This window comes from Actinoplanes sp. NPDC023714 (assembly GCF_040639855.1).
Lineage (GTDB): Bacteria > Actinomycetota > Actinomycetes > Mycobacteriales > Micromonosporaceae > Actinoplanes.
Genome location: NZ_JBFAAR010000012.1, coordinates 177,791 through 234,261, shown reverse-complemented (window position 1 = coordinate 234,261; position 56,471 = coordinate 177,791). Strand labels below are relative to the sequence as shown.

Sequence of the window (56,471 nt, the reverse complement as noted above, 5' to 3'; positions counted from 1 at the left end):
TCACAGGTCGCCACCGCGATGGCCCGGGGCGACCTGTCCCAGAAGATCACCGTGTCGGCGCGCGGCGAGGTGGCCGAGCTCTCCGACACGATGAACGGCCTCACCGACACGCTGCGGCTCTTCGCCGAGCAGGTGACCCGGGTGGCCCGCGAGGTGGGCACCGAGGGCAAGCTGGGCGGCCAGGCCGAGGTGCCGAACGTGGCCGGCACCTGGAAGGACCTCACCGACTCGGTGAACTCGATGGCCTCCAACCTGACCAGCCAGGTCCGCAACATCGCCCAGGTCTCCACGGCGGTGGCGAAGGGCGACCTGTCGCAGAAGATCACGGTGGCCGCGCAGGGCGAGATCCTCGAGCTCAAGGACACCGTCAACACGATGGTGGACCAGCTGTCGTCGTTCGCCGACGAGGTCACCCGGGTGGCCCGCGAGGTGGGCACCGAGGGCCGGCTGGGCGGTCAGGCGCAGGTCCGCGGCGTCTCCGGCACCTGGCGCGACCTCACCGAGAACGTGAACCAGCTCGCCGCGAACCTGACGGCCCAGGTGCGGAACATCTCCCAGGTCTCGACGGCGGTCGCGAAGGGTGACCTGTCGCAGAAGATCACGGTCGACGCCCGGGGCGAGATCCTCGAGCTGAAGAACACCGTGAACACCATGGTCGATCAGCTCTCGTCGTTCGCCGACGAGGTCACGCGTGTCGCGCGCGAGGTGGGCTCCGAGGGCAAATTGGGCGGACAAGCCCAGGTCAAAGGCGTTTCGGGTACGTGGCGCGACCTCACCGACAACGTGAACTACATGGCGTCGAACCTCACCAGCCAGGTCCGTAACATCGCCTCGGTCACCACCGCGGTCGCCAAGGGTGACCTCTCCCAGAAGATCACGGTCGACGCACGGGGCGAGATCCTCGAGCTCAAATCGACAGTCAACACGATGGTGGACCAGCTGTCCTCGTTCGCCGACGAGGTGACGCGCGTGGCCCGCGAGGTGGGCACCGAGGGCAAGCTCGGCGGCCAGGCGCAGGTGCGGGGCGTGGCCGGCACCTGGCGCGACCTCACCGACAACGTGAACTCGATGGCGTCCAACCTGACCAGCCAGGTCCGCAACATCGCCCAGGTCTCGACCGCGGTGGCGAAGGGCGACCTGTCGCAGAAGATCACGGTCGACGCGCAGGGCGAGATCCTGGAGCTGAAGAACACCGTGAACACCATGGTGGACCAGCTGTCCTCGTTCGCCGACGAGGTGACGCGGGTGGCCCGCGAGGTGGGTTCGGAGGGCAAGCTCGGCGGCCAGGCGCAGGTGCGCGGGGTGGCCGGCACCTGGCGCGACCTCACCGACAACGTCAACTACATGGCGTCCAACCTGACCGGCCAGGTCCGCAACATCGCCTCGGTCACCACGGCGGTGGCGCGCGGCGATCTCGGCCAGAAGATCACCGTCGACGCCCGGGGCGAGATCCTGGAGCTGAAGAACACCGTGAACACCATGGTCGACCAGCTCTCCTCGTTCGCCGACGAGGTCACGCGTGTCGCGCGCGAGGTGGGCTCGGAAGGCAAACTCGGTGGTCAGGCCCAGGTCAAGGGCGTTTCGGGTACGTGGCGAGACCTCACCGACAACGTGAACCAGCTCGCGTCCACGCTGACCACGCAGCTGCGCGCCATCGCCGAGGTGTCCACCGCCGTGACCCGCGGTGACCTGACCCAGAGCATCGCGGTCGAGGCCCAGGGCGAGGTCGCGGAGCTCAAGGACAACATCAACCAGATGATCGTGACGCTCCGCGACACCACCAAGGCGAACGCGGAGCAGGGCTGGCTCGACTCGAACCTGGCCCGCATCGGCGGCCTGCTCCAGGGCCAGCGCGACGTCGGCGAGGTCTGCCGCATGATCATGACCGAGGTGACGCCGCTCGTGGACGCGCAGCTCGGCGCGTTCTTCCTGGTGGACAACGAGGAAGCGGTGATGCGCCTGCGGCTCAACGCCGCGTACGGCTACGTCGCCCGCGACCACGACGTGATGTTCGGGCCGGGGGAGGGGCTGGTCGGCCAGGCCGCGGTGTCCCGCCGGACCATCCGGGTCCGCGCCACCCACGACGGAATACTGACCATGCGCTCCGGCCTGCTCGCCATGCCGCCGAATGACCTCGTGGTGCTGCCGGTCCTCTTCGAGGGCGAGATGCTCGGCGTCATCGAGTTCGCGTCGGTGGCGGCGTTCTCCGGCCTGCACCTCACGTTCCTGGAGCGGCTCGTCGCCAACATCGGGATCGCGCTCAACACGATCCAGGCCAACCGGCGTACCGAGGAACTGCTCTCCCAGTCGCAGCGCCTGGCCCGGGAGATGCAGGACCAGTCGGCCGAGCTCCAGCGCACCAACGCCGAGCTGGAGGACAAGGCGAAGCTGCTCAGCGACCAGAAGGCCAACATCGAGCTGAAGAACCGGGAGATCGAGCTGGCCCGGCTCGGCCTCGAGGAGAAGGCGCAGCAGCTGTCCCGCGCCAACACCTACAAGTCCGAGTTCCTGGCGAACATGAGCCACGAGCTGCGAACCCCGCTCAACTCGCTGCTGCTGCTGGCCCGGCTGCTCGCCGACAACACCGAGCAGAACCTGAGCGGCAAGCAGATCGAGTTCGCCCGGACCATCCACAGCGCCGGCTCCGACCTGCTCTCGCTGATCGACGACATCCTCGACCTGTCGAAGATCGAGGCGGGCCGGATGGACGTCGAGCCGGACGTGGTCGACTTCGACGGCATCCGCAGCTACGTCGAGCAGGCGTTCGCGCCGCAGGCCGAGGACAAGGGCCTGGAGTTCCGGGTCGACGTGGCGCCCGAGCTGCCCGACTCGATCGTCACCGACCCGCAGCGCCTCCAGCAGATCCTGCGCAACCTGCTCTCCAACGCGGTGAAGTTCACCGACAGCGGCTCGGTGACGCTGAGCATCTTCCCGGCCTCCCCGGACGTCGACCTCGACCTGCCGTTGCCGCTCTCGGCGCGCCAGGTGGTCGGCTTCGCGGTGACCGACACCGGCATCGGCATCTCGGACGAGAAGCTCGCGATCATCTTCGAGCCGTTCCAGCAGGCCGACGGCACCACGACCCGCAAGTACGGCGGCACCGGCCTCGGCCTGTCGATCAGCCGGGAGTTCGCGGCCCTGCTCGGCGGCACGATCACGGTGGCCTCGGTGCCGAACGGCGGCTCGACGTTCACCCTCTACATGCCCGAGGCGCTGGCGCCGGACGCGATCCCGATGCCGGTGCTGCCGCCGGTCCCGGCCAAGGCGGTCTCGGTCCGGCCGGCGGCCTCGCTCGACATGCCGCTCATGGAGATGCCGCAGCTCACCACGCGCGAGGAGGAGAAGAAGCCGGCCGTGACCCCGGCCGGCCGCCAGCTCGACGGCGCCACCGTCCTGATCATCGACGACGACGTACGGAATGTCTTCGCCCTGACCAGCGCCCTGGAGATGCACGGCCTGAACGTCCTCTACTCGGACAACGGCGTGGACGGGGTCCGCATCCTGGCCGAGCACCCCGAGGTCGACATCGTGCTGATGGACGCGATGATGCCGGACCAGGACGGGTACGAGACGACCAGGGGAATCCGGCGCAATCAGCGTTTCCGGGACCTACCGGTAGTCTTCCTGACGGCGAAGGCGATGCCGGGCGACCGGGAATCGGCCATCGCGGCCGGGGCGAGCGACTACATCACCAAGCCGGTCGACCTGGACGAACTGATCGAACTGATGGCCCGCTGGGTGAACGCGGAGGGAACGGAAGCACCGGAGCACGGCTGACAGCAGCTCTACTACCTGTGGTGAGGTGAATACGCGTGGGTGAGCGCGCCAAAGCGCTGCTGGTCGACGACCGGCGGGACAACCTGCTGGCCTTGGAGGCGATCCTGCAAGGCCTGCCGGTGACCGCGGTCGCCGTGGAGAGCGGAGAGGCTGCCCTCAAACAACTGCTCACCGACGATTTCGCGGTGATCCTGCTGGACGCGCACATGCCCAACATGGACGGGTTCGAGACGGCCAGCCACATCAAGCGGCGGGAGCGGACCCGGCACGTACCCATCCTGTTCCTGACCGCGGCCGACCGCGACGCGCAACTCGCGCTGCGGGGTTACGCGGTCGGCGCGGTGGACTACCTCACGAAGCCGTTCGACCCGTGGGTGCTGCGCGCCAAGGTTTCCATCTTCGTCGAGCTCTGGATGAAGAACCAGCAGCTCAAGGCGCAGGCCGAGGCGTCCCGCGAGCGTGAGGCGCAGTGGCAGCGGCTGACCGAGACGATGGACGAGGCGGCGCGGGTGCTGCGGGCCGGCGGCGAGGACGCCGCCGCCGAGGCGCTCGACCTGCTGGAGAAGGCCCGCTGGGGGAGCTGAGGCAGGAGGTGTGACCTGGGTCACGCCGAACAACCTCAGCGGGCAGCCGCGCCACTACCGGGGCGTGATCGCTTGATCATGCGAGACGACCCCTTGAGTAGGAGCAACATGCGGCCCGCAATGCCTCCCACTGCCTCGGACCGCCGCCGGCGCCGCCGGCTGGTCACGGGCCTCGGCGCTGCCGGTGCGGCCGGTGCGGTGACCGCACTGGTCGCCGTCCTGGTCCCGTCGGCCTCGGCCGCCACCCTCTTCTCCGACGACTTCGAGAGCGGCGTGAGCGGCTGGTCGAAGTCGGGTGGCACCTGGGCCGTCGCGAGCGACGGCTCGAAGGTCTACCAGCAGTCCAAGGCCGACAGCGAGCTGGCCCGCGTCTTCGCCGGCGAGACCTCCTGGACCGACTACTCGGTGCAGGCGAAGGTCAAGCCGGTCCGCCTCGGCAGCGGCCTGGCCGGCATCGCGGCCCGCGCTTCGAGCGCCTCCACCATGTACCGGCTGGCCCTCACCTCGGCCGGCAGGGCCGAGCTCCAGGCGGTCAAGGGCAGTGCCGTCAGCGTGCTCGGCTCGGTGGCGGTCGGCAACCTCACCTCCTGGCACACCCTGCGCATCGACGCTTCGGGCAGCACCGTGACCGGGTACGTGGACGGCGCGAAGGTCGCCTCCGGGACCGGGGCGCTCGCCGGCACCGGCCGGATCGGCCTGGTCACCAGCTACGCGTCGGCGTCCTTCGACGACGTGGCGGTCAACCCGGTGGGCGCCTCGCCGTCCGCCTCTTCTTCCCGCGGCGCTTCCTCTTCTCCCAGCGCTTCTTCTTCCCGCAGCGCTTCTTCTTCGCCCAGCGCTTCTTCGCCCAGCGCTTCTTCTTCGCCCAGCGCTTCCAAGACCGCTTCCGCCTCGCCGTCCGCTTCCAAGACCGCCACGGCCACGCCGACCGCGACGACCACCTCCGGGACCGGCACCAGCCCGACCGCCGCCTGGCCGGCCGCCACCGGCACCAAGGCCGTGACCTCGACGATCGCCGTGTCCGGGACGCTCGACGGCGGCAACGTCCGCTACTACGGCAGCGGCGCGCTCGGCGACGACTCGCAGGACGAGGGCCAGGACCCGCTCTTCAAGCTGGCCGACGGCGCCGTGCTGAAGAACGTCATCCTCGGCGCCCCGGCCGCGGACGGCGTCCACTGCTCCGGCTCCTGCACGCTGATCAACGTGTGGTGGGAGAACGTCGGCGAGGACGCGGCCACCTTCAAGGGCGGCACCTCGGCGACCTACACCGTCGACGGCGGCGGCGCCCGGTCGGCGGACGACAAGGTCTTCCAGCACAACGGCGGCGGCACGCTGACCATCAAGAACTTCCAGGTCGCCGACTTCGGCAAGCTCTACCGCTCCTGCGGCAACTGCTCCACCCAGCACAAGCGCGCCGTCGTGGTGCAGAACGTGATCGCGACCGCCCCGGCGAAGAGCCTGGTCGGCGTAAATGCGAACTACGGCGACACCGCCACGCTGTCCAAGGTGACCGTCGTCGGTGACAAGGACCTGGACATCTGCGTCCGGTTCACCGGCAACAGCACCGGCAAGGAGCCCACCGAGATCGGCACTGGGCCGGACGGCGTGACCTGCAAGTACTCCGAGTCGGACGTCACCTACAAGTGACGTTCCGGTGGCCGCCGGACACCCGGGTCCGGCGGCCACCGTCCGCCGCTTTCGGCGATCAGTTCCACGGTTGGAGGGCGGCGCCATGAGGCTCATCGAGGACGACCTGCGCGCGGCACTGCGCGCCGAGTCGGTACGGCACCGGCCGGACCGTGAGGCGATGCTCGACCGGATCACCCAGACCGCGATGCGCAACCAGTTCGCCCGGCACCGCAAGGTGACGCCGCGGCTGCGGATCAGCGGCGCGGCCGTCGCGGTGGCCGCCGTCCTCGGGGGCGGCGGATTCGCGCAGTGGGCGCTGGCCGGGGACGGCACGCCCCCGCCCATCCCGCCGGCACCGCCGGCGCCGTCGGTGAGCGTCCCGGCGAGCCCGTCCCCCTCCGGGGAACCGTCCCCCTCCCGAGCGTCGTCGCCCCCCGCTCGCACCAGCACCGCCACCAGCACGTCCCCTTCGCCGGCGCGGAGTCCCCGCTCCGCGCCGGCATCCCCCTCATCCCCGCCGCCCGCCGCCGGCGCGGCCCCGGCGGACACCCCCGAGGACACCACGGCGAGCGGGCCGCTCTGGTCCGACGGCTCGGTCGACGCCTCCGGCGCGCAGGGCACCGGCGTCGTGACGATCAAGACCACCGAGCGGCTCACCGCCCTCGACGTGACGATCCGGGTGGCGCGTACCCCGGAACTGGTCTCCCGCGGCGGCAGCCGGCAGGTGCCCGGCGCGAGCGTGACCACCACGGTCACCGAGGAACCGGACGCGATCGTCTACCGGTTCGTGCTCTCCTCCGGCGACACCGCCGACCCCGGGACCTACGCCTTCCACGCGCGCTACACCTACGCCGAGGGCGGCCGGGATGCGGGCGATGATGTGTACGCCGCGACGGCCGTCACCGAAAGCGGCGCAACAGTCACCGTCTCCGGCGCCTTCTCCTGAGCCCTCTCCCGACGCCCGATCTTGTGACTCTCTGCTGGCCCGTTGCCGCGAGATTCCACAAGATCGCGCTTGCCCCCGGCCGCGCGGGCCCCGCCTTGCCCGATCTTGTGAGGTTGCGCGGGGTCGTTGCTGTGGGGGTTCACAAGATCGAGCTTGGCGCTTGGCGCGCGGGCCCTGCCTTGCCCGATCTTGTGAGGCTGCGCAGGGGCGTTGCTGTGGGAGTTCACAAGATCGCGCTGAGGGGACGTCTTGGGGTGGCGCGCTGAGGGAGGCTCCTGACCCGCGCTGTGAAGCGAAAGCGGATGAGGCGCTCCACAGCCGACCGCGTTCTCTCAGGAACCGCCCAACCGCGATGTGACACCATCGCGGTATGTCGGGTTCAGGCCGTGCTGCTGATCATCAGTGCGCTGCGCAGGCCGGTGATGTCCAGCACCCGCATCAGGAAGTCGCCCACGTTGGCGAGGGCCAGCACGGTCTGGGCGTGCTGTGCCTTGCGGCTCAGCACCACGAGCGTGCCCAGGCCCTGCGAGTCGCAGAAGGTCACGCCGGCCATGTCCAGCACGATGCGCGACAGCGGCTCGGCGCCCAGCAGATCGTTGACGATCGTGGACAGCTCGGTGACCGTGAGCACGTCGATCTCCCCGGCGAGCTGTATCACCACCTCGTCGGGTGCGCGCTGAACCGCGATGGACAGCTCGGGTCGCTCCACGCAGGTCAGCCTATCCTCTCCGGGGCGGATCGGCCCGTCCGGCGCGGGCAGACCGGGCGTATCCGGGCATCGTCCGGTGACGTGAACAACCCTCTCGAGATACTCGCCGTAGGCCGCTGACAGAATGGGAACCGCTGTGACCACGACATATCCCACCGCGGATCTTCCGTACCCGGAGGACGCCCCGGTCTCCCAGGCCCTGTTCGACCGCGCCCAGGCAATCGTGCCCGGCGGGGTCAATTCACCTGTGCGTGCGTTCCGAGCGGTCGGCGGCACGCCCCGATTCATGGTCTCGGGCAGCGGTCCGTGGATGACCGACGCGGACGGGCGGCGCTACGTCGACCTCGTCTGCTCGTGGGGTCCGCTGATCCACGGCCACGCCCACCCGGAGATCGTCGAGGCGGTGCAGCGGGCCGCCGCGCTGGGCACGAGCTTCGGCACCCCGACGTCCGGCGAGGTCGACCTGGCCGAGGAGATCGTCCGGCGGACCGCCGTCGACGAGGTGCGCCTGGTCAACTCCGGCACCGAGGCGACCATGACCGCGATCCGGCTGGCCCGGGGCTACACCGGCCGCTCCAAGATCGTGAAGTTCGCCGGCTGCTATCACGGCCACGTGGACGCGCTGCTCGCCGCGGCCGGCTCCGGCGTCGCGACGCTGGGCCTGCCCGACTCGCCGGGTGTCACCGGCGCGGCCGCGTCCGAGACGATCGTCCTGCCGTACAACGACGTCGCCGCGGTCGAGGCGGCCTTCGCGGCGGACGGCGCCGAGATCGCGGCGATCATCACGGAGGCCGCGCCCGGCAACATGGGCGTGGTCGCGCCCCGGGACGACTTCAACGGCAAGCTCGCCGAGATCGCCCACCGGCACGGCGCGCTGCTGATCATCGACGAGGTGATGACCGGTTTCCGGGTCTCCGCGGGCGGCTGGAACGGCCTGCACCCGGCCGACGCCGACCTGTTCACGTTCGGCAAGGTGATGGGCGGCGGGCTGCCGGCCGCGGCGTTCGGCGGCCGTCGCGAGATCATGTCGCGGCTGGCCCCGGCGGGCCCGGTCTACCAGGCCGGCACCCTCTCCGGTAACCCTCTCGCCTGCGCGGCCGGCCTCGCCTCGCTGCGGCTCGCCGACGACGCCACCTACAAGCGTCTCGACGAGCTGGCCGGCACGGTCGGCTCGCTCGCCTCGGAGGCGCTCGCCGCCGCGGGCGTGCCGCACCGGCTGTCGACCGCCGGCAACATGTTCTCGATCTTCTTCACCGATGCGGACGTCGCCGACTACGACGCCGCGAAGACCCAGGACGCCGCGGCGTTCAAGGCCTTCTTCCACACCATGTTGTCCCGGGGCGTCTACCTGCCGCCGAGCGCCTTCGAGTCGTGGTTCGTGTCGACCGCGATCGACGACGCGGCGCTGGAGCAGATCGCCTCGGCGCTGCCACATGCAGCGCGAGCAGCGGCGGGGAGCGCGAATTAAGTGAGCGAGCCGACCAAGACCACCGTCCACGTCTTCCGGCACGGCGAGGTCTTCAACCCGACCAGGATCCTGTACGGCCGTCTGCCCGACTTCCACCTGTCGGAGCTCGGCCACCAGATGGCCAAGGCGGCCGCCCAGGCGCTCTCCGGCCGGGACGTGACCCACGTGGTCGCCAGCCCGCTGGAGCGCGCCCAGGAGACCGCGGCGCCCATCTCGGCCGAGTTCAAGCTGGAGACGGCGACCGACGTCCGGCTGATCGAGAGCGCCAACTACTTCGAGGGCAAGAAGGTCTCGGTCGGCGACGGCGCGTTCAGCAACCCGCGGCACTGGTGGGTGCTGCGCGACCCGATCACCCCGTCCTGGGGCGAGGCCTACCTGGTGATCGCGCAGCGGATGTTCGCGGCGGTGCAGGCGGCCCGGGTCGCGGCCGAGGGGCACGAGGCGGTCTGCGTCTCGCACCAGCTTCCGATCTGGACCCTCCGCCGGTACGTCGAGGGCAAGCGGCTCTGGCACGACCCGCGCAAGCGGGAGTGCGGCCTGGCCAGCCTCACCTCGTTCCGGTTCGAGGGGTCCAAGGTGGTCGGCATCGACTACTCGGAGCCGGCCGCCCACCTGGTGGCCCTCTCCGCGACTGCCAAGACCGCCAAGGGGGCGTGACCATGCGCCGCCTCGGGGCTGTCGTCGTCGCAACGGTCGCCGCTGCCGGGCTCCTGGCCGGCTGTGGCGGCGAGGACAGGAACTGGGCGAAGAACTGCGCGACCACCGCCGATCAGGTGATCGAGTGCGTCCCGGAGAACCGTCCCAAGGTCGCGCCGGTCTCCGGTGACCTGCTCGACGGCGGCAGGTACGACCTCGCCACCGACCTCGGCAAGGTCGTCGTGGTCAACTTCTGGGGCTCCTGGTGCGCGCCGTGCCGGGCCGAGGCCGACGACCTGGAGAAGACCTACCAGGCGACGAAGGACAAGAACGTCTCCTTCATCGGGGTCAACAACCGCGACGACCGGGACTCGGCGATCAACTTCGAGCGGGGCCGGGTCACCTACCCGAGCCTCTTCGACCCGGCCGCCGAGATGGCGATCAAGTTCGACCCGACCCAGGCGAGCACGCCGGGCACGCTGATCCTGGACCGGCAGGGCCGGATCGCGGTCGCGATCCGGCGCGCGACGACGGCCGGTGAGCTCCAGCCCTTGGTGGAACGGGTGGCGGCGGAGGAGAACCCCTGATGGGCGACGCCTTCCAGAGCACCGCGCTGAACGGGCCCCTGCTGCTCGCGATCGGCGCCGCCCTCATCGCCGGCCTGGTCAGCATCCTCTCGCCGTGCGTGCTGCCGCTGGTCCCCGGCTATCTCTCCTATGTGACCGGGCTGGCGGGCAGTGATCTCGAAGCGGCCATCGGGACGAACAAGCCCGTCGCGACGAAATCGAGGACGCTGGCGTTGAAGGGCCGGGTCCTGCTCGGCAGCAGCCTCTTCGTGCTCGGCTTCGCGGTGGTCTTCACCCTGCTCATGACGTTCGTCGCGAACATCGGCTACACCCTGCTGACGCACCGCGACACGCTCAACGTCGTACTCGGCGTGCTGGTGATCATCCTCGGTCTCGGCTACCTCGGCTGGATCCCGGGATTCCAGCGTGAGGCGCGGTTCAAGAAGCTGCCGAACGCGGGCCTGCTCGGCGCCCCGGTCTTCGGCGCGATCTTCGCAGTCTCCTGGATCCCGTGCGTCGGCCCGACCCTCGGCGCGATCACCGCGCTCGCGGCGAGCAGCGGCAGCACCGACCGGGCGGTGATCCTGGCGCTCGCCTTCAGCCTCGGTCTGGGCATCCCGTTCATCCTCTTCGGGCTCTTCTTCCGCCGGCTGCTCGGCGTCTTCCAGGCGATCCGCCGGAACAGCCGCTGGGTGACCCGGATCGGCGGCGCGCTGCTGATCGTCATCGGTGTCGCGCTGATCACCGGGCAGTGGAACTACTTCCTCGCCTGGCTGATGACGACCCTCAACTTCGGCGGGGAGCTGTACCTGTGACCGTTGTCGAGGACCGGCCGGCAACCGCGGACGCCCCGCCGCCGCGGCGGGTCAACCCGGTGCTGGCCCTGCTGCGCAACTCCTGGCGCCAGCTCACCAGCATGCGTACGGCGCTGGTCCTGCTCTTCCTGCTGGCCGTGGCGGCGGTGCCCGGCTCGATCTTCCCGCAGCGCTCGGTGAACCGGGAGAACGTCACCGAGTACTTCACCGCCCACCCGAAGCTCGCGCCCCAGCTGGACCGGTTCTTCGCGTTCGACGTCTACTCGTCGCCCTGGTTCGCCGCGATCTACCTGCTCCTCTTCACCTCGCTGATCGGGTGCGTCCTGCCCCGCCTGCGTGATCACATTCGGGCGCTGCGCAACGTACCCCCGGATCTTCCGAAGCGGATGGACCGCCTGCCGCAGCATGCCGCCCAGATCGAGGTGCCGCAGGCGCCGGCCGATCAGGCCGCGGCTGTCGCACGGACCCTGCGCCGCAGGTGGTTCCGGACGCGGGTGCGTGAACTCCCGGACGGCGCCTGGGCCGTCTCCGCGGAGAAGGGGTACCTCAAGGAGACCGGCAACCTCCTTTTCCACATCGCGATGCTGTGCGTGCTCGTGGGTGTCGGTTTCGGTCATTGGTACGGGTGGCACGGCAACCGGCTGCTCGTCACCGGCGCCGACCAGGGGTTCTGCAACGCGCTCACGCAGTACGACGACTCGGCGCTGGGCCCGCGGGTGGACCCGAGCGACCTGCCGAACTTCTGCCTGCAGCTGACCGATTTCGACGCCACCTACCAGACCACCGGCCAGCCCAAGTCCTACAACGCGACGGTCTCAGTGACCGAGGACGGCGGCCCGGCGGAGAGCCGGTCGTTCACCGTCAACGACCCGCTGCGGCTCGAGAACGCCAGCGTGCACCTGCTCGGCCAGGGCTACGCGCCGGAGCTGAAGTACACCGACCGCTACGGCGTCGCGCAGACCAAGGTCGTCCCGTTCCTGCCGGTCGACGGCATGCTGACCAGCGAGGGCGTCGCGCAGTTCCCGGACGTCAACATCGATCCGAAGACGAACAGCCGCGACGAGAAGCTGCAGATGGGCTTCGAGGGCGTCTTCCTGCCGACCGGCAGCACCGACGGCAGCGCCCGCTCGGAATACCCGGACCTGCGCAACCCGGTGCTCTACCTGACCGCCTACCGCGGCGACCTGGGGCTCGACGTCGGCATCCCCGGCTCGGTCTACGCGCTGGACCGGGACCAGATCGACAGCGGTGAGCTGAAGAAGCTCGGCGGCGAGCGGCCCTACGTGCTCAAGCAGGGCGAGAAGCTGACCCTCGACGACGGCACCACGCTGGAGTTCGTCGGGGTCCGCCAGTTCGCGACGCTCTCGATCCGCTACGACCCGACGCAGTTCATGCTGCTGATCGCCACGGTGCTCGGCCTGATCGGCCTGATGCTCTCGCTCTCGGTGCACCGGCGCCGCGTCTGGTTCCGGGTGGCACCGGCATCCGGGTCCGGAGCGGGGAGTAGCGTGATCGAAGCCGGTGGGCTGCCTCGCACCGACTATCCCGGGTTCGCCGACGAGTTCGCGGCGCTCACCCGAAGTCTGAAGGAAGGGACGCCCTGATGGCGGAGCTGTCGAATCAGCTGATGGCCTTCACCGTGCTGGCCTACCTGGCCGCGATGATCTGCTACGCCGGTGAGTACGCGTTCGGCAAGCGCAGCCGGATCGGCCGGGCCGCGACGCGTGAGCTGGTGGGCGCGGGCGCGCCGGTCGAGCCGGTCGTCAAGCTGGCCGCCGAGGCGCCCGCGGTCGGCCGCGGCGAGTGGGCCGGCCGGATCGCGGTGGGCCTCAACGTCCTCGCCCTGGTGCTGCACCTCGCCACGACGGCCACCCGTGGGCTCGCCGCCGAGCGGATGCCGTGGGGCAACATGTACGAGTACATCCTCTCGGCGGGCCTGGTCGGCTCGGCGGCGTGGGTGGCCGTGCTGCTCCGCAAGCCGGCCCTGCGCCACCTCGGCCTCTTCGTCTCGCTCACCCTCGTGGTGCTGCTCGGCGCGGCCAGCCTGGTCGCCTACACGCCGGTCGGCCCGCTGGTGCCGGCGCTGAACTCGTACTGGTTCATCGTGCACGTGTCGACGATCATCGTGTCGTCCGGCATCTTCCTGTTCGGCGCGGTGCCCGCCGCGATGTTCCTGATCAAGAACGGGTACGACGAGGGCAGGCGCAGCTTCCCGTACACGCTGGGCAAGCGGGTCCCGGACGCGGGCGCGCTGGAGCGGCTCACCTTCCGGCTGCACGCGTTCGCCTTCCCGCTCTTCACGTTCGGCGCGCTCATCGCCGGTCCGCTGTGGGCCGAGGCGTCCTGGGGACGGTACTGGGGCTGGGACCCCAAGGAGGTCTGGGCGTTCATCTCCTGGATCGTCTACGCGGCGTACCTGCACGCGCGGGCCACGCCCAGCGTGAAGCGGACCGTCGCCACCTGGATCGCGCTGCTCGGCTTCGTGACGATGCTGATGAACCTGTTCGGCGTGAACCTGTTCTTCGAGGGCCTGCACTCGTACGCGAACGCGGGTTGATCCTCAGCAGTCCCCGGCGGTCCAGGTGTCGTACTTGTTGACCCAGTCCAGGCAGAAACCGCCCCGGCGCATCTGTTGCCCCGGGGCGGTTCCCGTGAGGGTCCCGACGTCCTCCCGCCAGTAGCGCGCCGGCCCGCCGTCGGCCGGCTTGAGCTGCACGTTGTCGACGGTCACCCGGGGCACGTCCATCCGGACCACCGGCTGCTTCGCGTCGGCGTGCACCTCGACGTACTGCTCGATGTTCGCGGTCCGGCCGACCGGCAGCTTCTCCCGGGTCAGCAGGTTCCATCTGCCGCCGTGGAACAGCCAGGCCTGCCAGACGCCGTCCGCGTCGGTCTTCAGGTCGACCCAGACCTTGTCGCCCGCCTTGATCGGGTACTGCGGGTAGAACTGCCAGGCGTTCGTGTTGGTGTTGAACGTGTAGACCTGCTGCCGGCCCGGGCTGGACCAGCCGGTCTCCGCCCAGCCGACCTCGAGCCACGAGATCCGGCCGCCGCCCATGTCCCGCTTCGCCATGAACCGGCTGGCCACGAAGTCGTAGGTGTGCGGCCGCACCGCGACGTCGACCACCGAGATCCGGCCGGAGACGCCGCTCCACTCGCCGCTGGTACCGGCGCCCAGGTGGTGATAGCCGCCCGGGGTGTTGACGGGGGCGGCCAGGACGAGGGCGAGGAGAAGCTTCACGTTCCGGTCAACGGGAGTGCCCGATCACTAGTGACGGGACCTGCCAGGCACCTCGCAGTGATCCGGTGCCAGACTGAGTGGCATGGCGCCGCGTGGATTCCCCTATGCCGATCTGCAGAGCTTCATCGCCGCCCTCGAGAAGGAGGGTGAGCTGCGCAGGATCAAGGTTCCGGTGGACCCGACGCTGGAGATCAGCGAGGTCGTGACCCGAACGGTCAGGGCCGGTGGTCCGGCACTTCTGTTCGAACGGCCGACCCGGGGCGAGATGCCCCTTGTGATCAACCTGTTCGGCACCGAGAAGCGGATGGCGATGGCTCTCGGCGTCGACCGGCTCGACGAGATCGGCGAGCGGATCGGCGCGCTGGCCAAGCCGGAGCTGCCGGTCGGCTGGTCCGGGATCCGCGAGGGCATCGGCAAGGTGCTCCAGCTCAAGTCGGTCCCGCCGAAGAAGGTGAAGGGCGCCGCCTGCCAGGAGGTGGTACTCAAGGGCGACGAGGTCGACCTGAACCTGCTGCCCGGCCTCCAGGTCTGGCCCGGCGACGGCGGGATCTTCCACAACTTCGGGCTGACCCACACGAAGCACCCGGAGACCGGCAAGCGCAACCTCGGCCTCTACCGGCTCCAGCAGCACTCCAGGAACACGCTCGGCATGCACTGGCAGATCCACAAGGACTCGACTGCGCACCACGCGGTCGCCGAGCGGCTCGGCCAGCGCCTCCCGGTCGCCATCGCGATCGGATGCGACCCGGTGGTGACCTACTCGGCGAGCGCGCCGCTGCCCGGCGACATCGACGAGTACCTGTTCGCCGGCTTCCTCAAGGGCGAGCGCATCGAGATGGTCGACTGCCTGACCGTGCCGCTGCAGGTGCCGGCCTCGGCGCAGATCGTGCTCGAGGGTTACCTCGAACCCGGCGAGCGGCTGCCGGAGGGCCCGTTCGGCGACCACACCGGCTTCTACACCCCGGTCGAGCCGTTCCCGGTGCTGCACGTCGAGACCATGACGATGCGCAAGAAGCCGATCTACCACTCGATCGTCACCTCGAAGCCGCCGCAGGAGGACCACGGCCTCGGCAAGGCCACCGAGCGGATCTTCCAGCCGCTCCTGAAGATCCTGATCCCGGACATCGTCGACTACGACATGCCGGCCGCCGGCGTCTTCCACAACTGCCTGCTCGTGTCGATCCGCAAGCGGTACCCGAAGCACGCCCAGAAGGTGATGAACGCGGTCTGGGGCGCCCACCTCATGTCGCTCACCAAGCTGATCGTGGTGGTGGACGAGGACTGCGACGTGCACGACTATCAGGAGGTCGCCTTCCGGGCGTTCGGCAACGTCGACTACTCCCGCGACCTGCTGCTCACCGAGGGACCGGTGGACCACCTGGACCACGCGTCCTACCAGCAGTTCTGGGGTGGGAAGGCGGGCGTCGACGCGACCCGCAAGCTTCCCGCCGAGGGATACACCCGGGGCTGGCCGGAGGAGATGGTCATGTCGCCGGAGGTGGTCTCGCTCGTGGACAAGCGCTGGAAGGAATACGGGATATGACAGCCGTCGAGGAGCACCCCGGGAAGGTCAAGGCCTTCCTGCGGCTCGTCATGATCGAGCACTCGATCTTCGCGCTGCCGTTCGCCTACCTGTCGGCGCTGGTCGCCATCGACCGGGACGGGACCGGACGGCACTGGGGTGACCTGGTGCTCGTCACGATCGCGATGGTCTCCGGCCGCACGTTCGCGATGGCGGCCAACCGCATCCTGGACCGCAGGATCGACGCGCTGAACCCTCGTACGCAGAACCGTGAGCTGGTCACCGGCGCGGTGAGCCTGCGCACGGCCTGGACCGGCGCGCTGGTCTCGCTGGTCGTGCTGATCGTCGCGGCCGGCCTGCTCAACCCGCTCTGCCTGATACTCTCGCCGCTCGCCGTGATCCCGCTGGTGGTCTACCCGTACGCGAAGCGGTTCACGAACTTCCCGCACTACGTCCTGGCGCTGGCCCAGGCGGTCGCCCCGGTCGGCGCCTGGCTGGCGATCACCGGCACCTTCGACGGCTCGGGGCCGGCCTGGGTGCTCGGGGTCGCGGTCGGCCTCTGGATCGGCGGGTTCGACATCATCTACGCCTGTCAGGACGTCGAGGTGGACCGCCGGATCGGCGTGCACTCCACGCCGGCGCGCTTCGGCGTACCCAAGGCGCTCTTGATCTCGACCTTGACGCACGTGGTGGCCTTCGGGTTCTTCGTCTGGTTCGGCCAGATGGCCGGGCTCGGCTGGCTCTGGTGGATCGGGTTGCTGATCACCGGCGCGGGCCTGGTCTACCAGCACGTCGTCGTGACGCCGAACGACCTCTCCAAGGTCAACCGGGCGTTCTTCACGGCGAACGGCTTCATCGCGATCGCTCTGTTCCTCTTCGCGCTCCTCGATCTGATCCTGCTGTAACCGGATCGAGGCCGGTCGCCGTCTTATCCGCGTGAGCGATAGAGAGGCCGAGTTCCGGGAGTTCGTCGCCGCCCGGATGGAGCCGCTGCGGGGGCTGGCGTACCTCACCTGCGGTGACTGGCAGGCGGCCGAGGACGCGGTGGCGTCGGCGATGGCGAAGCTGTACGTGAAGTGGAACCGCGTCGACAACCACGACGCGTACGCGCGTACCGCCGTGGTCCGGGCCGCGATCGACGAGACCCGCCGCCCGTGGTGGCGGCGGGAACGCGCGGCCTCGGTGATCCCCGAGCGCTCGGCGCCCGACGAGACGCAGGCCGTGCACGACCGCCTGCAGACCCGGGCGGCGCTGCGGCAGCTGCCGGCGCGCCAGCGTGCCGTGCTGGTGCTGCGCTTCCTCGAAGGCCTCAGCGTGGAGCAGACCGCCGCGGCGCTGGGCTGCCCGCAGGGAACCGTGAAGGTCTACACCGCCCGCGGTCTCGCGACGCTGCGTCAGATCATGGAGGCCCCCTATGCGACTTTCTGACCTGCTCGAGGAGGCCAGGGCGGACGCGCCGCCGATGCGTCTCGACGTCGACCAGCTCGTGCGGGCCGGCAAGCGCCGGCACCGCCGCCGGAATGCCGGGTGGGCGATCGCGGCCGTGGCGGCGGTGGCCGCCGCGATCGGGGTGCCGCAGATCCTCACCCGGCAGTCGGCGCAGCCGCCGGTCCTTCCCGCCACCTCGCCCTCGGTTGCCGAAAAGCCGGAATACTTCGCCTTCACCCCGACTTTCCGCGGCTACGACGTCGACGGCTTCCGGGTCGAGGACCCGGTGGCGATGTCGTTCGGCTGGACGGCCGCGTCGATCCGCGAGCCCGGCGTCGCCGACAGCGTCGGCGCGGTCCGGGTCTATCCGCCGGGGGTCGAGCCCGGCTTCCCGGAGGAGGCCGAGAAGACCGCTGCGGATCCGGTGGGCGGGCACCAGGCCTACTACCTGGTCCGCGAGGACAACGGCGAGAAGCGCCTGCTCTGGACCGTCGAGGACGGCAGCACGGTCGAGGTGAGCGCGTCGATCGGGATGTCCCGGGCCGAGCTGCGCCGGGTGGCGAACGGATTCCGGATGGGCGGCGGCGTGCCGCTGCGGACCGCGCTGAGCGCGTCCTACCTGCCGCCCGACTACCGGATGATCATGGCGAACGACTTCGCCGTGCGGTTCGTGCCGGCGAAGAAGGCGGCCGAGATCATGAACCTCCCCGACCGGAGCTACCCGCCGGGCGTGGTGAAGAACATCGTCTCCATCAGCGTGGAGCCGAAGAACCCCGGCACCGAGGCGAAGGCGAAGCCGGCCTGTCTGGAGGAGGGCCCGGTCTGCCTGGTCCTGGTGGCGGGCGGCAAGTATTCCCTGGTCGTCTCCGGGCAGGGCATCGACCTGGCCGAGGTGCGCAGAGTCTTCGAGTCGGTGACCGTGGCCGATCCCGAGGACCCCGCCGCGTGGAAGGCCGTCGACGAGGCGTTCCCGAGATCAACCAGAGTCGCGGCACACTGGTAGGCATGCGCGAACCATGGCTCGTCGGCGTCTCCGGCGCCTCCGGCACCCCGTACGCGAAGGCGGTGATCACCGGACTGCTGGACGCCGGCGAGGCCGTCGATCTCGTGATCTCCCGGGCGGCCCGGCTCACCCTGCTGGACGAGACCGGCGCGACGGTCCGGGACGCGCACTGGAAGGACGACGTCGCGGCCTGGCTGGGCCGCGACCTCGGCGATCTGTCCTATTGGCCGGCCGGTGACCTCGCCGCGGGACCGAGTAGTGGCTCGTACCCGGTCCGCGGCATGGCGGTGGTTCCAGCGAGCACGGCGGCGTGCGCCGGGATCGCCATCGGGCTGTCGAAGGACTTGTTGCAGCGCGCTGCTGAGGTCAACCTCAAGGAACGGCGACGCACCGTGGTCGTACCCAGGGAGACACCGGTCACCCGGAGTCACCTGGAACACCTCATCGCACTCCACGACGCCGGTGCGGTGGTCCTGCCGGCGAGCCCTGGCTTCTATGGATCCGGGGCAGGCGCCACCGCACAGCAATTGATCGACTTCGTGGCCGGAAAGGTGCTGGACGCTCTGGGCGTACCGCACACGCTTTTCCGCAGATGGACCGGCGAGTTGGGCGAGGGACGCGCCTAGCGCAACCCGTTCGGCGGGCCGTAGCCCGCTCCCGGGTTGGCCGGGCCGTTGTTACGCGGCTTGTTGGCGGCGTCGTCCTCGCGCATTTCCTCGATTACGCCGTCGCCTTCCAGCAGCGCCCTGACTTCGGACTCGCGGAATCGGCGGTGTCCACCGGGAGTACGGATGCTGCCGATGCGCCCGGCTGCTGCCCAGCGCGTAACGGTCTTGGGGTCGACGCGGAACAGCGCGGCCACCTCGCCCGGCGTCAGCAGACGATCTCCAGTGTCCACAACCCCCTCCTCGTGTGTGTTCTGGAGCGGCCGGTTGGTCACGGAGAGTGTCGGCTTGCTCGATCGGGACGTAAAGCCATTAGAGCACCGCCCCCGAACCAAGTCCGTGAAATGCGGAAAAAGCCCCGATTGCGACAACGGTCATTATCCTGCCGCCCATTCGCCGCTACCGGGCGTGAAGGGGGAAGCGCCACCCGATTAGGGTTTCGGGTATGGACTCCATCGACCTCCGGCTGATCGACCTGCTACGAGAGAACGCTCGCTCGTCGTACGCCGAACTCGCTCGCAAGGTCGGGCTCTCCGCACCGGCGGTCCACGAGCGGGTGGGCAAGCTCGAGACGGCCGGCACCATCCGCGGCTATCGCGCCGACATCGACCACGAGGCGATCGGGCTCGGCGTCACCGCGCTGATCGGCATCATCGAGGACTCCGGCGCCGACACCGACGACGTGCTCGCCGCGGTGCGGGCCATGCCCGAGGTGGAGAGCTGCTACTTCATGGCCGGGGTCGAGTCCTACCAGCTGACCGTGCGGGTCGGCACGATCGCCGAGCTGGAGCAGCTGATCGTCCGGATCAACCGCACGCCGGGCGTCGCCTCGACCAGGACCGCGATCGCGCTGTCGACGAAGTGGGAGAACCGCCCGCAGCCGGGTCTGGGCTGAGCTACGGTTGTCTCGCAAGACCGGGGTAGTCCACCACGAATCCCTGGTCGTCGATGCGCATATCAGCGCTGAAGGTCTCGTTGGCGAAGCTCACCCGGTTGTCGCCGAGCGGCGTGTAGATCTGATCCGCCTGCACCACCTCGAGGCTCGGCACCAGCACCCACGCGACGCTGATCCGGTGCGCCACGCCGACCTCCGCGTCCAGCAGGCCGAGCCGTCGCACCGGCAGTGTGTTGGTGAGCGGCGAGCCGCCCAGATCCACGTCGAAGGCGCCGTAGAGCAGATCGGGATCCTCGCTGCCCGGCAGCCCCGCGCGGGCGTGTCCGGCGGCCACCAGGGCCTTGTCCAGGTCGCCCTGCTCGGAGGCGGTGATCCGCCAGCGCCCGGCCGCGAGCTCGAGGCGCACGCCGCGGGCCCAGCCGGCGCCTTCGGCCCGCACGTCGAACCGGGTCGTGACCCAGTCAGGGCCGGTCTGCAGCTCGTAATGGCACGCGTAGGGCACCGGACCGGCGGCCAGGGCGGTCCCGTGCGCGTAGAGGCCGGTGCGGTCCGCCAGCAGGACGTGCTCGGCGCCGGGCAGGTCGAGGCGCTCCCAGAACAGCGCGGTCGGCAGCGGCATGTGCGTAAGGTACCCGCTTTCCTTTTTGATTTGTACGGCGCTACGAAGAAGCTGGAGTGGCCACGACGCGGGCTTCGTGCCGGGTCGAGGCCATAGCGCGGGCATCCGGCGGAAGGGGAAACGCAAGGCCCGGCACCGCTGTATCGCGGTACCGGGCCTTGTCAGGTGCTCTTCTCAGTTCTAGTAGCTGCGCGCCGGGCGGGAGGAGCCGAAGCGGCCCGACGGGCCCTCGCGGCGGTCCCCACGGCCGCTGTCGCGGCGCTGACCGGCCGGACGGTCACCGAAGTGACGGTCCCCGCCGTGCCGGTCGGTACGGGCCGGACGCTCGCCGCCGAAGCCACCGCGGTCGCGGTCGCCGAAGCTGCGCTGCGGCCGGTCGCCGAACCCGCCACGGTCGCCGGCCGGGCGGTCGCCGCCGAAGCCGCGGTCCCGGTCGCCGTAGGAGCGCTGCGGACGGTCGCCGGCGGGACGGTCGCCGCCGAAGCCACCGCGGTCGCGGTCGCCGAAGCTGCGCTGCGGCCGGTCGCCGTACTGGCCGCGCTCGCCGGCCGGACGGTCCCCGCCGAAGCCGCCACGGTCCCGGTCGCCGCCGAAGCTGCGGTCCCGGTCGCCGAACGGGCGGCGCGGCCGGTCGCCGAAGCTGCGGTCACGGTCGTTGCGGTCGCCGTAGGAGCGCTGCGGCCGGTCGCCGTAGCCACCGCTCCGCGGGCGGTCACCGAACCGGCGAGGACGGTCGCCACGCTCGCGGCGGGGCTCCGGCTCCTCCACGACCGGGATACCGCTCGGCTCGCGAGCGCCGGTGATCTCGGCCAGCTTCTCGTCGCCGAGGCGGACCCGGACCTCGCCCGGCGTGACGCCCGCCTTCGACATCATCGCCTGGGTGGTGCGGCGCTGCTTCGGCAGAACCAGCGTCACGACCGCGCCGGACTCGCCGGCCCGGGCGGTGCGACCGGCCCGGTGCAGGTAGTCCTTCGGGTCCTTCGGCGGGTCCACGTGCACGACGAGCGAGATGCCGTCGACGTGGATGCCACGCGCCGCGACGTCCGTGGCGACCAGGACGTTCGTCCGGCCTTCCTTGAACTCGGCGAGCGTGCGGGTGCGTACCCGCTGGGTCTTGCCGCCGTGCAGCGCCCCGGCGCGCACGCCGACCGCCGCGAGCTGCTCGACCAGCCGGTCCACGCCCATCTGGGTGCGGGCGAAGACGATGGTCTTGCCGTCCCGGTTCGCGATCCACGAGGTGATCGGGAACTTGTCGGCCGGCGGGATCAGCAGCAGGTGGTGCTCCATCGTGGACACGCTCGCCTCGGCGGGCGCGGTCGAGTGGGTCACCGGGTCGTTCATGAACCGCTTGACCAGCGTGTCGACGTCACCGTCCAGAGTGGCCGAGAAGAGCAGCCGCTGCGCGGTCGCCGGCGTCTTCGAGAGCAGCTCGGTGACCTCGGGCAGGAAGCCCATGTCGGCCATCTGGTCGGCCTCGTCCAGCACGGTGATCTCGACGTCGTCGAGGCGGCACGCGCCGCGCTCGATCAGGTCGGCGAGCCGGCCCGGGGTGGCGACGATGACCTCGACGCCACGGCGGAGCGCGTCCATCTGGCGGTCGTACGGAACGCCGCCGACCGCGGTCTTCAGGAACACGCCGACCGAGCGGCCGATCGGCATGAGCGAGTCGGCGACCTGCATCGCGAGCTCGCGGGTCGGCACCAGGATCAGGGCCTTCGGGTGGTGCGGGCGGGCCTTGCCGCTCTGCGCGGTCCGGGCCAGCACGGGCAGGCCGAAGGCGAGAGTCTTGCCAGAGCCGGTCTGGCCGCGGCCGAGCACGTCACGGCCGGCGAGCGCGTCCGGAACGGTGGCGGCCTGGATCTCGAACGGCGCGGTGATGCCCTCACGGGTCAGCACGCGGACGATCTCGGAGGGCAGGCCCAGGTCGGAGAAGCTGCGGACCGGAGCGGTCTCGGTCTCCGTCTCGGTCTCCTCGGCCGCGGTGATCTCCGCGATCTCCGCGATCTCCTCGGTGGCGGCCACGGTGGTGTCTTCGGTGCCTGCGGGGGTTTCGAGTACGGACGGGAACGTGCTGGGATCAGCGAAAGTGGTCAAGAGAACCTCTCTACGGGGGCGCATGCTCGCGAATGGCCCGCCGCGGTCCTCGAGAACCGCTCGCTGAAATGCCCGCAAGAACGCCCGTGGCGCGCACCGGGTGGGCACGCCGCGTGAATATCTGTCATTAGTGTACGGGTCAACGTTTGTCCCACCGACCGCATTCCCGGCGGGTAGTGGGCAGGCTCACCCGGAGCACAACCGTGCCAGCTTAGGTCACGGAACCCGTTGATCGCAGGTTTCCCACCGGTCACTGCCGTTCATCCGACAGTGGTCCACAGGCCGTCGCCCTCTTTCAGTCGGCCGAACCGCCCGGTAAACCACCCGGGCGGCCGACCCCGGCCGTGACGCGTCACTCAGTTCGACATGCCCTTGATCATGTCGGTGAAGGCGTCACCCGCGGTGAACACGAAGATCAGGCTGATCGTCACGAGCAGGCCGAGCACGGCGAGCATCGCGATGACCACCTTGAAATTGCTCCGGCGCTGGTCGACGGGCGCGTCGTGCCAGCCCTGGGCGAGGATGTGCCCGGTCAGCGACCCCGAGTTCTCCACCGCGTCCATGCTGACCGGCATCGTCATGTCGCTGGCCGAGTAGCTGTCCCCGATCGACGGGTAGCCGCCCGTGCTGTACACCGTCCCGCCGGCCCCGTCCGCCCGCTGCTGCGGCACGCTGTTCGGCACCGGCGTGGTCGGCTGCTGACTGCCGTACCCGATCCCGGTCTGCACCGGCTGGGTCATGTCGCTGGAAACCGGCTGCGTCATGTCGATGTTCTCCGGTGCTGACGGGAATCCCGGGTGGGACTTCGAGCCGTAGGTGGCAGGCGCCTGTCCGCCGGGCGTGGACGAGCCGGAAGATACCGAACCCTGTCCACCCTGGGTGCCACTCCGGCCGGCCGGGGTGCCGTAGGTGCCACCCTTCCCATAGGTCGTGGGAGGCAGTCCCGCCGACGAGGCAGCAGGCGGCATCGTGTACGACGGCAGCCCGTTCCCGATGACCGGCGGAGGCGGCACGATCGGCGGGATCGGCCCGGGCCCGGGCGGCACGGGGTTGGGCCCGGGGCCAGGAGGAACCGGATTGGGTCCAGGTCCCGGAGGCACGGGGTTGGGCCCCGGCCCGGGAGGCACAGGGTCAGGACCGGGTCCCGGTGGCACGGGGCTGGGCCCAGGACCGGGCGGAACCGGGCTCGGCCCAGGTGGGGTCGGCCCAGGTGGGGTCGGACCAGGCGGCGTCGGACCGGGGCCGGGCGGGGTGGGAGCAGGCGGCACCGGAGTCGGCACAGGCGGCACCGGACTCGGGCCGGGTCCCGGCGGCAGCGGCGAAGGCGCAGGCTCCGGCTCAGGCGACGGGAACGGCCCCGGCGGCTCAGGGAAGGGAACAGGCGGAGGAGTGACCGGCTCCGGCCGAACAGGCCCGGGCTCCGGCTCCGGCTCGACAGGCTTGGGCTCCACAGGCTTAGGCCGCACAGGAACCGGCCCAGGTTCCGAAGGCTCCGGCTCAGATGGCTCAGGCTCGGAGGGCTCGGGCTCCGAAGGCTCCGGCTCAGATGGCTCGGGCTCAACCGGCTCGGGTTCAGGCTTGGCGGGCTCCGGCTCCGGCTTGGCCGCCTTGGCAGACTCGGACGGCTCGGGAGCCTTGGCAGACTCGGACGGCTCGGCAGCCTCGACCGGCTCAGGCTTCGACGGTTGCGCAGGCTCGGGCGCGGCGGCATCGGACGGCCCGGACTCTCCAGAGGGAGCCTTGCCCGTCTCGGGGTCTTCGTCGCCGGCGGACTTGGTGGCGCCGTAGACGGCTGGCGTGCCGGCCGAGATGACCTGGTCGCTGCCTGGTCGGATGGCGCCGGGCACGGACGCCCGGGCCGCCCCCGCAGAAGGCACCGCCGAGATCGGCCGCGCCGAACCACCCGACGAGGGAATCCCCGAAACCGGCGCCGACCCGCTGAAAGGCGGACTCGACACCGACGCGGAACCACTGGCGGACGGACTCGACACCGACGCGGAACCACTGGCGGGCGGGCTCGACGCGGGCGCTGAACTGCTCGCGGACGCGGAGCCGTTGGAAGGCGCGGTGGACGAGGACGAGCCGTTCGAAGCGGCGCCGTTCTCGGGTGGGGTGGTCGGCGGGGCCCAGAGGGCTCCTGGCGCGGGCGGCGGGGGTGGTTCGAAAGCTTCGGCGCCGGGGGCCGGCGGCCGCGCGGCGGACGGCTTGCCGGTCTCGCCGTCCCGGGTCGCCTGCTGCTCGTCCATTGGTCCTCCCGACCACCGCTGCCGACGGTTCGGACGTCGGGCGCTGACCTTAACCGTGCCACATCAGCCGGTGTGAACACACCCGGCATCAGACTCACTCGCCGGACTACGGGTGTCCGATGGGTGGGTGGCCGTTTCGGATGGAAATTATCGCCCCGGACCGGACTAATCGGCCGAGGACGAAGTGGACTTCGAAGGCGATTCCGACTCGGCGTCCGCGCTCGACGAACTGCTCTCGGCGGCGCTGCTCGTGCCCGCCGCGCTGCTCTTGACCGCGCTGCTCGTGCCCGCCGCGTTGCTGGACGCGACCTGGCTCGGCGACGAGGTCGTCTCCTCCGGGGTCGGCTGCGTCTGCGGCGTGGTGGTGTCCGGCTCCGGCGGCTTCGACGGGGACGTGGACGTGGAGGGCGCGGTCGACGGCGAGGTCACCGGGGGCTTCGACGGCGACGTGGACGGCGAGGTCGACGGCGAGGTCACCGGGGGCTTGGACGGCGAGGTCGACGGCGAGGTCACCGGGGGCTTCGACGGTGAGGTGGCCGGCGGCTTCGACGGCGAGTTGGACGGGGACTTCGGCGGCGACGTCGTGGGCGACACCGACTTCGTCGGGGTGCCGGACGGCGACGTCGGGGCGGCCGGCGAGGTCGGCGTGGTCGGCGGCGTGGTCCCGGGCTCGTCCGGGTCGGGCGCGCCCAGGTCGGGCAGCTCGGTGTCGCCCTCGATCGAGCCGAAGACGCGGGTGGCCGCGAAGAGGCGGCTCCACCGCACCGGCGTGAGCCGGACGTTGAGACCGGTCCGCGGTGCCTCCACCATCATGCCCTCGCCCGCGTACATCGCGACGTGGTGAATGCCCGTCCAGCTGTTGGAGGAGCTGAAGAAGAGCAGGTCGCCGGGGAGGAGCGAGTAGCGGGAGACCGCGCGGTCGCGGGTTTGGTAGTACTGGTCGCGCGACACCCGGACGAGCGGGTAGCCGACGCCGCGGTAGGCCGCGTACATCAGGCCGGAGCAGTCGAACTGGTCCGGGCCCTCCTCGGACCAGACGTACGGGTCGCCGCGCTGGGCCAGGGCGTATTCCAGCGCCTTGACGGCTCGCGCGTCGGCGCTGCGGCCGGCCTCCGTGCCGGTGAGGTATTCGTCGCCGAGCGCCTGGTCGGCCGCGGTCTGGGTGGTCTCGGCGGCGCTCAGCTCGGCGGCGTTGTCCTGCTCGAGCTTCTGCTGAGCCTTCTGCTTCTGGCTGAGCTGGCCGCTGAGCTTGGTCCACTCCTCGGCGAGTTCGGCGAACCGGGCGTTCGACGTGGTCTGCTCGTCGAGCGCGACCTGGGCGGTGGTCTCGGCGGCCTCGAGCCGGATGGCGGCGGCCTGGTCGGCGGTGTCGTCGCCGCGCTGGAGGCGGGCCAGGGACTCGAGGTCGAGCAGGCCGGAGCCGGTGGCGCCGGGCGGCAGGGCGGCGGCCTCGCGCATCGCGGCGTCGGCGGCCTCGACCGCGGCGGACTGGGCGTTGCGCAGCGCCTCCTGCGCGTCCAGGACCTTCTGCGCCGCGGTGGTGACCTGGGCCTTCACGATGTCGCGGTCCTGGCCGACCCGGATCAGCTGGTCGCCGAGCGTGGCGATCTCGGAGCGGCCCGTCTCGATCTTCTGGACGACCGGGCTCGTCGCGATGCCGGTGATCGAGGTGACGGGGGTGACCGGGGTCGTCGTGGTGGCCGTCGACGGCGTGCCGGGCAGGGCCAGCGAGCCGGTCTGCGTCGGGCGGGAGCCGGTGTCCGGCACGGCGACCGGGACGCCGGGGACGCCGGGAACGGCCGGCGTGGTGGGCGCGGCCATCGCGGGGATCGGCTGGAAGAGCGTGGCGATCGCGGCGAGGACGGCGGCCGGGTAGGCGAGGGTGCGCAGACGTCCGAACGGGCCCAGGCGTGACGGGGCGAACCGTGACCGGATCGCCGATCCGTACCGCAATGCCTTGGACATGAACTCCCCGTCCGCGCTAGTCGTTCCTTAAGGTTCATACCCCAGCCCGCGGACCGGTGTCGATCGAAAGAAGATGAAAACACGCTGAGAAAATTTCGGCTTCTGCGTGCATATCAAGATCACGGCAGGTGCCGCAGGTAACCGGCGCGCACGTCGGATGCCTTCTGTCGGACCCGGCACGTACCCTCGACTCGAGGTGACGGAAAGGGGCTCTCCATGGACTCCGGGCGGAAGCAGGAGCTCGAGGCGAAGGTCTACGCCGGTGAGCGGCTGACCCGCGAGGACGGCGTGGCGCTCTACGAGTCGGACGATCTCTCCTGGCTCGGGCGGCTCGCGCATCACAGGCGGCTCGAGTCGCACGGTGAGCGGGTGCTGTTCAGCGTCGGCGGGGATTCCGGCGACGAGGGGAAGACCGTCTCCTACGGCGACCCCGCCGACCCGCTGGGCTTCATCGGCGAGGCGCTGGCCCTGCGCGAGCGGCAGGACGTGCCGGTCGTCGTCCCGGTGCCGCACGAGTCGGTGATGCCGGCCGAGACGCTGAAGGTGTTCGCCGTCCTCCGTCTCCTCCTCGACGACGTGCCACATCTGCGCGCCCGCGGTGACGCGATCGGCCGTTCCGTCGCGCAGCTGTCGCTGAACTTCGGCGCCGACGATCTGGGCAGCTCCGCGCCCGAGGAGAAGGACGATCTCCTCCATCTGATCTGGGACGCCGGTTTCCAGCCGATCGAGCGCGACGCCGACTACGCGATCGTCGAGGAGCACGCGGCGGCCGTCCCCTTCGCCGCGCGCCGCAGCGAGCCGCAGCGCGTCTGGGCCTGAGACCGCAGCGGGTCTGAGCACGAGAAGGCGGAGAAGAGCAGTGACAGCAGAGGGCGGAGGCGACCGATGACCCAGCAGCAGAGCAGGCGCGGTCTCCGGCGTGACGCCGACGGCCGGCTCGCGACCGTCAGCGACCTGCTGGGCGCGGCGTTCGCCGGGCTCGCGGTCGGCCTGGTCGTCCTGCTGATCTTCGAGGCGATCATGGCGCTCACCGGCCTCGGCGAGTTCGGCTCGTCGAACGGCTGGCTCGTCCTGATCCTGCCGGTCTGGCTCTTCGTCGAGGAGTTCCGCGCCGAGGGCTTCGGCGCGCACCGGGTCGTGGTGGCCGCGCTGGCCGGCGGCTTCGGCGTCGCGCTCGGGATGACGGTGGCCGGTCTCGTCTCGGGGGTGGCGCCGGCCCTGGTGAGCGGAGTGGCCGGAGCGGCGACCGGTACGGTCGTGTACTGCCTGGTCTGGTTCTACGGCCTCCGCTGGCTCGACCATCGGTCGAGCTGAGGAGAGCTGAGGGAGAGAAGAGATGAGTCCCGCCGTCAAATACACGCTCGGCCGGCTCGGCCTGTTCGTGGGTTCCTTCGTCGTGCTGCTGCCGGTTCCTCTGAACATCCTGGTCAAAGCCATGGTCGCGTTCGTCGCGTCGGCGGCGCTCTCGTTCCTGCTGCTGCGGAAGTGGCGTGACGAGATGGCCGAGCAGCTCGGGTCGATCGCCGCGAAGCGCACCGCGGAGAAGGATCGTCTGCGCTCGGCGCTCGCCGGCGACGAGGACGCCGCTGCGGCCGGAGACCGGGTCGCCGCCGCCGACGTCCTGAACGACCGGCCCACCAGCCTCGAGAAGATCAGCCAGGAGCGGGACGGGATCGCCAGCGAGGAAGCGGCGATCAAGCGGGCCAGCGAGACGCGCTCCTAAAAAGCACGACCGCGTTAAAAGGCACTGGAGAACCCACCGACGGCGATCGGGCGCTGCCGGTGAGTTAGCGTTTCAAGGACCGCGCCTCAGCGAAGCCGGTGCGAAACCGGCGCTGTCCCGCAACTGTGATCCCTCCGGAAGCACGCAGCAGTGGAGGTCTAGCCAGGTCGCCTGGGCGCCGGTCGCGACTCAGCGCTCTCGGGGAGGGGCGCCTCGCAGGCGGCGGCCGAGAAGCCCCTGTCGGCGAAGCACCACAGCCCGGCCGACAGGAGGTTCTTGATCATGAAACGACGTCTGCTCACCGCCGCGATCGCGGCGACGGCCCTGGTCCTCGCCGGTTGCGGGGACGGGGGGAACGACGAGCCGGCCACCGCGCCGAGCGCGAACGCGGCATACCCGGTCACCGTCGGCAGCGTGACGCTGGAGGCCCGGCCCGAGAAGATCGTGAGCCTCAGCCCGACCGCCACCGAGATGCTCTTCGCGATCGGCGCGGGCGCGCAGGTCACGGCGGTGGACGACCAGTCCAACCACCCGGCCGAGGCGCCCAAGTCCGACCTCTCCGGCTTCAAGCCGAACGCCGAGGCGATCGCCGCGAAGGACCCCGACCTCGTGGTGGTCTCGAACGACACCGAGAACATCGTGGCCCAGCTCGGGAAGCTGGCGATCCCGGCGTTCGTGGCGCCGGCCGCGGCCACCCTCGACGACACCTACAAGCAGATCGGCGAGCTGGGCACGCTGACCGGCCACGAGGCCGAGGCGGAGCAGGTGAACGCCGGGATGGCCGCGAAGATCGACGAGATCGTGAAGTCGGCGCCGGCCCGGACCACGCCGCTCAGCTACTTCTACGAGCTCGGCCCGGAGCTCTACTCGGCCACCTCGAAGACGTTCGTCGGCTCGGTCTTCAGCAGGTTCGGCATGACCAACGTGGCGGACGCGGCCGACGCGAGCGGCTCGTTCGGCGGGTACCCGCAACTCAGCCAGGAGGCCGTGGTCCAGGCGAACCCGGACACGATCTTCCTGGCCGACAGCAAGTGCTGCCAGCAGTCCGCCGAGACGGTGAAGGCGCGCAAGGGCTGGTCCGCGGTGACCGCCGTGCAGAAGAGTCAGATCTTCGCGCTCGACGACGACATCGCCTCGCGCTGGGGCCCGCGCACCGTCGACCTCGTCCAAGCCGTCGCCGACGCCCTGAACAAGATCCCGGCGTGACCCTGGTCAAGAATCGGAACGAGGCGAGGAGAGCGGGCCTCCGCCCGGTCTGGCTCGTCGCGGGCGTGCTCGCGGTCCTGGTGGCGACGCTCGCGGGCCTCGCCTTCGGCTCGGCCCGGCTCCCTCCGGCGGGGGTCGCGGCCGAGATGCTCAATCTCATTCCGGGCGTACGGCTGGACAGCGGCCTCTCCGAACGCGAGATCGCGATCCTGATGCAACTCCGGCTGCCCCGGGTCGTGCTGGGTCTGCTGGTCGGCGCGATGCTGGCGCTGGCCGGCGCCGCGTACCAGGGCGCCTTCCGCAACCCGCTGGCCGACCCGTACTTGCTCGGTGTGGCGGCCGGCGCCGGGCTCGGTGTCACGGCCGTGATCGTCCTGGGCGCGTCCGCTGCCGTGGAGCTGCCGGTCACCGTACCCATGGCCGCTTTCGCCGGTGCGCTCCTGGCGGTCGCCCTCACCTGGATGCTCGGCGCCGCAGGCAGCCGCAACCGGACGCCGGCCGCGCTGATCCTGGCGGGGGTCGCGGTGTCGGCGTTCCTCTCGGCGGCGCAGACCTACCTGCTGCAGCGGAACGTCGAGTCGCTGCAGGAGGTGTACTCCTGGCTGCTCGGCCGGCTCGCCACGGCGGGCTGGCACGACGTGCTGGTGATCCTGCCCTACGTGATCGTCACGACGGTGATCGTGCTGACCCAGCGGCGCGAGCTCGACGTCCTGACCGTGGGTGACGCGGAGGCGGCGAGCCTGGGCCTGCACCCGCAGCGCAGCCGGTACCTGCTGATCGTCGCGGCGTCGCTGGGCACCGCCGCGGCGGTCTCGGTCTCCGGGCTGATCGGCTTCGTCGGGCTGATCGTGCCGCACACGATCCGGCTGCTGACCGGGCCGAGCTACCGTTCGCTGCTGCCGCTCTCGATCCTCTTCGGCGCCGCTTTCCTCACCCTGACCGACCTGGTGGCCCGGACCGTCGCGGGCGACGCGGAGATCCCGATCGGGGTGGTCACGGCCTTCCTCGGTGCGCCGTTCTTCGTCCTGGTGATGAGGACGAGCAAGGCGATACCGGCATGACCGAGAATTCGATAGAAGTCCGAAACCTCAGCGTACGTCTGGACGGCACGCTGATCGTCGACGGCGTCGACCTGACCGTCGCCACCGGTGAATGGGTCACCATCATCGGACCGAACGGCGCCGGCAAGTCGACGGCGCTGCGGGCGATCGGCGGGCTCCTGCCGCACGAGGGCGAGATCCGCTGGCACGGCCGGGCCATCACCAGCATGAGCCGCCGGGACCGCGCCAAGGCGATCGCCACCGTGACCCAGTCGCCGGTCGTTCCACCGGCCATGGGGGTGTACGACTACGTCCTGCTCGGGCGTACGCCGTACATCCCGCCCCTGGGCCGGGAGTCGGCCTCGGACCTGGCCGTCGTCGACGAGGTGCTCGCCGCACTCGACCTGGAGCCGTTCGCCGGGCGCCGCCTCGACACCCTCTCCGGCGGGGAACGGCAGCGGGTCTTCCTGGCCCGCGCGCTCGCCCAGGGCGCCGGCATCCTGCTGCTGGACGAGCCGACGAGCGCCCTCGACATCGGCCACCAGCAGGAGGTCCTCGAGCTGGTGGACCGGCTGCGGTCGGAGCGCGGGCTGACCGTGCTGGCGACGATGCACGACCTGTCCACGGCGGGGGAGTACGCGGACCGCATGATCCTGCTGGCCGGCGGCCGGGTGGTGGCCGCGGGCCGGCCCACCGAGGTGCTGACCGAGGAGACCCTGGCCGAGCACTACCGGGTGCGGGTCCGGGTGATCGAGGGTGAGCACGGCCCCCTCGTCGTAGCAACCAGACCGCAACCGAACAGCACTCAAAAATCACTCAACAAACCGATATATCCGTTATGACGGACACGATGGTGGTGGAACTCGCCCTCCAAGCCATGACCATCTCGGCGAAGCTGGCCGCCCCGGTGCTGCTGACCGCGCTCGGCGTCGGCTTCGTGATCTCGCTCTTCCAGTCGGTGACCCAGATCCAGGAGGCGACGCTCTCCTTCGTCCCGAAGGCCATCGCCATCGGCCTGGTCCTGCTGCTCACCGGCAACTGGATGCTGCGCGAGATGTTGACCTTCACCCAGCAGCTCTACGAGAAGATCCCCCAGCTGCTGGCGTGAGGCGAAGCGCAGGACATCACGAGGTCTTCACGAGGCGAGGATCGCGAACCGGCCACCCTGCGGATCCTCCAGCAGCGCGAACCGCCCCACCGCGACGGTCGTCGGCGGGTGCACGACCCGCGCGCCGAGCCGATAGGCGTGCTCGGCCGCCACGTCACAATCCCCGACCGCGAAATAGACGAGCCAGTGCGGCAGCAGGTCGTCGGGCCACCCGTCACCGGCCATGAGCTGGATGCCGGCGACCGGCCGCCCCTCATTCCGGCAGATCACGTACGGCAGCGGGCCGACCACGCCGTCCCGGTAGTCCCAGCCGAAGACCGCGCCGTAGAACGCCATCGCGCCGTCGGCGTCCCGGGTGTTCAGCTCGTTCCAGGTCAGCGCCCCGGGCACGTGGAAGGCCTCGGCGCCGCGCATGGTCCCGGCCTCCCAGACGCTGAACGGCGCGCCCGCCGGGTCGAGGCAGGCCGCCATCCGGCCCTGGTCCACCACGTCGAACGGCGCGACGAGCACCTTCCCGCCGGCCGCCTCGACCCGGGCCGCCACCGCGTCGGCGTCGTCGGCCGCGAAGTACGTGCTCCAGGCCGTCGGCTGCCCCTCGCCGAAGAGTGGGCCGGCGCCCGCCACCGGCAGGCCGTTCAGCAGGAAGGTCGTGTAGCCGCCGAAGTCGTCGCCGGAGATCTCGGCGGTCCACCCGAACATCGCGGTGTAGAACCGGGTCGCGTCCCCGAGGTCGGCGGTGGCCAGATCCACCCAGGACGGCACGCCGGGCGACGGAGCGGTCATGGTCGCATCGTCGCATTCCCATGCTCGGTTCCGTATGAAACTGTCATCTTCCCGAATCGACGGTCCGCCCCGGCCTCATTCCACAAAGGTGAATAGGCTGGGTCTGTGATCTTGCGATGTGTACGAGCGGACGAGTTGCCGCAGGTCCTCGCGTTCTGGCTGGCTGCCGCCGAGAACGACAGCCGCCCGGCGGACACCGCCGAGGCGGTAGCGGCGCTCGTCGGACGCGATCCGGACGCGCTGATCGTCGCGGTCGACGGGCAGGAGATCGTCGGCACGGTCATCGCGGGGTGGGACGGGTGGCGCTGCCATCTGTACCGGCTCGCGGTCGCGCCGGGTCGCCGTCGCGAGGGCATCGGCGGCCGGCTCATCGCGGCGGCCGAGGAGAGGTTCCGGGCACTCGGCGGCACCCGGGTCGACGCCATGGTCCTCGACGCGAACGAGAGGGCGCACGCCATCTGGGCCGCCCACGGCTACCGCGCCCAGCCCGATTGGTCCCGCTGGGTGAAGCCGCTCAGCTGAGCTGTGTCCGCTCGTCCAGGAAGCGGGCCGGAACCCCGGCGAAGGCGGCCGCCGCGGCGTCGGGGCGATAGGCGAGGTTGAGGGTGTCGAGGCGGTAGGTCTCCCCGCCGGCGTGCGTGATCCGGTAGTCGATCCGCCAGCGCAGCCACTGGCCGGGCCGGAGCAGCACCATCGAGCCCCGCTGCCAGCGCGCCGGCGCCGTGCCGGGCTCGGGGCGCAGCTCGATGCTCAGGAGACGGCCGGCCTCGTGGATCGCCACGCGGTCCGGGTTCGGCAGCTCACGCCGTACCGAAGAGATGGGGTTGAAATCGTCCTGCTCCGACATGTCGATCTCGTGCAGCAGGGGCGTCCCCTCCTCGGTGAGGGGAAAGGCCTCGCGCCGCGCGGCGGGCGGACCGCCGCGCGACCGATTCGTCCAGGTGGTGCGTATCCATTGGGTCACGACGTCCACAAAGGTGATCGTCGCCCGGCCCGCCGGATTCCGCGACCCTCAGTCCTCCGTCGGGGGATGAGTGAGCGCCGCGAGGGTGGCCCTCACCTGCCCGACCGGGTCGGCGCCGAGCGGGCGCAGCACCAGCGACGTCATGCCCGCCTCGGTGGCCGCCCGGACCTTGGCCGGGAACTCCGACGCCGGGCCGATCAGCGAGAACACGTCGGCCGGGTCGACGCCGAGCCACGACGCCTGGATGCGGACGAGCTCGCCGGTCTCCTTCTCGGCGGCCTCCGGGTCGTCGCTGACGTGCAGCAACGCGAAGAGGATCGCGTCGTGGTCCGCGGAGGCGCCACCCCGGCGCACGTGTTCGAGGGCCTCGGCCAGCTCCTTCGGGCCCCGGCCCTCCGGGATGATCGTCCCGTCCGCGACCCGGCCGGAGAGCTCCAGCGAGCGCGGCTGCACCACGCCCGTGACGATCGGCGGCACGACCGCGGGCGGGTGCACCAGCTTCACGCCGTCGATGTGCACCTCGCGGCCGTGCAGGGTCACGGTCTCGCCGTTCAGCAGCCCCCGGACCGCGACGACGCTCTCCTCCAGCAGGGCCAGCTTCGCCTTCCGCTCGACGCCGACCTGCCGCATCCACTCCGGCACGCCGTGGCCGAGCCCGCCGACTACCCGGCCGGGGTAGACCCGGGCCAGCATCGCCAGCTCCATGGCGAGCAGGGCCGGGTTGCGCAGCGGCGCCGGCGCGATGCCGATGCCGACCCGGATCCGGGAGGTGGCGGCGAGAGCGATCGCGGCCGAGCTGATCGAGCCGGCCCAGCCGAGGTCCTCGACCACCCAGAGGTCGTCGATCCCGGCCTCCTCCATGGCCTTCGCGAAGGCGGGCAGTTCCTCGGGGGCACGGTCGCGGTCGAACATCACTCCGATACGAGACATCAGTTGATCGTAAGTGCCTCGGGCAGCGGTTCGGCGTGCAGAACCGAGAGCCTCGTGACGGCCCGGGTGAGCACCACGTAGAGGCGGTTCAGGCCCTTCGGCTCGGCGGCCACGATGGCGGCCGGCTCGTGGACGATGACGTGGTCGTACTCCAGGCCCTTGACCAGCGTCGCCGGCACGACCACGACCCGGGCCTCCGCGTCGACGTCGTCGGGGGTCGCGTGCTCGACCCCGGCGGCGGTCAGGTGGCCGCGGAGGCGGTCGACGGCGCTGTCGGCAGCGATGACCGCCACCGATCCCTCGTGGTTCAGGGCCGCGCCGACCTCGGCGAGGGTGCGGGCGTCCAGGTCGTCCGGATCCGGCACCGCGATCACCGCGAGGTCGCCGTCGCGGCGCAGGGACACCGCCTCCGGCACGTTCACGCCCAGCGCCGGGAGCAGGCGATTCGCGAGGGTGACAACCGCTTCGGGTACGCGGAAACCGACAGTCAGCGGCACCACCGAGGCGTCCGGTTTGCCGAGGTGACGCAGGATGTCCCGCCAGTCGGTGGCGGCCCACGGCGCGGTGCCCTGGGCCAGGTCGCCGAGCAGGGTGATCGAGCCGTGCTCGCTGCGCCGGGCGATGGCGCGGGCCTGCATGGGCGACAGGTCCTGAGCCTCGTCGACGACCACGTGACCGAAACTGTTCTCCCGATCGAGGAGCCCGGCGGCCTCGTCGAGCAGCAGCAGGTCACCGGCCGTCCACTTCGCCGACTTCACCGTCTTCGGCGGCTTCACCCAGCGGATCGCCTCCTGCTCCTCGGCGGTGAGCAGGTCGCCGGCCACCGACGGGTCGGTCAGCAGGCCCGCCACCAGCGACTCCGGGGTGACGGCCGGCCAGGTGGCCTCGAGGAACCCGGTGACCGGGCCGATCTTCCCCATCTTGCGCAGCCAGGACTCGCCGGGCGAGTTGCCGGTGCGGTACTCCGACTGGCGCTGCAGCAGGCCGACCACCCGGGCGCGGACGCGTTCCCGGCCGACCGAGTACGGCAGGCCCTCGCGGCGGGCCTCGTCGACGATCCGGCGCAGCGGCTCGGCGTCGATCCGCCACCGGTAGGAGCCGTCCGACACCATGATCGGCGTCTCCGGCTTCGTCACCCGCGTCCACAGTGCCCGGTGGAGCGCCTCGGCCAGTCGTACGTCATGTTTGATCTTCAAAGCCGCCGGCGGATCGACCGCCTTGACCGGCGCCCGGCCGATCAGTTCCTCCAGTGTGGACTGCTGTACCTCGACCTCGCCGAGGGTCGGCAGGACCGCCGAGATGTACGAGAGGAACGCCGTGTTCGGGCCGACGATCAGCACGCCGGACCGGCGCAGCCGTTCCCGGTGCAGGTAGAGCAGGAACGCGGCGCGGTGCAGGCCGACCGCCGTCTTGCCGGTGCCGGGCGCGCCCTGCACGCAGATCGAGTCGGCCAGTTCGGCCCGGACCAGCTCGTCCTGCTCCGGCTGGATCGTCGCGACGATGTCCCGCATCGGCCCGACGCGCGGCCGCTCGATCTCGGCGGTCAGGATGCGGCTGCTCGTGCCGAGCTCCTCGCCGCGATCCAGGTGCTCGTCCTCGAAGCTGGTCAGCTCGCCCTTCACGAACCCGAACCGGCGGCGGGTCGCGACACCCTGCGGATCGCGCACGCTGGCCCGGTAGAAGCTGCGCGACAGCGGCGCCCGCCAGTCGAGCACCATCGGCTCGCCGGCGTCGTCGGTGACGTGCCGCCGCCCCACGTGGTAGGGCGACTCGTCGATGTCGAGCCGGCCGAAGAAGAGCGGCGTCTCCGGGTCGTCGGCCAGCTCCTTGACCCGCCGGGCCATGTGCCGGCCCAGCTGCTCGGCGGTGTAGGCGTCGCCGGCGACCTTGTCACCGGTGGCGAAGAGGGATTGGGCCCGATCACGCATCCGGCGCAGCGCGGCGCGGGACTCGGTCAGGTGGGTGCGTTCGGCGGCGAGCTCGGAATCCAGATCGGTGGGCACAGATCATCCCCAGAGGCTGTGAACGGCGTGCTGCTCGCGTATCCGCCCGAGCGGGTAGGCCGTCGGCGGCGCGGGGACGTCCGCTGCGGTGCATGCTCACCACGGCCGTCGAGCGGCCCTCCACGCTACGCGGTCCGAGCCGCGTGTCCACCGAATTTCCGCGGCCGACCAGAATGGGGGGATGGCGGAGCGGGAGCAGGAGCGAGTCCGGATCAGCGATGCGCGGACCCTGCGGGCGCTCGCTCATCCGGCCCGGATCGAGATCGTCGACCATCTGACGGCGACCGGGGCGGCGATGACCGCGACCGAGTGCGCGAGGCTGGTCGGGCTGTCGCCGAGCGCCACCAGCTATCACCTGCGGGAGCTGGCGAAGTACGGCCTGGTGGAGCAGGCGCCCAGCCAGGGTGACGGGCGGGAGCGGCGGTGGCGCAGCACCGGGTCCAGCCTGTGGATCGACAGCGACGCCGGGAAGCCGGATTCGGTGGCGGCCGAGAAGGCGCTCATCGACATCTACCTGACCCGGGACAAGCAGCGCCTCCGCGAGTGGGTGGAGCGGCAGGCCGGCGACCCGCAGGAGTGGCGGGACGCGAGTTCGCTCATGGGCCAGCAGCTGATGGTGACGGCCGGCGAGCTCACCGAGCTGAACGCGAAGATCCGGGCGCTGCTGGAGCCGTACCGGGTGCGGGACCGGCAGGAGGGCGCGCCGGAGGGTGCTCGGCACGTGGTGGTCCAGTACGCGGCGTTCCCGATGGCATAGCGGCACCCTTGCTTCTCATGGATGTGAAGGAATACTTTCGAAGTATGTCCTTCACATCTGCGGACGAGCGCTGGGCGGACGTCTATCTCGTGGCGGCGGGCCGGGCGATCTCCGTCTGCGGCGATCTGCTGGCGGCGACCACGCTCGCCCTGGTGCTGCAGCAGTCCGGGCACGGCGGGCTGGCCGTCTCCGGCCTGCTCGTGGCGGCGACCCTGCCGGTCGCCGTGCTCGCGCCGATCACCGGACGGCTCGTGGACCGGGCGGACAGCCGTACCCTCCTGGTCCTGGTGGGTTCGATCCAGGCCGTGGTCTGCGCGGTGCTCGCCAACGCGCGCCACCCGATCCTGATCATCGCGTTGGTGGCCCTGCTCGGATGCGGTCTCGCCGTGACCCAGCCGACGCTGGCGGCGCTCGTGCCGAGGATGGTGGGAGCGGCCGGCCTGCCGAAGGCGAGCGGCGTCGTGCAGACCGCCGGGCAGGCCGGGATGCTGATCGCGCCCGCGCTCGCCGGGATCCTGGTCGGCCAGGCGGGCCCCCGCCTGCCCCTGCTGCTCAGCGCGGCCAGCTATCTGGGGCTGATCGGGATCGGGCTGCTCGTCCGTACGCGACGGGGTGTCGCCGCGACCGCGGACCCCTCGGCGCCGTTCCGGCTGCGGGACGACCGCATCCTGACCGTCATGACGGTGGCCGTCGCCTCCGTCGTCGCCGGGGTCAGCGCCATCAACGTCTTCGAGGTCTTCTTCATCCGGGACACACTCGGGGCGTCCACCACGGTCTACGGCTTCGTGATGGCGTCCTGGACGGTCGGCATGGTGATCGGCAGCCTGGCCTTCGGGCGGCTGCGGCCCCGGCGGCTCACCATGCCGCTGGTCCTGACCCTGCTCGCGCTCTCCTGCGTCGCGGTGCTGGCCGGTTCCGCGGTCGGCTCGGCCGGCTGGCTCATCCCGCTCTGGATCGCCGGCGGCATCACCAACGGTGGCCTCAACGTCTGCACCACCGTGATCGTCGCGAGCCGGGTGCCGGCCGCCTCGCACGGCCGGGCCTTCGCCGCGTACACCGCCGCGGTCCAGGGTGCCGGGCTCGGCGGCCTGCTCGTGGCCGGCCCGCTCGCCGAGAGTTTCGAGCCCCGCCTGCTGGTCGCGGGCGCCGGCGCGGCCGGGATCCTGGCGGCGCTCGCCTGCCTGCCCCTGGTGCGATCTGAGCCACCCGGCGCCCCCGGGGACGCCGGACGTCCCGAGATCCGGGATAACGTCGCAGCATGAGCGACAGCGCGCGTCGGCCCCGGGTCGGGCACATCCAGTTCCTCAACTGCCTCCCGATCTACTGGGGCCTGATGCGCTCGGGCGCGCTGCTCGACGTCGACCTCCACAAGGACACCCCGGAGCGGCTCAGCGCCGCCCTGGTCGCCGGTGACCTGGACATCGGGCCGATCACGCTCGTGGAGTACCTGCGGCACGCCGACGAGCTGCTTCTGCTGCCCGACCTCGCGGTGGGCAGCGACGGCCCGGTGCTCTCGGTCAACCTGGTCTCCACCCGGCCGCCGGCCGAGCTGGACGGGCGGCCGGTCGCGCTCGGCTCGACGTCGCGGACCGGTGTGCTGCTCGCTCAGATGCTGCTCTCCGAGCGGTACGCCGTGAACCCCGAATACTTCCGCTGCCCGCCCGACCTGTCGCAGATGCTGATGGAGGCGGACGCCGGGGTGCTGATCGGCGACCCGGCCCTGCGCGCCATGTACGAGGCGCCCGCCCGCGGCCTCCAGGTGATCGACCTGGCCGAGGCGTGGAAGGAGTGGACCGGCCTGCCGATGGTCTTCGCGGTGTGGGCGGTTCGCAGGGATTTCGCGGCCGCGCACCCGGGCCGGGTCAAGGACGTGCACGAGGCGTTCCAGCGGTCCCGCGACCTGGCGCTGAAGGAGCTCGACGAGGTGGCCGAGGCGGGCGCCCGGTGGGAGCCGTTCGACGCGGCCACCCTCGCCAACTACTTCCGGGTGCTCGACTTCTCGCTCGGCGAGCGGCAGGTCGCGGGGCTGCGGGAGTTCGCCCGGCGGGCGGCCGAGCGGGGCGAGGTGCCGGCCCTGCCCGAGGACGGGCCGGCGTTCTTCGTCAGCTGAGGATCTGGTCGAGCGCGGCGAGGTCGGCCGCGCTCAGCTCCCACGACGCCGCGGCCGCGTTGGCCCGCACCTGATCGGCGGTGGTGGCCCCGGCGATCACGCTGGTCACCGCCGGCTGGGCGGCCAGACCGGCGATCCCGACCTCGAGCAGGCTGCGATCCCGCTCCGCCCCGAACGCGGTGAGCGCCTCGATCGTGTCCCAGTCGGCGTCGGCGAGCCAGGACGCGTACCGGTCCTGGGACATCCGGGTGCCGGCGGCGGCCGGCTCGCCCCGCCGGTATTTGCCGCTGAGCAGGCCGGACTCCAGCGGGAAGAAGGGCAGCAGCCCGAGGCCGAACTGCTCGCAGGCCGGCACGACCTCGTCCTCGGCGTCCCGGGTGAGCAGGCTGTACCGGTTCTGCGCGCTGACGAACCGGCTCTGCCCACCGGTCCGCGCCGTCCAGTCGGCGTCGGCGATCTGCCACCCGGAGAAGTTCGAGTTCCCCAGATAGCGGACCTTTCCCGAGCGTACGAGGTCGTCGAGCGCGGCGAGCGTCTCCTCGATCGGCGTGGCCGGGTCGGGCTCGTGCATCTGGTAGAGGTCGATGTGATCGGTGCCGAGCCGGCGCAGGGACGCCTCGACGGCCCGGGCGATGTACCGACGGGAGCCGCGGGCGCCGAAGTCGCGGCCGTTCAGCCCCTCCATGTTCATGCCGAACTTGGTGGCGAGCACGACCTCGTCGCGCCGCCCCTTCAGCGCGGCGCCGAGCAGTTCCTCCGAGGCGCCGTGCGGGGTGCCGTAGATGTCGGCCGTGTCGAACAGCGTGATCCCGGCGTCGATCGCGGCGTCGACCACCTCGCGGGTGCCGTCCGCGTCGAGCTTGCGGCCGAAGTTGTTGCAGCCGATCCCGACGACGGACACGACGAGGCCCGAGTCGCCCAGCCGGCGATAGGTCATGTCACTCATGAAACCTCTATTCCGATATCGGTTATGGTCTATTCACCGCGTCCATCGTGGACTCGCCCACGATCGGTTCACGATGGGCGCGGCCCCTCGTCCAGATCGCGGTAGGCGGCGCGCAGCGTGTCGACCAGCGGGATGTGCCGGACCTTCACCGGCGGCGGCTCGAGCGCCCGCAGCAGCAGCTCCGGCGGGGTGCCGCCGCGCGCCGGGCGCTCCCGCAGCCGGCCGAGGCTGATCCCGGGGGCGTAGAAGTCGGCCAGCCGGTCCTCCAGCGGCTCCTCCTCGACGGCGAGGAAGTCGATCTCCTCCTCCGGCTGGGGAGTGCCGCGCAGGTCGTCGAGGAGGGCGTCGCGCTCCCGCCCGCGCCAGGCCAGGACCAGGAACGGGTCGTCGTCGAAGGCCTCGGCCAGCACATAGAGGGCGGCCGAGCCGTGCTTGCAGGGGATGCCCCAGTCCGGGCAGGAGCAGGCGATGTTCAGCTCGGCCGGGAAGAGCGGCATCCCCAGGTCGGTGAAGAGGTCGACGATCTCGTGCGGCATCTCGCCGGCGAGCAGCGCGGCGCGGTAGAGCGCTCGATCACCGAGGGCTGAGGTGAGGAGAGTCCACTGCCCGTCGTCGTACGCCGGGATGCGGATGTCGACCTGGTAGGGGATGGGACGCGAGCCCTGCACCCGCGCGGTCACGTGGCCGGGGCGCAGCGCGAAGTCGATGACCTGGCCCTTGCGCGCGTAGGTGCGGCCGCGCGCGAGCCGCCCCGGCTGGCAGACGCCCTCCAGCCAGTCGACGAACCGGCGCGACCACCACTGCTCGCCGATCTTGCCGCGCTGGGACCGGACGGCGAGCCCGCCGTCCACCCGGATCGGACGCCCGTAATCGGAGAAGTCGGCCATCTCAGCGCACCGCCGCCGGGTCGAGCGAGAACAATTCGCGCAGCTGATCGGTGCTGAGGTCGGTGATCCACTCCTCGCCGGTGCCGACCACCGACGAGGCGAGCGCCTTCTTCCGCTCGATCATCTGGTCGATCTTCTCCTCCAGCGTGCCGGTGCAGATGAACTTGCGGACCTGCACGTTGCGGGACTGCCCGATGCGGAAGGCCCGGTCGGTGGCCTGGTCCTCGACCGCCGGGTTCCACCACCGGTCGAAGTGGACGACGTGGGTCGCGGCGGTCAGGTTGAGGCCGGTGCCGGCCGCCTTCAGCGAGAGCAGGAAGATCATCGGTTCGCTGCCGGTCTGGAACTGCTCGACCAGCGCGTCGCGGCGGGCCTTGGCGAGACCGCCGTGCAGCCAGAGCACCGGCCGGTCGAGCTGGGCCGTGAGATAGGGCTGGAGCAGCGAGCCCCACTCCGCGTACTGCGTGAAGACCAGGGCCTTGTCGCCGTCCTCGACGATCTCCTCGGCCAGTTCCTCGAGCCGGGCCAGCTTGCCGGAGCGCCCGGGCAGCCGGGAGCCGTCCTTGAGCAGGTGGGCCGGGTGGTTGCAGACCTGCTTGAGCTTCATCATGGCGGCGAGCACGTTGCCCCGCCGCTGGATGCCCTCGCTGCTCTCGATCTCGGCCATCATGTCCTCGACCACGGCCTGGTAGAGGGTGGCCTGCTCGGGCGTGAGCGAGCACCACACCTTCATCTCGTTCTTCTCCGGCAGGTCCGAGATGATGCTCTTGTCGGTCTTGAGCCGGCGCAGCACGAACGGCCCGGTCGCCCGCTTCAGCGCGGCGGTGGCGTCGGCGTCCTGCCGCGACTCGATCGGCTCCTGGAACCGGCGGCGGAACCGCTTCGCCGGCCCGAGCAGCCCCGGATTGCAGAAGTCCATGATCGACCACAGCTCGGCCAGGTGGTTCTCGACCGGGGTGCCGGTCAGCGCGATCCGGGTCCGGGCCCGGATGGCCCGCACCGCCTGGGACTGCCGGGTGCCGCTGTTCTTGATCGCCTGGGCCTCGTCGCAGACGACCCGCTCCCAGACCACCTCCCGGAGCGTCTCCAGGTCACGCAGCGCGGTCCCGTAGGTGGTCAGCACCAGGTCGGCGGCGTCCACCGCGGCGGTGAACTCCTCGCCGCGCTGCCGGGTGCCGCCGTGGTGCACGTACACCCGCAGCGAGGGCGCGAACCGGGCCGCCTCCTTCTGCCAGTTGCTGACCAGTGACATCGGGCAGATCAGCAGGGTCTTGCTGGCGGCGGTGAGCAGCAGCGACAGCGTCTGCGCGGTCTTGCCGAGCCCCATGTCGTCGGCGAGAACCCCGCCGAGGCCGAGCTGGGAGAGGAAGTTCAGCCAGGAGAGACCCCTTTCCTGGTACGGCCGGAGCGCCCCGTGGAAACCGGCGGGCGTCGGCAGCGGGGTGAGACGCTCCGCCGTCTGGCCGGACAGCAGATCGCCCAGCATCCCGTCGGCGTCGACCTCGACCAGGGGCAGGTCCTCCTCGCCGCCGTCGACCACCTGCTGGAGCACCTCGCCGGCGGTCATCTCGCCCTCCCGCCGCCGGCTCACGGCCTTGAGCGCCGCCTTGAGCTGCCGGTCGTCCAGCTCGACCCACTGGCCGCGGACCCGGACCAGCGGCACCTTGAGCCGGGCCAGCTCGGCCAGCTCGTCGGCGCTCACCTCGCTCTCGCCGATCACCAGGTCGAGGCGGAACTCGACCAGCTGCTCCAACCCGAAGCCGGAGTCGGCGACCGCCCGGCCGGAGCTCGCCTTCGACTTGGTCTTGGAACGGGTGGTGAGCTTCAGGCCGACCGCCTTGCGGCCGGCCCAGGACGGCAGCTGCACCCCGAAGCCGGCGGCCTGGAGCAGCGGCGCCACCTGGCGGAGGAACTCGAACGCCTCGCCGGTGGTGAGCGGCATGGCGGCCGGGCGCTGCTCGAGCAGCGCCACGTGCAGCAGCGGGAAGAGCCGGTTCGCCCGGCCCAGCCCGGCCAGCAGGGTCTCGTCGGGGCGCCGGGGCAGGCCCGGGAACCGCTCGCCCTCCCAGAGCGCGGCGGCCGGCAGGTAGAGGCTCGGGTCCTCGGCCGACTGCAGCGCGAACTCGAGGTTCCACGCGTCCTCGCCGGGATCGGGCTCGATCAGCCGGAAGCTGACCCGGATCGGGCCGTTCGCCGCGTTCGCGGCCCGCATCCAGTCGTCGAGCGCCTTGCGCAGGTCGCGCACCTCGGCGGGATCGGCGCCGGCCAGCGCCGGGTCGTCGGCGGTGAGCGCGGAGAGCCAGCGGTCCGGCAGCGGCGCCTTCGGCCCGGGCCGCGCGCCGGCCAGGATCCGCTCGGGCATGACGTCCCGGGCGGCCCGGTCGACGAGCGCCTCGAGCGCGTCCCGGACGACCCGCCCGGCGGGATGCCCCTCGCCGGCGCCGGTTTGAGTGCTGCTCGCGGTGCCCGCGACGGAGTCGGCGCCGGCTCGCGGGCTGCTCGCGGCTCGTGCGCCGGCTCGTGGGCTGCTCGCGGGTTTTGCGCCGGCGCTGAGGGCGCGGGCCACCGGTGGGATGCCGGCGGCGAAGTCGCGGAAGGTCACGGCGTCGCTGCCGGTCAGCACCGGGCGCCAGCGGGCCGCGGGCAGGCCGCCCTCGACCACCAGCTGGGGCAGCATCCGGCCGCGCCGGGCCAGGTCACAGGCGTAGCCGGCGAGCAGGCAGAGGTAGCGCAGCGAGGGGCCGGCCACCCACGGGCCGCTCGGGTCGGGGTCGGCGAGCTCGGCGAGCACCGCGGCGGCGGACCGGGCCGGGACCGCCAGCGCCGGTACGGTCCAGCCGGCCAGACGCAGACCGCGGGCCGCCGGCTCGGCGCCGGTGTCGGGGGAGGGCAGGGGACCGCGAGCCGTGCCAGGCAGGACGGCGGTGACGGTCTCCGGCGCCGCGTCGGTGACCGGTGCGCCGAGCGCGACACGTACCGAATCGATCGAGGCGGCGAACGGGTGCGGCCTGGCGCTGCGGGAGCGGGACTCCGAGGTCAGCGGCAGCGCGGGATCCTCGGCCCAGAGCACGAGCCGGCCGGGTCCGCCCGGACCGGGCACCCAGCCGGCATGAACGACGAGCACTTCCACCCCCAAGAAAGCCTTGTCGAGGTTACTCCGGGCTCGGGTGATCAGCGGGGTTGCCGGGCCGCGGGCGGTGACCCTCGCCGCTGACGGGCGAAGCCGCCGAGACGTACGCTTCGAGGCGTGACCGCGAACCCGGAGATCGACAGCATCCTGCAGCGCGGCGCCGACGGCGGGCGGATCACGCCCGAGGAGGCGCTGCTTCTCTACACGCAGGCCCCCTTCCACGCCCTCGGCGAGGCGGCCGACGCGGTCCGGCGACGGCGTTATCCGGACGGGATCGTCACGTACCTGATCGACCGGAACATCAACTACACCAACGTCTGCGTGACCGCGTGCAAGTTCTGCGCGTTCTTCCGCGCGCCGAAGCACAAGGAGGGCTGGTCGCACCCGACCGAGGAGATCCTCCGGCGCTGCGGCGAGGCGGTCGACCTGGGCGCCACCCAGGTGATGCTCCAGGGCGGCCACCACCCGGACTACGGGGTGGCCTACTACGAGGACCTCTTCTCCTCGGTGAAGCAGGCCTACCCGCAGCTCGCGATCCACTCGATCGGCCCGAGCGAGATCCTGCACATGGCGAAGGTGGACGGCGTCTCGATCGAGGACGCGGTCATCCGGATCAAGGCGGCCGGCCTCGACTCGATCGCCGGCGCCGGCGCCGAGATGCTGCCCGAGCGCCCGCGCAAGGCGATCGCCCCGCTGAAGGAGAGCGGCGAGCGCTGGCTCGAGGTGATGGCGGTGGCGCACCGGCACGGCCTCTCGTCGACCGCCACCATGATGATGGGCACCGGCGAGACGAACGCGGAGCGTATCGAGCACATCCGCATGATCCGTGACGTGCAGGACCTCGCGGTTGCGAACGGTTACCGTGACGACGCCGTGGAGAAGGACCACTCCGTCGGCGGGTTCCGGGCCTTCATCCCGTGGACCTACCAGCCGGAGAACAACCACCTGAAGGGCCGCACCCAGGCGACCACGGTGGAATACCTGCGCTTCGTCGCGGTCTCCCGGCTGTTCTTCGACAACGTGGCGCACCTCCAGGCCTCCTGGCTCACCACCGGCAAGGACATCGGCCAGCTCTCGCTGCACATGGGCGTCGACGACCTCGGCTCGATCATGCTGGAGGAGAACGTGATCTCCTCGGCCGGCGCCCGGCACCGGTCCAACCTGCAGGGCCTGGTCTCGATGATCCGCACCGCCGGCCGGATCCCGGCGCAGCGCGACACCTGGTACCGCCACCTGGCCGTGCACCGGACCGCCGCGGAGGACCCGACCGACGAGCGCGTGGTCTCGCACTTCTCGTCGATCGCCATCCCGGGTGGCGGCGCGGGACGCACTCAGCTGCCGCTCGTGGAGGCTTCCTGACCCCTTTGGGGGGTGGCGGTCGGCCGTTCGGCCAGGTTCGGGTCGTCGGACCGGTGAGGGAGGGTTGCTCCTTCGTAACGAGGCCGCCGGTTGCCTGTACCCCGTCTTTGGCGCTCGTTAAGTTGCCTGCGTAAGGCATTGAAAGCTTAGCGTCGCCAGCCGCGATCAGGTCGGTGACGAGCAGTCGGACCCGACCGATGGCGGTCGTATATATAACGCACAAGGTGCGGGCGGGATGGGAGACCATCCCGCCCGTTCTGTTTTCCCGGGCGCGGGGGAGTATTGGCCTGTGACGCGTGCAGACCTGGACAAGCAGCCCCATGAGGTCGCCGAGATGTTCGACGGCGTGGCCAAGCGGTACGACCTCACCAACACCGTGCTCTCCTTCGGCCAGGACCGGGGCTGGCGCCGGGCCACCCGGGCCGCTCTCGGCCTGCGGCCCGGCGAGCGGGTCCTCGACGTCGGCGCCGGCACCGGGGTCTCCACCGAGGAGCTGAGCCGGTCCGGCGCGTTCGCGGTCGGCGCCGACATCTCGGTCGGGATGCTGCGGGCCGGCCGGGCCGCCGGCCGCCGGATCCCGCTGCTCGCCGGTGACGCGCTGCGACTGCCGTTCGCTGACGCGACGTTCGACGCGGTGACCATTTCCTTCGCTCTGCGTAACGTCGTGGACACCACCGCCGCGCTGCGCGAGTTCGGCCGGATCACCCGGCCGGGCGGCCGGCTCGTGGTCTGCGAGTTCAGCACCCCGACCAACGCGGCGTTCCGCACCGTCTACATGAACTACCTGATGCGGTCGCTGCCGATGGTCGCCCGCGGCGTCTCGAGCAACCCGGAGGCGTACGTCTACCTCGCCGAGTCGATCCGGGCCTGGCCCGACCAGCGGGGCCTGTCCGCCCGCATCGCCGAGTCCGGCCCGTGGGACCGGGTCGGCTGGCGGAATCTGTCCGGCGGGATCGCCGCGCTGCATCGCGCCACCCGGGTATAAATCCGGCATTCGGCGTACAAGGCCGCCAATGGCTGTTTAGCTCGGGTTCATGACCAATATCGGGCATCTCGAGGACACCGACATCGACATCGCGATCGACGAGGGCGAGGCCGGCGAGCGCCGCGCCACCGAGCTGGCCAGCCGTCTGCGGATGGTTGCTGCCGAGGATCCGCTCCTCGCTCAGGACCTGGTCGAGGGACTGATCGTGGCCCTGGACAAGGCCATGGGCGGCACCATCCGCGATCACCTGGACGGCCCCGCCCTCGGCGTGGCGGAGAAGGTTCTGCCCGCTCCTGAGCAGCCACGACAGCCCCGCCCCAACAATTAGGCGGACCTAAGCGCAAAGATCTTCGATTGTCGGCCTACACTCCGATCGAGGCATGCTTGTGAACTAATTCACGAGCGTCCCCGGTGAGATGGAGGTCAGGCCGTGAGCGACCACGGAGTCGGTTCGATCGTCGTCGATGAGGCGGACGTGATCGTGGTCGGAGCGGGCCCGGGCGGGTCGGCCGCGGCATACCACCTCGCGCGCCACGGCGTGCGCGTGCTGCTGCTCGAGAAGACCGAGTTCCCGCGCGAGAAGGTCTGCGGCGACGGCCTCACGCCTCGTGCCGTTCGCCAGCTTATCCGGATGGGTGTGGACACGTCCGAGAAAGCGGGATGGTTGCACAACCGCGGCCTGCGGGTGATCGGTGGCGGCGTCCGGATGGAGCTGGACTGGCCCGACCTCGCGAGCTTCCCGAACTACGGCCTGGTCCGCACCCGGATGGACTTCGACGACCTGCTGGCCAAGCGCGCGGTCGAGGCGGGCGCGCTGCTGCGCACCGGGGTGAACGTCACCGGGCCGGTGCTCGACGACGACGGCCACGTGATCGGCGTGCAGGCCAAGGCCGCCGGTGAGCCGGTCGAGTACCGCGCCCCCCTGGTGATCTCCGCGGACGGCGTCTCCGGCAAGTTCCCGCTCGCCCTCGGCCTCGCCAAGCGCGACGACCGCCCGCTCGGCGTGGCGGTCCGGCGCTACTACCGCTCGGCCGCGAAGGCCGACGACAACTACCTCGAGTCCTGGCTGGAGCTGCGCAGCGCGCAGGACCCGGGACGGCTGCTGCCGGGCTACGGCTGGATCTTCGGGCTCGGCGACGGCCGGGTCAACGTCGGCCTCGGCATCCTCAACTCGTCCGACGCGTTCGGCAAGACGAACTACCGCGCCCTGCTCACCGACTGGCTCGGGAGCACCCCGGAGGACTGGGGGCTGCGCGAGGAGGCGAACGCGGACGGCCCCACGCTCGGCGCGGCGCTCCCGATGGGCTTCAACCGGGTGCCGCACTACACCCGCGGCGTGATGCTGGTCGGCGACTCCGGCGGCATGGTCAACCCGATGAACGGCGAGGGCATCGCGTACGCCATGGAGTCCGGCGAGCTGGCCGCCGAGATCGCGGTCCAGGCGCTGGCCAGGCCGGCCGGGCCCGAGCGGGAGCGGGCCCTCCGGGCCTATCCCGCAGAACTCAGTCTCCGGTTCGGTGGTTACTACCGGATCGGGGGGATCTTCGTGAAGTTGATCGGCAACCCGCAGATCATGCGCGCCGCCACCAAGTACGGCATGCCGCACCCGACGCTCATGAAGTTCGTCCTCAAGCTCCTGGCCAACCTGACCGACCCCCGGGACGGCGACGCCATGGATCGCATCATCAACGGTTTGACCAAGGTGGCGCCCGCCGTCCGCTGACGGAATCGGGCACCCCGAGCAAAGGGATACAAAAGAGCACGAACTAGTGTGAAGCGGCTAACAGTCGTACGGGAGTGAACATGACGGTCAACCCTTATGTCCCGATCGTCGGGTTGCTGATCCTCGGCGCCCTCTTCGCGTTGTTCTCGGTGTCCGTCGCCCCCATCGTCGGGCCCAAGCGGTACAACCGCGCGAAACTCGATGCCTATGAGTGCGGGATCGAACCGGCCCCACAGCCGATCGGTGGCGGCCGGTTCCCGGTGAAGTTCTATCTGACAGCGATGCTCTTCATCATCTTCGACATCGAGACCATCTTCCTCTACCCGTGGGCCGTCTCGTTCGACGCGCTCGGGCTGTTCGGGTTCGTGGAGATGGTCCTCTTCATCGTCACCGTCTTCATCGCCTACGCGTACGTGTGGCGGCGCGGCGGCCTGAACTGGGACTGATAACCATGGGAATCGAAGAGAAGCTGCCCGCCGGCATCCTGCTCACCTCGGTGGAGAAACTCTCCAACTACGCGCGCAAGTCGTCGTTCTGGGGCGCCACGTTCGGTCTCGCCTGCTGTGCCATCGAGATGATGGCGGCCGGCGGTCCGCACTACGACCTGGGCCGCTGGGGGATGGAGGTCTTCCGGGCCTCGCCCCGGCAGGCCGACCTGATGATCGTCGCGGGCCGGGTCAGCCAGAAGATGGCTCCGGTGGTCCGGCAGATCTACGACCAGATGCCCGAGCCCCGCTCGGTGATCTCGATGGGCGTCTGCGCCTCGTCCGGTGGCATGTTCAACAACTACGCCATCGTGCAGGGCGTGGACCACATCGTCCCGGTCGACGTCTACCTGCCGGGCTGTCCGCCCCGGCCGGAGATGCTGATCGACGCGATCCTCAAGATGCGCGAGAAGGTGATGGCCCAGCCGCTCGGCCCGAACGGGCGCAAGATGCTGGCCGCTCGCGAGGCCGAGGGTAAGACGCCGATCGTCGCCCCGGGTGCCATGCCGTCCTCGTACCGCGTCGACAAGGCACGGCGGGCGGAATGGACTCAGGCCGTCAAGGAAGGCCGTGAGGAGCAATTGCGGATCGAGAACTGGATGAAGCTCCAGCCGCATTTGCGGGAAGGTGTCAAATGAGCATTTCCTCGGGCACCCAATCCGAAGGTACGCAGGGTGGCGTACCCATTACGTCACCGACCGGAGCCGAACTAGGTGCGCCGGCGCAGACTCCACCCAGCCCCGACAAGGGGATGTTCGGAGTCAAAGGCACCGGTGACGTTTCCGGCTTCGGTCGTCTTGCCCGCCCCCGACCTGCTGTTTTTGACAGCCCGCGGCCGTACGGCGGGTATTTCGACGACGTCTATGACGCGTTGGAGGAAGCTTATCCGGCCTTCTCCGAAGCCATCGAGAAGGTGGTCGTAGATAGGGCGGAACTCACACTTCACATCAGGCCCGAGAAAATCACCGAGGTCTGTCAGGTAATGCGCGACGACGAGTCGTTGCGTTTCGAGCTCTGCTCTTCGGTGGACGCGGTCGACTACCTCGGCACCGACGAGCGCCGGTTCCACGTGGCGTACCAGTTGACCTCGATGACGTACCGGCGGCGGGTACGTCTCGAGGTGGCGGTCGCCGACGGCGTGAGCGTTCCGAGCGTCACCGGCGTCTACCCGACGGCCGACTGGCAGGAGCGCGAGGTCTACGACATGTTCGGCGTCGTCTTCGCCGGACATCCCAACCTCACCCGGATCCTGATGCCCGACGACTGGGAAGGGCACCCCCAGCGCAAGGACTACCCCCTCGGCGGCGTGCCGGTGGAATACAAGGGTGCCGAGATTCCGCCGCCCGACCAGCGGAGGGTCTACCAATGACGACATCCGAGTACGCGACCGAGCGGGAGACGACCGAGGGACGGGTCTTCACCGTCACCGGCGGGGACTGGGACTCCATCGCCGCCGGCATCGACCCGCTCAGCAACGAGAAGATCGTCGTCAACATGGGCCCGCAGCATCCGTCCACGCACGGCGTGCTCCGGCTGGTGCTGGAGCTCGAGGGCGAGACGGTCACCGAGTGCCGCCCGGTCGTCGGTTACCTGCACACCGGGATCGAGAAGAACCTGGAGTACCGGAACTGGACCCAGGGCGTCACGTTCGTGACCCGGATGGACTACCTCTCCAACATGTCGAACGAGGCGGGTTACTGCCTCGCCGTGGAGAAGCTGCTCGGGATCACCGACCAGATCACCGAGCGGGCCCAGACCATCCGTGTCATGTTCATGGAGCTCCAGCGGATCGCCTCGCACCTGGTCTGGCTCGCCACGACCGGCATGGAGCTGGGCGCGATCTCGATGATGCTCTACGGCTTCCGGGAGCGGGAGTACATCCTCGACATCTTCGAGGAGACCTCCGGCCTGCGGATGAACAACGCCTACATCCGCCCGGGCGGCCTCGCGCAGGACCTGCCGGAGTCCGCGGTTCGCAAGATCCGTGACTTCCTGGTCTACCTGCCGAAGCGCCTCAAGGAGTACGAGGCGATGCTCTCCGACCAGGTCATCTGGCAGCGGCGTACGCAGGGTGTCGCGGTCCTCGACGTGACCGGCTGCCTCTCGCTCGGCATCACCGGACCGGTGCTGCGCGCCGCCGGGCTGCCCTGGGACCTGCGCAAGACCATGCCGTACTCCGGTTACGAGACCTACGAGTTCGACGTGCCGACGGCGACGACCGCCGACGTCTGGGGCCGTTACCTGGTCAGGATCGCGGAGATCCGGGAGTCGCTCAAGATCGTCGAGCAGGCTCTCGACCGCCTGCGCCCGGGCCCGATCTGGATCGAGGACAAGAAGATCGCATGGCCGTCGCAGCTCGCGCTCGGCCTGGACGGTCTCGGCAACTCGCTCGAACACGTCGCCAAGATCATGGGCCAGTCGATGGAGTCGCTGATCCACCACTTCAAGCTCGTGACCGAGGGCTTCCGGGTCCCGCCGGGTCAAGTCTATGTCGCGATCGAGCACCCGCGTGGCGAACTCGGCGTACACGCGGTCTCCGACGGTGGCACCCATCCGTACCGGGTGCACTACCGGGAGCCGAGCTTCGTGAACCTGCAGGCCATCCCCGCGATGGCCGAGGGGGCGCTGCTCGCCGACGTGATCGCCGGCGGCGCCTCTCTGGACCCCGTGATGGGTGGGTGTGACCGCTGATGTCCGCAGATACGACTGTCGAGTTCTCGCCGGCGGCCGCGCCGCTCGCCGAGAAGCTGCTCGAACCGGCCCTGGAGATCCTGGCCCGCTACCCGGCGGGCCGGGAGCGGTCCGCGCTCCTCCCGCTGCTGCACCTGGTGCAGACCGAGGAGGGGCACGTCAGCCCGACCGGCGTGGCGTTCTGCGCGGAGATCCTCGGGATCAACAAGGCGCAGGTCGGCGCGGTCGCCACCTTCTACACGATGTACAAGCGCCGCCCCACCGGCGAATACCTGGTCAGCGTCTGCACCAACACGCTCTGCAACGTGCTCGGCGGTCAGCAGGTCTACGACGAGCTCGCCGAGCACCTCGGCGTCGGGCACGACCAGACCACGGCCGACGGCAAGATCACGCTGGAGCACGCCGAGTGCCTGGCGGCCTGCGACTACGCGCCGGTCGTGACGGTCAACTACGACTTCACTGTCGACCAGGCCACCCCGGAGTCGGCGGTGGAGCTGGTGGAGAGCCTGCGCAACGGCGAGCGCCCGGCGCCCGCCCGGGGCGCCCGGATCTGCTCGCTCAAGGAGATGCAGTACCAGCTGGCCGGTTTCGCCGATCCGCGCGAGGGCGCGGTCGGCGACGGGGTGGCCGGGGCGCCCACGCTGCGCGGGGTCCGCCTCGCCCAGGAGCACGGCGTCGCGGTGGCCGGATTCGACCCGGACACCCCGATCACCACGACCAAGCCGGCCCGGGAGGGGAACGCGCTTCCCCAGCCGCAGCCGGAGCAGCCGAGCCGGATCGCGTCGTTCGCGAAGAAGGCGACCACGGCGGTGAAGGCGGCCGCCGGCGCGGTCGCGGAGAAGGCGGGCGCGGTCGGGGAGCACCTGCACGCCGGCCGCACCACCGACACCGGGGACGTCAAGGACCCGCAGGTGCGGACCGCCGAGATGCGCAACCCCACGGCCGAGACCCCGTCGCCGTCCGGCGCCGCCACTGCCGGTGGGCCGCCGCCCAGCACACCGGCCGAGGCCGCCGGGGCGGCCGGCAGCGAGCCGGCCGGTGACGGCAAGCCCGCCGGCGACGGCACCCGCGGTGAGCGGATCGTCAGCCAGCGCACCGCCGACCAGAAGCCGGCCACCAACGTCCCGCGCGGCACCGAGGAGGAGAAGTGACCCAGCCACGGCCGGAGGTCCTCCAGAAACTCACCCCCGTCCTCACGAAGCGCTGGCTCTCGCCGGACGCCTGGCAGATCGGCGTCTACGAGCGGCTCGACGGCTACGCCGCGGTCCGCAAGGCGCTCGAGGTGCACCCCGACGACCTGATCCAGCTGATCAAGGACTCCGGCCTGCGCGGCCGGGGTGGCGCCGGCTTCCCCACCGGCCTGAAGTGGGGATTCATCCCGCAGGGCGACGGCAAGCCGCACTACCTCGTGATCAACGCGGACGAGGGCGAGCCGGGCACCTGCAAGGACCTGCCGCTGATGACGTACGACCCGCACTCGCTGGTGGAGGGCGCGATCATCGCGTCCTACGCCATCCGGGCCAGCCGGGCGTTCATCTACATCCGCGGTGAGGCGGTGCACGCCGCGCGGCGGCTGCGCAACGCGGTCCAGGAGGCGTACGCGAAGGGGTACCTCGGCAAGAACATCCTCAAGTCCGGGTTCGACCTCGACCTGGTGGTGCACAGCGGCGCCGGGGCGTACATCTGCGGCGAGGAGACCGCGCTGCTCGACTCGCTCGAGGGCTTCCGCGGCCAGCCCCGGCTGCGCCCGCCCTTCCCGGCCGTCGCCGGCCTGTACGCGAGCCCGACCGTGGTGAACAACGTCGGCACGATCGCCAGCGTGCCCTACATCGTCCTGGGCGGCGCCGACTGGTGGAAGAGCATGGGCACCGAGAAGTCGGCCGGCCCGATGATCTACTCGCTCTCCGGCCGGATCGCCAACCCCGGTCAGTACGAGTGCGGCCTCGGCATCACGCTGCGCGAGCTGATCGAGCTGGCCGGCGGCATGAAGCCCGGCCACAACCTGAAGTTCTGGACGCCGGGCGGCTCGTCGACGCCGATCCTGACCGCCGAGCACATCGACACCCCGATGGACTTCGAGGGGGTCGCGGCGGCCGGGTCGATCCTCGGCACCACGGCGATGCAGATCTTCTCGGACCAGGACTGCCCGGTCTACAACACGTGGCGGTGGCTGGAGTTCTACCACCACGAGTCGTGCGGCAAGTGCACCCCGTGCCGCGAGGGCAACTACTGGATGGTCCGCACGTACCGCCGGATCCTCTCGGGTCAGGGCACCTACGCCGACCTGGACACGCTCCAGGACACCGCGGACAACATCTTCGGCCGGTCGTTCTGCGGGCTCGGCGACGGCGCCGCGACCCCGGTCGTGTCGACGCTCAAGTGGTTCCGGGACGACTACCTCGGTTACATCGAGGGCCGGACCGCGCCGCGTCTCTCGGAGAAGAGCCTGGTGGGAGCGCACTGATGACCGACGTAGAGAAGAAGGCGGACCTCGTCACGCTCACCGTCGACGGGGTCGAGGTGACCGCCGAGAAGGGCGAGCTGGTCATCCGGGTCGCCGAGCGGATGGGCATCGCCATCCCGCGCTTCTGCGACCACCCGCTGCTCGCGCCGGCCGGCGCCTGCCGGCAGTGCCTCGTCGAGGTGGAGGGCCAGCGCAAGCCGGTCGCCTCCTGCACCCAGACGGTGGCCGAGGGCATGGTCGTGAAGACCCAGCAGAGCTCGCCGGTCGCCGCGAAGGCGCAGGCCGGCGTCATGGAGCTGCTGCTGATCAACCACCCGCTCGACTGCCCGACCTGCGACAAGGGCGGCGAGTGCCCGCTGCAGAACCAGGCGATGAGCACCGGCCGGGCCGACTCCCGCTTCGTCGAGCACAAGCGCGAGTACGAGAAGCCGATCCACATCTCCAGCCAGGTGCTGCTCGACCGCGAGCGCTGCGTGCTCTGCCAGCGCTGCACCCGGTTCTCCGAGGAGATCGCCGGTGACAAGTTCATCGACCTGATGGACCGCTCGTCCGGCGAGCAGATCAACGTCTACCGCGACGACTTCTTCGGCGGCGACCTCACCGGGGACGGCCAGGTCGGCGAGGGCGAGGGGGACGTCCCGTTCAACTCGTACTTCTCCGGCAACACGATCCAGATCTGCCCGGTCGGGGCGCTCACCGGCGAGCAGTACCGGTTCCGCGCCCGCCCGTTCGACCTGGTCTCCACGCCGACCTCGTGCGAGCACTGCGCGGCCGGCTGCTCGATGCGCGCCGACCACCGGCGCGGCAAGGTCCTGCGGCGGCTGGCCGGCGACGACCCGGCGGTCAACGAGGAGTGGAACTGCGACAAGGGCCGCTGGGGATTCCGCTACGCCACGGCCACCGACCGGATCACCACGCCGCTCGTGCGCGATGCGGTCACCGGCCAGTTGCGCGAGGCCTCCTGGAGCGAGGCCCTGCTCACGGCGGCCGAGGGCCTGAAGGCCGCGCGGGAGCGCGGCGTGGGGGTCCTGCCGGGCGGGCGGCTCACCGTCGAGGACGCCTATGCGTACGCGAAATTCGCCCGGGTCGTCCTCGGCACCAACGACGTCGACTTCCGGGCCCGGCCGGTCCGCGCCACCGGGACGCCGCTGAGTGCCACCGAGGAGGCCGACTTCCTCGCCGCCTCGGTCGCCGGCATCGCCGAGGTGACGTACGAGGCGGTGGAGAACGCGCCGTCGGTGCTGATCGCGGGCCTCGAGCCGGAGGAGGAGTGCCCGATCCTCTTCCTGCGGATGCGCAAGGCCCACGTCCGCAAGAAGCTGAAGGTCACGGCGCTGTCGCCGTACCTGTCCCGGGGCCTGGAGAAGCTCGGCGCCGCGGTCGTCACGGCGGTCCCGGGCGACGAGGCCCGGCTGCTCAACACCGACCCGGCGGTGGCCGCGGCGCTCAGCGCGCCCGGCTCGCTGCTGATCGTGGGCGAGCGGCTGGCCACCGTGCCGGGCGGGCTCTCCGCGGCGGCCGCGCTGGCCGAGCGGACCGGCGCCCGCCTCGCGTGGGTGCCGCGCCGGGCCGGCGACCGGGGCGCGCTCGACGCCGGCTGCCTGCCGAACCTGCTGCCCGGCGGCCGTCCGGTCACCGACGCGGCGGCCCGGGCCGAGCTCTCGCTGGCCTGGCGGACCGAGTCGGGCGTGCTCTCCGGCACGCCGGGCCGGGACGTCGACCAGATCGTCGCGGCGGCCGCCGACGGCACGCTCGGCGCCCTGCTGGTCGGCGGCGTGGACCCGGCCGACCTGGCCGACCCGCTCCTGGCCGAGCAGGCGCTCGACACCGTTCCGTTCGTGGTGAGCCTGGAGCTGCGGCAGAGCGCGGTCACCCGCCGCGCCGACGTGGTGCTGCCGATCGCCCCGGCGGTCGAGAAGGCCGGCACCTACATGGACTGGGAAGGACGCCTGCGGTCGTTCGGCGCGGTGCTGCCCGGCACGGCGATGACCGACGGCCGGGTGCTCGAGGCGATCGCGGCCCTGCTGGAAGTCACCTTGAACACCGGTGACGTGCAGGCCGTCCGCCGCGAGCTGGGCGCGCTGCCCGCCGCCTCGGCCCGTCCGGTGCCACCGGTCAGCGAGCCGGCCACGACGGCCCGGCCGGGGGAGCGGGAGGCGGTCCTCGCCACCTGGCACCAGCTGATCGATCTCGGCACGCTGCTCGACGGCGACGAGATCCTGGCCGGCACGGCCCGCCCGCCGGTGGCCCGGATCGGCAAGGCCCTGGCCGAGTCGCTCGGCGTGGCCGACGGCGACCTGGTCACGGTCAGCACCGGCCGCGGCGGCGTGACGCTGCCGGCCGCGATCGCCGACCTGCCGCCGGCAGTG

Annotated in this window: 52 protein-coding genes, 2 pseudogenes and 1 riboswitch (2 of these 55 running past the window's edge); of the genes and pseudogenes, 40 read left to right on the top strand and 14 right to left on the bottom strand. The window is 70.9% G+C overall.

Going from position 1 to position 56,471, the window contains the following annotated elements; translation table 11 throughout:
• From AB0G10_RS37875 to AB0G10_RS37860, 4 genes are all read left to right on the top strand, one after another.
• A protein-coding gene (locus AB0G10_RS37875) for a HAMP domain-containing protein (protein WP_360933365.1) crosses the window boundary here: on the top strand, nt 1-3,777 show its 3' portion. It extends 627 nt beyond the left edge of the window; the window shows 3,777 of its 4,404 coding nt (coding positions 628-4,404); the start codon falls outside the window, past its left edge; the stop codon is at nt 3,775-3,777.
• 35 nt (nt 3,778-3,812) lie between these two features.
• Entirely contained in the window at nt 3,813-4,361 is a 549-nt protein-coding gene (locus AB0G10_RS37870) for a response regulator (protein ID WP_360933362.1), read from the top strand.
• Nucleotides 4,362-4,481: 120 nt separating this feature from the next.
• Complete coding sequence (locus AB0G10_RS37865) at nt 4,482-6,008, top strand: pectate lyase (protein ID WP_360933359.1); 1,527 nt, start codon at nt 4,482-4,484, stop codon at nt 6,006-6,008.
• A gap of 85 nt (nt 6,009-6,093) precedes the next feature.
• Nucleotides 6,094-6,936 (top strand): hypothetical protein, encoded by an 843-nt coding sequence (locus AB0G10_RS37860; RefSeq protein ID WP_360933356.1) that lies wholly within the window; start codon nt 6,094-6,096, stop codon nt 6,934-6,936.
• Nucleotides 6,937-7,315: 379 nt separating this feature from the next.
• On the opposite strand, the gene AB0G10_RS37855 is transcribed toward AB0G10_RS37860, so the two are convergent.
• Nucleotides 7,316-7,645, bottom strand: a complete 330-nt coding sequence (locus AB0G10_RS37855; protein WP_127544826.1) for an STAS domain-containing protein — start codon at nt 7,643-7,645, stop codon at nt 7,316-7,318.
• 124 nt (nt 7,646-7,769) lie between these two features.
• On the opposite strand from AB0G10_RS37855, the gene hemL reads away from it, so the two are divergent.
• From hemL to ccsB, 6 genes are read left to right on the top strand one after another with little or no spacing between them, the layout of a single operon-like run.
• Nucleotides 7,770-9,113 (top strand): glutamate-1-semialdehyde 2,1-aminomutase, encoded by a 1,344-nt coding sequence (gene hemL, locus AB0G10_RS37850; RefSeq protein ID WP_360933352.1) that lies wholly within the window; start codon nt 7,770-7,772, stop codon nt 9,111-9,113.
• The gene (locus AB0G10_RS37845) at nt 9,114-9,770 is read left to right on the top strand and encodes a histidine phosphatase family protein (protein WP_360933349.1); all 657 of its coding nucleotides are present in this window, start codon (nt 9,114-9,116) and stop codon (nt 9,768-9,770) included.
• Nucleotides 9,771-9,772: 2 nt separating this feature from the next.
• Complete coding sequence (locus AB0G10_RS37840; RefSeq protein WP_360933483.1) at nt 9,773-10,336, top strand: TlpA disulfide reductase family protein; 564 nt, start codon at nt 9,773-9,775, stop codon at nt 10,334-10,336.
• Nucleotides 10,336-11,130, top strand: a complete 795-nt coding sequence (locus tag AB0G10_RS37835) for a cytochrome c biogenesis protein CcdA (RefSeq protein ID WP_360933346.1) — start codon at nt 10,336-10,338, stop codon at nt 11,128-11,130. The genes AB0G10_RS37840 and AB0G10_RS37835 overlap by 1 nt, the downstream gene beginning before the upstream one ends.
• A complete protein-coding gene (locus AB0G10_RS37830; protein WP_360933343.1) occupies nt 11,127-12,734 on the top strand; it encodes a cytochrome c biogenesis protein ResB in 1,608 nt (535 codons plus the stop codon). Before AB0G10_RS37835 ends, AB0G10_RS37830 begins: the two co-directional genes overlap by 4 nt.
• A complete protein-coding gene (ccsB, locus tag AB0G10_RS37825; protein WP_360933340.1) occupies nt 12,734-13,687 on the top strand; it encodes a c-type cytochrome biogenesis protein CcsB in 954 nt (317 codons plus the stop codon). Before AB0G10_RS37830 ends, ccsB begins: the two co-directional genes overlap by 1 nt.
• 3 nt (nt 13,688-13,690) lie before the next feature.
• On the opposite strand, the gene AB0G10_RS37820 is transcribed toward ccsB, so the two are convergent.
• Nucleotides 13,691-14,371 (bottom strand): hypothetical protein, encoded by a 681-nt coding sequence (locus AB0G10_RS37820; RefSeq protein WP_360933337.1) that lies wholly within the window; start codon nt 14,369-14,371, stop codon nt 13,691-13,693.
• An 82-nt stretch (nt 14,372-14,453) separates the two neighbouring features.
• Between AB0G10_RS37820 and AB0G10_RS37815 the strand changes: the two genes are divergently transcribed.
• From AB0G10_RS37815 to AB0G10_RS37795, 5 genes are read left to right on the top strand one after another with little or no spacing between them, the layout of a single operon-like run.
• Nucleotides 14,454-15,914 carry a menaquinone biosynthesis decarboxylase gene (locus tag AB0G10_RS37815; protein ID WP_360933334.1) on the top strand — a complete coding sequence of 487 codons (1,461 nt, stop codon included), beginning with the start codon at nt 14,454-14,456 and terminating at the stop codon, nt 15,912-15,914.
• On the top strand, nt 15,911-16,798 hold the full coding sequence (gene mqnP / locus AB0G10_RS37810) for a menaquinone biosynthesis prenyltransferase MqnP (protein ID WP_360933331.1): 888 nt from the start codon (nt 15,911-15,913) through the stop codon (nt 16,796-16,798). The genes AB0G10_RS37815 and mqnP overlap by 4 nt, the downstream gene beginning before the upstream one ends.
• Nucleotides 16,799-16,829: 31 nt before the next feature.
• Nucleotides 16,830-17,321 (top strand): SigE family RNA polymerase sigma factor, encoded by a 492-nt coding sequence (locus AB0G10_RS37805; protein ID WP_360933328.1) that lies wholly within the window; start codon nt 16,830-16,832, stop codon nt 17,319-17,321.
• On the top strand, nt 17,308-18,324 hold the full coding sequence (locus tag AB0G10_RS37800) for a hypothetical protein (RefSeq protein WP_360933325.1): 1,017 nt from the start codon (nt 17,308-17,310) through the stop codon (nt 18,322-18,324). Before AB0G10_RS37805 ends, AB0G10_RS37800 begins: the two co-directional genes overlap by 14 nt.
• A gap of 2 nt (nt 18,325-18,326) precedes the next feature.
• The gene (locus AB0G10_RS37795) at nt 18,327-18,950 is read left to right on the top strand and encodes a UbiX family flavin prenyltransferase (protein WP_360933322.1); all 624 of its coding nucleotides are present in this window, start codon (nt 18,327-18,329) and stop codon (nt 18,948-18,950) included.
• Here the strand turns inward: AB0G10_RS37795 and AB0G10_RS37790 are convergent.
• Nucleotides 18,947-19,222, bottom strand: a complete 276-nt coding sequence (locus AB0G10_RS37790) for a BldC family transcriptional regulator (protein WP_127544861.1) — start codon at nt 19,220-19,222, stop codon at nt 18,947-18,949. The two genes, AB0G10_RS37795 and AB0G10_RS37790, sit on opposite strands and share 4 nt — an antisense overlap.
• Before the next feature lie 212 nt (nt 19,223-19,434).
• On the opposite strand from AB0G10_RS37790, the gene AB0G10_RS37785 reads away from it, so the two are divergent.
• Nucleotides 19,435-19,884 carry an Lrp/AsnC family transcriptional regulator gene (locus tag AB0G10_RS37785; RefSeq protein WP_106329284.1) on the top strand — a complete coding sequence of 150 codons (450 nt, stop codon included), beginning with the start codon at nt 19,435-19,437 and terminating at the stop codon, nt 19,882-19,884.
• Nucleotide 19,885: 1 nt separating this feature from the next.
• Here the strand turns inward: AB0G10_RS37785 and AB0G10_RS37780 are convergent, their stop codons facing one another.
• From AB0G10_RS37780 to AB0G10_RS37770, 3 genes are all read right to left on the bottom strand, one after another.
• A complete protein-coding gene (locus tag AB0G10_RS37780; protein ID WP_360933317.1) occupies nt 19,886-20,503 on the bottom strand; it encodes a putative glycolipid-binding domain-containing protein in 618 nt (205 codons plus the stop codon).
• A 180-nt stretch (nt 20,504-20,683) separates the two neighbouring features.
• Complete coding sequence (locus tag AB0G10_RS37775; protein WP_360933314.1) at nt 20,684-22,597, bottom strand: DEAD/DEAH box helicase; 1,914 nt, start codon at nt 22,595-22,597, stop codon at nt 20,684-20,686.
• Between the two features lie 356 nt (nt 22,598-22,953).
• Nucleotides 22,954-23,361: a hypothetical protein gene (locus AB0G10_RS37770; protein ID WP_360933311.1), complete on the bottom strand. Its 408-nt coding sequence runs from the start codon at nt 23,359-23,361 to the stop codon at nt 22,954-22,956.
• A gap of 1,033 nt (nt 23,362-24,394) precedes the next feature.
• On the opposite strand from AB0G10_RS37770, the gene AB0G10_RS37765 reads away from it, so the two are divergent.
• A complete protein-coding gene (locus AB0G10_RS37765) occupies nt 24,395-24,919 on the top strand; it encodes a hypothetical protein (RefSeq protein WP_360933308.1) in 525 nt (174 codons plus the stop codon).
• A gap of 89 nt (nt 24,920-25,008) precedes the next feature.
• Here the strand turns inward: AB0G10_RS37765 and AB0G10_RS37760 are convergent, their stop codons facing one another.
• A complete protein-coding gene (locus AB0G10_RS37760; RefSeq protein WP_360933305.1) occupies nt 25,009-26,808 on the bottom strand; it encodes an NlpC/P60 family protein in 1,800 nt (599 codons plus the stop codon).
• A gap of 216 nt (nt 26,809-27,024) precedes the next feature.
• Here AB0G10_RS37760 and AB0G10_RS37755 point away from each other — a divergent pair.
• From AB0G10_RS37755 to fliQ, 8 genes and pseudogenes are all read left to right on the top strand, one after another.
• Nucleotides 27,025-27,192: pseudogene (locus tag AB0G10_RS37755) on the top strand (aminofutalosine synthase MqnE); the annotation flags it as partial.
• Between the two features lie 141 nt (nt 27,193-27,333).
• Nucleotides 27,334-27,627: pseudogene (locus AB0G10_RS37750) on the top strand (aminofutalosine synthase MqnE); the annotation flags it as partial.
• Between the two features lie 66 nt (nt 27,628-27,693).
• Complete coding sequence (locus tag AB0G10_RS37745) at nt 27,694-28,122, top strand: hypothetical protein (RefSeq protein WP_360933302.1); 429 nt, start codon at nt 27,694-27,696, stop codon at nt 28,120-28,122.
• 22 nt (nt 28,123-28,144) lie between these two features.
• Nucleotides 28,145-28,531 (top strand): DUF4229 domain-containing protein, encoded by a 387-nt coding sequence (locus AB0G10_RS37740; RefSeq protein WP_360933299.1) that lies wholly within the window; start codon nt 28,145-28,147, stop codon nt 28,529-28,531.
• Between the two features lie 45 nt (nt 28,532-28,576).
• Nucleotides 28,577-28,708: riboswitch (cobalamin riboswitch) on the top strand.
• Between the two features lie 105 nt (nt 28,709-28,813).
• Entirely contained in the window at nt 28,814-29,737 is a 924-nt protein-coding gene (locus AB0G10_RS37735) for an ABC transporter substrate-binding protein (RefSeq protein ID WP_360933297.1), read from the top strand.
• Nucleotides 29,734-30,798: an iron ABC transporter permease gene (locus AB0G10_RS37730; protein WP_360933294.1), complete on the top strand. Its 1,065-nt coding sequence runs from the start codon at nt 29,734-29,736 to the stop codon at nt 30,796-30,798. The genes AB0G10_RS37735 and AB0G10_RS37730 overlap by 4 nt, the downstream gene beginning before the upstream one ends.
• Nucleotides 30,795-31,619, top strand: coding sequence for an ABC transporter ATP-binding protein (locus AB0G10_RS37725; RefSeq protein ID WP_360933291.1), 825 nt, complete (start codon nt 30,795-30,797; stop codon nt 31,617-31,619). The genes AB0G10_RS37730 and AB0G10_RS37725 overlap by 4 nt, the downstream gene beginning before the upstream one ends.
• Nucleotides 31,616-31,885 (top strand): flagellar biosynthesis protein FliQ, encoded by a 270-nt coding sequence (gene fliQ, locus AB0G10_RS37720; protein WP_360933288.1) that lies wholly within the window; start codon nt 31,616-31,618, stop codon nt 31,883-31,885. The genes AB0G10_RS37725 and fliQ overlap by 4 nt, the downstream gene beginning before the upstream one ends.
• Nucleotides 31,886-31,912: 27 nt before the next feature.
• On the opposite strand, the gene AB0G10_RS37715 is transcribed toward fliQ, so the two are convergent.
• Nucleotides 31,913-32,668, bottom strand: a complete 756-nt coding sequence (locus tag AB0G10_RS37715; protein ID WP_360933285.1) for a VOC family protein — start codon at nt 32,666-32,668, stop codon at nt 31,913-31,915.
• Nucleotides 32,669-32,773: 105 nt separating this feature from the next.
• Between AB0G10_RS37715 and AB0G10_RS37710 the strand changes: the two genes are divergently transcribed.
• Nucleotides 32,774-33,190: a GNAT family N-acetyltransferase gene (locus tag AB0G10_RS37710; protein ID WP_360933282.1), complete on the top strand. Its 417-nt coding sequence runs from the start codon at nt 32,774-32,776 to the stop codon at nt 33,188-33,190.
• Here AB0G10_RS37710 and AB0G10_RS37705 read toward each other — a convergent pair.
• From AB0G10_RS37705 to AB0G10_RS37695, 3 genes are read right to left on the bottom strand one after another with little or no spacing between them, the layout of a single operon-like run.
• On the bottom strand, nt 33,183-33,641 hold the full coding sequence (locus AB0G10_RS37705) for a hypothetical protein (RefSeq protein ID WP_360933279.1): 459 nt from the start codon (nt 33,639-33,641) through the stop codon (nt 33,183-33,185). The genes AB0G10_RS37710 and AB0G10_RS37705 overlap by 8 nt on opposite strands.
• Nucleotides 33,642-33,680: 39 nt before the next feature.
• The gene (locus AB0G10_RS37700; protein ID WP_360933276.1) at nt 33,681-34,562 is read right to left on the bottom strand and encodes an LLM class flavin-dependent oxidoreductase; all 882 of its coding nucleotides are present in this window, start codon (nt 34,560-34,562) and stop codon (nt 33,681-33,683) included.
• A complete protein-coding gene (locus AB0G10_RS37695; RefSeq protein ID WP_360933273.1) occupies nt 34,562-36,565 on the bottom strand; it encodes an AAA family ATPase in 2,004 nt (667 codons plus the stop codon). Before AB0G10_RS37695 ends, AB0G10_RS37700 begins: the two co-directional genes overlap by 1 nt.
• A 181-nt stretch (nt 36,566-36,746) precedes the next feature.
• Between AB0G10_RS37695 and AB0G10_RS37690 the strand changes: the two genes are divergently transcribed.
• Genes AB0G10_RS37690 through AB0G10_RS37680 form a run of 3 tightly spaced genes read left to right on the top strand, consistent with a single transcriptional unit; the run spans nt 36,747 to nt 39,432 of the window.
• Nucleotides 36,747-37,322, top strand: a complete 576-nt coding sequence (locus AB0G10_RS37690) for a winged helix-turn-helix domain-containing protein (protein WP_360933270.1) — start codon at nt 36,747-36,749, stop codon at nt 37,320-37,322.
• 44 nt (nt 37,323-37,366) lie between these two features.
• The gene (locus AB0G10_RS37685; RefSeq protein ID WP_360933267.1) at nt 37,367-38,584 is read left to right on the top strand and encodes an MFS transporter; all 1,218 of its coding nucleotides are present in this window, start codon (nt 37,367-37,369) and stop codon (nt 38,582-38,584) included.
• On the top strand, nt 38,581-39,432 hold the full coding sequence (locus AB0G10_RS37680) for a menaquinone biosynthesis protein (RefSeq protein ID WP_360933264.1): 852 nt from the start codon (nt 38,581-38,583) through the stop codon (nt 39,430-39,432). The genes AB0G10_RS37685 and AB0G10_RS37680 overlap by 4 nt, the downstream gene beginning before the upstream one ends.
• Here AB0G10_RS37680 and AB0G10_RS37675 read toward each other — a convergent pair.
• The 3 genes from AB0G10_RS37675 to AB0G10_RS37665 form a co-directional block, all read right to left on the bottom strand.
• A complete protein-coding gene (locus AB0G10_RS37675) occupies nt 39,425-40,378 on the bottom strand; it encodes an aldo/keto reductase (protein ID WP_360933261.1) in 954 nt (317 codons plus the stop codon). The genes AB0G10_RS37680 and AB0G10_RS37675 overlap by 8 nt on opposite strands.
• A 68-nt stretch (nt 40,379-40,446) precedes the next feature.
• A complete protein-coding gene (locus AB0G10_RS37670) occupies nt 40,447-41,265 on the bottom strand; it encodes an SWIM zinc finger family protein (RefSeq protein WP_360933258.1) in 819 nt (272 codons plus the stop codon).
• A gap of 1 nt (nt 41,266) precedes the next feature.
• Nucleotides 41,267-44,389 (bottom strand): SNF2-related protein, encoded by a 3,123-nt coding sequence (locus tag AB0G10_RS37665; protein ID WP_360933255.1) that lies wholly within the window; start codon nt 44,387-44,389, stop codon nt 41,267-41,269.
• Nucleotides 44,390-44,512: 123 nt separating this feature from the next.
• Between AB0G10_RS37665 and mqnC the strand changes: the two genes are divergently transcribed.
• From mqnC to AB0G10_RS37610, 11 genes are all read left to right on the top strand, one after another.
• Complete coding sequence (gene mqnC / locus AB0G10_RS37660) at nt 44,513-45,754, top strand: cyclic dehypoxanthinyl futalosine synthase (protein ID WP_360933252.1); 1,242 nt, start codon at nt 44,513-44,515, stop codon at nt 45,752-45,754.
• Nucleotides 45,755-46,043: 289 nt separating this feature from the next.
• Entirely contained in the window at nt 46,044-46,739 is a 696-nt protein-coding gene (locus tag AB0G10_RS37655; RefSeq protein ID WP_360933249.1) for a demethylmenaquinone methyltransferase, read from the top strand.
• Nucleotides 46,740-46,788: 49 nt separating this feature from the next.
• Nucleotides 46,789-47,067, top strand: coding sequence for a hypothetical protein (locus tag AB0G10_RS37650; RefSeq protein ID WP_127544936.1), 279 nt, complete (start codon nt 46,789-46,791; stop codon nt 47,065-47,067).
• 102 nt (nt 47,068-47,169) lie between these two features.
• Complete coding sequence (locus AB0G10_RS37645; protein WP_360933246.1) at nt 47,170-48,462, top strand: geranylgeranyl reductase family protein; 1,293 nt, start codon at nt 47,170-47,172, stop codon at nt 48,460-48,462.
• 80 nt (nt 48,463-48,542) lie between these two features.
• On the top strand, nt 48,543-48,908 hold the full coding sequence (locus AB0G10_RS37640) for an NADH-quinone oxidoreductase subunit A (RefSeq protein ID WP_111652111.1): 366 nt from the start codon (nt 48,543-48,545) through the stop codon (nt 48,906-48,908).
• A 5-nt stretch (nt 48,909-48,913) separates the two neighbouring features.
• A complete protein-coding gene (locus AB0G10_RS37635) occupies nt 48,914-49,585 on the top strand; it encodes an NADH-quinone oxidoreductase subunit B family protein (RefSeq protein ID WP_360933243.1) in 672 nt (223 codons plus the stop codon).
• Complete coding sequence (locus tag AB0G10_RS37630) at nt 49,582-50,316, top strand: NADH-quinone oxidoreductase subunit C (protein ID WP_360933240.1); 735 nt, start codon at nt 49,582-49,584, stop codon at nt 50,314-50,316. The genes AB0G10_RS37635 and AB0G10_RS37630 overlap by 4 nt, the downstream gene beginning before the upstream one ends.
• Nucleotides 50,313-51,638: an NADH-quinone oxidoreductase subunit D gene (locus AB0G10_RS37625; RefSeq protein WP_360933237.1), complete on the top strand. Its 1,326-nt coding sequence runs from the start codon at nt 50,313-50,315 to the stop codon at nt 51,636-51,638. The genes AB0G10_RS37630 and AB0G10_RS37625 overlap by 4 nt, the downstream gene beginning before the upstream one ends.
• Nucleotides 51,638-52,789: an NADH-quinone oxidoreductase subunit NuoE gene (nuoE, locus tag AB0G10_RS37620; RefSeq protein WP_360933234.1), complete on the top strand. Its 1,152-nt coding sequence runs from the start codon at nt 51,638-51,640 to the stop codon at nt 52,787-52,789. The genes AB0G10_RS37625 and nuoE overlap by 1 nt, the downstream gene beginning before the upstream one ends.
• Nucleotides 52,786-54,102: an NADH-quinone oxidoreductase subunit NuoF gene (gene nuoF / locus AB0G10_RS37615; RefSeq protein WP_360933232.1), complete on the top strand. Its 1,317-nt coding sequence runs from the start codon at nt 52,786-52,788 to the stop codon at nt 54,100-54,102. The genes nuoE and nuoF overlap by 4 nt, the downstream gene beginning before the upstream one ends.
• Nucleotides 54,102-56,471, top strand: partial view of an NADH-quinone oxidoreductase subunit G gene (locus AB0G10_RS37610; RefSeq protein WP_360933229.1) — the 5' portion only. Its footprint extends 126 nt past the window's final position; only the first 2,370 of its 2,496 coding nucleotides appear in the window; the start codon lies at nt 54,102-54,104; the stop codon falls past the right edge of the window. The genes nuoF and AB0G10_RS37610 overlap by 1 nt, the downstream gene beginning before the upstream one ends.

What these genes read in the sequence shown, in the direction of transcription:
- AB0G10_RS37725 (WP_360933291.1), top strand. Translation starts at nt 30,795, where the DNA reads ATGACCGAGAATTCGATAGAAGTCCGAAACCTCAGCGTACGTCTGGAC.
- AB0G10_RS37840 (WP_360933483.1), top strand. Translation starts at nt 9,773, where the DNA reads ATGCGCCGCCTCGGGGCTGTCGTCGTCGCAACGGTCGCCGCTGCCGGG.
- AB0G10_RS37770 (WP_360933311.1), bottom strand. Translation starts at nt 23,361, where the DNA reads ATGACGCAGCCGGTTTCCAGCGACATGACCCAGCCGGTGCAGACCGGG.
- AB0G10_RS37760 (WP_360933305.1), bottom strand. Translation starts at nt 26,808, where the DNA reads ATGTCCAAGGCATTGCGGTACGGATCGGCGATCCGGTCACGGTTCGCC.
- AB0G10_RS37800 (WP_360933325.1), top strand. Translation starts at nt 17,308, where the DNA reads ATGCGACTTTCTGACCTGCTCGAGGAGGCCAGGGCGGACGCGCCGCCG.
- AB0G10_RS37735 (WP_360933297.1), top strand. Translation starts at nt 28,814, where the DNA reads ATGAAACGACGTCTGCTCACCGCCGCGATCGCGGCGACGGCCCTGGTC.
- fliQ (WP_360933288.1), top strand. Translation starts at nt 31,616, where the DNA reads ATGACGGACACGATGGTGGTGGAACTCGCCCTCCAAGCCATGACCATC.
- AB0G10_RS37860 (WP_360933356.1), top strand. Translation starts at nt 6,094, where the DNA reads ATGAGGCTCATCGAGGACGACCTGCGCGCGGCACTGCGCGCCGAGTCG.
- AB0G10_RS37780 (WP_360933317.1), bottom strand. Translation starts at nt 20,503, where the DNA reads ATGCCGCTGCCGACCGCGCTGTTCTGGGAGCGCCTCGACCTGCCCGGC.
- AB0G10_RS37865 (WP_360933359.1), top strand. Translation starts at nt 4,482, where the DNA reads ATGCCTCCCACTGCCTCGGACCGCCGCCGGCGCCGCCGGCTGGTCACG.
- AB0G10_RS37715 (WP_360933285.1), bottom strand. Translation starts at nt 32,668, where the DNA reads ATGACCGCTCCGTCGCCCGGCGTGCCGTCCTGGGTGGATCTGGCCACC.
- AB0G10_RS37815 (WP_360933334.1), top strand. Translation starts at nt 14,454, where the DNA reads ATGGCGCCGCGTGGATTCCCCTATGCCGATCTGCAGAGCTTCATCGCC.
- AB0G10_RS37835 (WP_360933346.1), top strand. Translation starts at nt 10,336, where the DNA reads ATGGGCGACGCCTTCCAGAGCACCGCGCTGAACGGGCCCCTGCTGCTC.
- AB0G10_RS37675 (WP_360933261.1), bottom strand. Translation starts at nt 40,378, where the DNA reads ATGAGTGACATGACCTATCGCCGGCTGGGCGACTCGGGCCTCGTCGTG.
- AB0G10_RS37670 (WP_360933258.1), bottom strand. Translation starts at nt 41,265, where the DNA reads ATGGCCGACTTCTCCGATTACGGGCGTCCGATCCGGGTGGACGGCGGG.
- AB0G10_RS37650 (WP_127544936.1), top strand. Translation starts at nt 46,789, where the DNA reads ATGACCAATATCGGGCATCTCGAGGACACCGACATCGACATCGCGATC.
- AB0G10_RS37625 (WP_360933237.1), top strand. Translation starts at nt 50,313, where the DNA reads ATGACGACATCCGAGTACGCGACCGAGCGGGAGACGACCGAGGGACGG.
- AB0G10_RS37635 (WP_360933243.1), top strand. Translation starts at nt 48,914, where the DNA reads ATGGGAATCGAAGAGAAGCTGCCCGCCGGCATCCTGCTCACCTCGGTG.
- AB0G10_RS37630 (WP_360933240.1), top strand. Translation starts at nt 49,582, where the DNA reads ATGAGCATTTCCTCGGGCACCCAATCCGAAGGTACGCAGGGTGGCGTA.
- ccsB (WP_360933340.1), top strand. Translation starts at nt 12,734, where the DNA reads ATGGCGGAGCTGTCGAATCAGCTGATGGCCTTCACCGTGCTGGCCTAC.
- AB0G10_RS37700 (WP_360933276.1), bottom strand. Translation starts at nt 34,562, where the DNA reads ATGTCTCGTATCGGAGTGATGTTCGACCGCGACCGTGCCCCCGAGGAA.
- AB0G10_RS37785 (WP_106329284.1), top strand. Translation starts at nt 19,435, where the DNA reads ATGGACTCCATCGACCTCCGGCTGATCGACCTGCTACGAGAGAACGCT.
- AB0G10_RS37685 (WP_360933267.1), top strand. Translation starts at nt 37,367, where the DNA reads ATGTCCTTCACATCTGCGGACGAGCGCTGGGCGGACGTCTATCTCGTG.
- AB0G10_RS37680 (WP_360933264.1), top strand. Translation starts at nt 38,581, where the DNA reads ATGAGCGACAGCGCGCGTCGGCCCCGGGTCGGGCACATCCAGTTCCTC.
- AB0G10_RS37640 (WP_111652111.1), top strand. Translation starts at nt 48,543, where the DNA reads ATGACGGTCAACCCTTATGTCCCGATCGTCGGGTTGCTGATCCTCGGC.
- AB0G10_RS37795 (WP_360933322.1), top strand. Translation starts at nt 18,327, where the DNA reads ATGCGCGAACCATGGCTCGTCGGCGTCTCCGGCGCCTCCGGCACCCCG.
- AB0G10_RS37740 (WP_360933299.1), top strand. Translation starts at nt 28,145, where the DNA reads ATGAGTCCCGCCGTCAAATACACGCTCGGCCGGCTCGGCCTGTTCGTG.
- AB0G10_RS37745 (WP_360933302.1), top strand. Translation starts at nt 27,694, where the DNA reads ATGACCCAGCAGCAGAGCAGGCGCGGTCTCCGGCGTGACGCCGACGGC.
- hemL (WP_360933352.1), top strand. Translation starts at nt 7,770, where the DNA reads ATGGGAACCGCTGTGACCACGACATATCCCACCGCGGATCTTCCGTAC.
- mqnP (WP_360933331.1), top strand. Translation starts at nt 15,911, where the DNA reads ATGACAGCCGTCGAGGAGCACCCCGGGAAGGTCAAGGCCTTCCTGCGG.
- AB0G10_RS37690 (WP_360933270.1), top strand. Translation starts at nt 36,747, where the DNA reads ATGGCGGAGCGGGAGCAGGAGCGAGTCCGGATCAGCGATGCGCGGACC.
- nuoE (WP_360933234.1), top strand. Translation starts at nt 51,638, where the DNA reads ATGTCCGCAGATACGACTGTCGAGTTCTCGCCGGCGGCCGCGCCGCTC.